Origin of the sequence: Pseudomonas fluorescens (assembly GCF_001902145.1) — a bacterium.
Lineage (GTDB): Bacteria > Pseudomonadota > Gammaproteobacteria > Pseudomonadales > Pseudomonadaceae > Aquipseudomonas > Aquipseudomonas fluorescens_BV.
On sequence record NZ_MRST01000016.1, the window covers coordinates 1 to 57,671 of the forward strand.

Sequence of the window (57,671 nt, forward strand, 5' to 3'; positions counted from 1 at the left end):
GTGAGCTAAACGGGTGCTGGAAAACATGAGTCAAAATCGAGTCTGAAAAATCCGATTATGACTGATGACCGCTAACAGCAAGGGGGAGCAAGCTCCCCCTTTGGTTTTTACCGGACACTAGTGACGCGGAGCGTGGGGACGATCAATCAAACGGTGATGTTGTGCTTGGCCAGGAAGGCGACGAAGGCCTCTTCGTCCAGTACTTTCAGGCCCAGCTCATTGGCCTTGGCCAGTTTCGAACCGGCGCCCGGTCCGGCCACCACGCAGTGGGTTTTCGCCGAAACGGAACCGGCCACCTTGGCACCCAGGCTTTCGAGCTTGTCCTTGGCCACATCGCGACTCATCAGCTCCAGGGAGCCGGTGAGTACCCAGGTGTGCCCGGCTTCGGGCAAGCCTTCAACGACCTTTTTCTCGCTCTGCCAGTGCATGCCGAAGTCCTTGAGCTGTTGCTCAATGGCCAGGGCATGGTTGGTGTTGTCGACGCTGTCGAAAAACTCCCGTACGGCCTTGGCTTGCTTCTCGGGCAGCGCCTGGCGCATATCGAGCCAGTCAGCCTTGATTACGCCTTCCAGCGAACCGAACTTGTCCGCGAGCTTCTGCGCCGCGCCCGGGCCCACAGACGGTACGTGCAGCTTGTCGAGCAAACCGCCCAAGGTGGTGCTGGCGGCGAATTCCGCGCTGAGTTCGCCTTGCTCCTGCAATTGCAGGCCGCACTCGTCCGGCGACAACAGCGCACCAATCACCTGCTGGTTGTGCCCGTCTTCAAAGAAGCTATGGATCTCATGAGCCACTTCCAGCCCTACATCCGGCAAGTACGTCAGCACCTCTGGCAACGCCTTTTGTACACGCTCCAGGGACGCCAGCGAGCGCGCCAGTACCTTGGCCGTCTCCTCGCCCACGTCGGGAATGCCCAAGGCGTAGATAAAGCGTGCGAGGGTCGGGGTCTTGCTGTTTTCGATGGCGCTGATCAGTTTCTTGCTGGAGATATCGGCAAAGCCTTCCAGGTCGATGATCTGTTCGTACTTGAGCTTGTAGAGATCGGCCGGCGAACCGATGAGCTTTTCATCCACCAGTTGCTCGATGGTCTTGTCGCCCAGGCCGTCGATGTCCATGGCCCGGCGCGAGACAAAATGAATGATGGCCTGCTTGAGCTGCGCACCGCAGGCCAGGCGCCCGACGCAACGGTACACCGCGCCTTCGCTGACGGTTTCCTTGCCCTTGCTGCGCTTGACCAGTTGCGTGCGCTCCACATGGGAACCGCACACCGGGCAATTTTGCGGAATCTGCACGGCGCGGGCGTTTTCCGGGCGACGTTCGGTGACCACAGAGACCACCTGCGGAATCACATCACCGGCGCGGCGGATGATCACGGTGTCGCCGATCATCAGCCCCAGGCGCGCCACTTCGTCCATGTTGTGCAGGGTGGCATTGGACACGGTCACGCCGGCCACCTTGACCGGCTTGAGCCGCGCCACCGGCGTGACCGCACCGGTACGACCGACCTGGAACTCCACGTCGAGCAGCTCGGTGAGTTCTTCCATGGCCGGGAATTTGTGCGCGATCGCCCAGCGCGGCTCGCGGGCACGGAAGCCCAGTTCACGCTGGGAGGCAATGCTGTTGACCTTGAACACCACGCCGTCGATTTCATAGCCCAGCGCATTGCGGCGCTCGCCGATGTCGCGGTAGTAGTCCAGGCATTCCTGGATACCCTTGGCCAGCTTCAATTCGTGGCTGATCGGCATTCCCCACTTCTGCAACTGCTTGAGGTTGCCGATATGGGTGTCACTGATATCCGCGGTCACCTGGCCGATGCCATAGCAGCAGAATTCCAGCGGGCGACTGGCGGTGATCTTCGAGTCCAGTTGGCGCAGGCTGCCCGCCGCGGCGTTGCGCGGGTTGGCGAAAGTCTTGCCGCCCACTTCCAATTGCGAGGCGTTCAATCGCTCGAAACCGGCCTTGGACATGAACACTTCACCGCGCACTTCCAGGGTGGCCGGCCAGCCCGTGCCGTGCAGTTTCAGGGGGATATTGCGCACGGTGCGCACGTTGACGCTGATGTCCTCGCCGGTGGTGCCGTCGCCGCGGGTGGCACCGCGCACCAGCTCGCCATCCTGGTACAGCAGGCTGACCGCCAGGCCATCCAGCTTCGGCTCGCAGCTGTATTCCACCGCCGCGCCAGCGCCAAACAGATCGCCCACCGGCAGGTCAAGGCCCTCGGTGACCCGGCGATCAAACTCCAGCATGGTGGTTTCATCAAAGGCGTTGCCCAGGCTGAGCATCGGGATCTCGTGCTTGACCTGGGTGAACGCCGACAACGCCGCACTGCCGACCCGCTGCGTCGGCGAATCACGCGTCACCAGTTCCGGGTGCTCGGCCTCCAGGGCCTTGAGCTCGTGGAACAGGCGGTCGTACTCGGCGTCCGGAATGCTCGGCTCGTCGAGGACGTGGTAGCGGTAGTTGTGCTGATCCAGTTCAGCGCGCAGTTCGAGGATGCGGGTATGGGCGGCGGTCATGGGTGTTCTCTCATAAAGCAAAAGAGCAGCCGAAGCTGCTCAATATGTTAGTGCACGGATTCTACAGACAACGCTTAAGATCGATCCTCAGCGTTTCTGTGTCAGGGCGCGACGCTCGAACTCGACGATGCGCTGACGGTAGTGTTCGATGGTCTGGGCGGTGAGCACGCTGCGCTGGTCGTCCTTGAGCTCGCCGTTGAGTTCCTGGGACAGCTTGCGGGCGGCGGCCACCATCACGTCGAACGCTTGTTTCGGGTGACGCGGGCCAGGCAGGCCAAGGAAGAAACTCACCGCCGGGGTACTGAACAGGTCGATATCGTCCAGATCGAAGGTGCCCGGCTTGACCGCGTTGGCCATGGAGAACAGCACTTCGCCGTTACCGGCCATGCTTTCGTGACGATGGAAGATATCCATCTCGCCAAAACGCAGGCCGCTTTCGAGGATGTTCTGCAAGAGTGCCGGGCCTTTGAAACCGCCGGCGTCGCGGCAGATCACGCTGATGACCAAGACTTCTTCGGCAGCCGGCTGATCGTTCACCGATTGGCGCGCCGCGCTCTTGGCGGACGTCTCGTCCGGGAAATCGTCATCGCGGCTGCTGAAGCTCGGGCCATCATCGACGTCGAGGTTCAGGTCGCCCTGATGCGGTTCGGCGCCAGCCGCGCTGGCGCGCTTGCCACGCTTGGACGACGGCTCGCGGGCTTCACGCAGCGGCGCGCTCATCGACGGCAAGTCATGCTCGTCCAGCTGCGGTTCCTTATGGGTATCCAGCACACGGGGCGGCCCCAACAGCTCGGCGGCGCCGTCGTCGTCCGGCAAGTTGGACAGGTTCCGGTCCAGCCGGAACTTGAGCTTGCCCTTGCCACCGCGCATGCGGCGCCAGCCATCAAAAAGAATACCGGCAATGACAATAATGCCGATGACGATCAGCCACTCGCGCAGACCGATTTCCATGTAATCCCGTGCCTCTAATAAAAAATGCTGAAAAATAAGGGGTTTAGCACCGTGCAAACCGCTTTAAAACGTGGCGCCAACTCTATGTTCTGACTGACGTTTTGCCCACGCACACGAAAAATTGACATTAAACTAGCACGACCAAAGATAACTTTACACCGTCTGTCAAAATGCCTTGAACAAATATGTCCATTTGCCACTTTCCCCAGACCGGTAAATTGCCCTACGCCGTGCTGTAAATCTCTCTCTCGGCGTGGCTCAGGATTCCACCATCGCCATCGCCTCTTCCACATCCACCGCTACCAATCGCGAACATCCGGGCTCGTGCATCGTCACCCCCATCAACTGGTCGGCCATTTCCATGGCGATCTTGTTGTGGGTGATATAGATGAACTGCACCGTCTGGGACATCTCTTTAACCAACCGAGCGTAGCGTCCAACGTTAGCGTCATCCAGCGGCGCGTCAACTTCGTCGAGCATGCAGAACGGCGCCGGGTTCAACTTGAAGATGGCAAATACCAGGGCCAATGCGGTCAGGGCTTTTTCGCCGCCGGACAACAAATGGATGGTGCTGTTCTTCTTGCCCGGAGGCCGCGCCATGATCGTTACCCCTGTATCGAGTAGATCTTCGCCCGTCAGTTCCAAGTAGGCGCTGCCACCACCGAAAACTTTTGGGAATAACGCCTGTAAACCGCCATTAATCTGATCAAAGGTATCTTTGAAGCGGTTGCGGGTTTCCTTGTCGATCTTGCGGATCACGTTTTCCAGGGTGTCCAGGGCTTCAACCAGATCGGCGTCCTGGGCATCCAGATAACGTTTACGCTCGGACTGCTGCTGGTACTCATCGATAGCGGCGAGGTTGATCGCGCCCAGGCGTTGAATACGTGCGGCAATCCGTTCAAGTTCTTCTTCGGCGTCTTTCTCGTTGGCCTGGGCGGTCAGGGTGTTGAGCACGCCGTGCAGGTCATAGCCGTCTTCCAGCAATTGGTCTTGCAAGGTCTTGCGGCGCACGGTGAGGGCTTGCCACTCCATACGCTGTTGTTCGAGCTGGCCGCGGATCAACTGGGATTGCTGCTCGGCCATGGTGCGGCGCTTTTCGGCGTCGCGCAGTTCGCGGTCGGCGTCTTCCAGGGCGATCTGTGCGGTCTTGAGTTCGACGTCGACGGTCATGCGCTTGTCGAGCAATTCCTCAAGCTTGAGGCGCAGCTCTTCCAGCGGCGCCTCGCCCTCCTCCAGGTTGAGGCTCAGTTGCTCGCGCTTTTCGGTCAGGCGTTCGGACTGCATCTCCAGGCGCTCAAGGGCCTGGCGCGTGGAATCATGCTGGGCGCGCAACGAGCCCAGGCGTACGGCCAACTGATGGGCGTGGTCCTTGTGCTGCCGGGCTTCCTGGCGAACGCGGTCAAGGCGCTCGCGCAGGCTGTCGCGCTGGGCCAGCAGCAACTCGCGTTGTTCGGTGTCCAGGGCCATGCTGTCGAGGGCTTCCTGCAAGTGCAGGCGCGCTTCACCAATCTGTTCGTGTTCCAGGGCGCGCTGTTCGCCCATCTCGGCCACTTCTTCGTCAAGACGCGTGCGGCGCAGGGTCAATTGCTCGACCTTGGCCCTGCTCGCAGACAACTGGGCTTTCAACTCGCCTTGCTGGCGCGCTTCGTCCTGCAACAGCCGACGCAGGTGTTCGCGGCCGGTTTCCTGCTGGCGCTGGGTAGCGCGCAGGGTTTGCAGTTCGGTTTCCAGGCTTTCCAGTGTGGCTTCGCGTTCTTCACGCTCGGCGCTCAGGTTGACGATTTCCTGGCCACGGGCCAATACGCCACTTTCCGCCTCACTGGCGCGGCGCACGCGCAGGAAGTGGCGGCCGACCCAATAACCATCGCGGCTGATCAGGCTTTCGCCGGCCGCCAATTGCCCGCGTTGGGCCAGGGCTTGCTCAAGAGACTCCACCGGCCTGACCTGGCCCAACCATGGCGACAGATCCATCGCCGCCTCGACCTTGTCCAGCAAGCTGCCCGGCACCCGTGCACCCTCCGGCGCCGGGCTGAGCAGGCGCAAATCGCCCTGAGCGAAACCGGCCAGGTCGAAGCCGCCGAAATCATCTACCAGCACCGCTTGCAGATCGGCGCCGAGCACGGTTTCCACCGCCAGCTCCCAGCCAGCTTCGACTTTCAAGCCTTCGGCCAGGCGCGGGCGCTCAGCCAAATGTTGGTCGCGCAGCCACTCGGCGGTGCCAGTGCCGGGGTCGAGCGCGGCTTGCTGCAATGCCTCCAGCGAAGCCAACCGACCATTGAGCCGCTGCAAATCGCCTTGGGCCTGCTGCTGCGCCTGGGTCGCGGTGTGCAATTGCTGGCGCAGTTGCTCCAGGCGCTCCACTTGCTGTTCTTCGCTGGCCTCCAGCTCTTCCAGGGTCATTTCGCTTTCGGCCAGTTGTTCGCTCAGCGCCATGATCGCCGCGTCTTCCGGGTCGGCAGCGAGCAGGACGCGCTCTTCCTGCAGACGGCGCTGGCGCTCGGCCAGGCGCTCCATGCTGGTTTCCAACTGCTGGATGCGCGACTGTTGCACCTCCGCCTGGCGGCGTGGCTCGGCGGATCGCAGGTTGAAGGCGTCCCACTGTTCCTGCCAGCCGTGCATGGTGGCTTCGGATTCTTCCAGGGCGGCGGCGGCTTCTTCGGCGGCGGCGCTGGTGATTTCCTGCTCGGGGGTGAGCATGTCCAGCTCTTCGCCCAGGGTCAGTAGCAAGGTACGGTCATGGCCCAGGTGCGATTCGGTTTCCAGGCGTGCGCGTTCGGCTTCCTTCAAGTCATCCTGCAACTGGCGCAAACGCTGCTGGCCGTGCTGGATACTCTGCTCGACCCGGGCAATGTCACCGCCCACCGAATAGAAGCGGCCTTGCACCAGATTGAAGCGCTCGGACAACTCATGGTGGCCGTCACGCAAGCGCTCGATGCTGGCGTCGGCATTGCGCTGCTCGGCCACCAGCGCTTCAAAGCTGACTTCCTGGGTGCCAATAATCGCTTCGCGCTGGCCCACCTGGTCATTCAATGCCTGCCAGCGCAGGGCCGACAGTTGCGCCTTGAGCTGGCGCTCTTCGCCCTTGTATTCCTGATACTTCTCGGCGGCCTGGGCCTGGCGGTGCAGGCGTTCGAGCTGACGCTCCAGCTCTTCGCGCAGATCGGTCAGGCGGGCGAGGTTTTCGTGGGTGCGGCGGATACGGTTTTCAGTCTCGCGGCGGCGCTCCTTGTACTTGGAGATGCCGGCCGCTTCTTCGATAAAGTTACGCAGGTCTTCGGGCTTGGCTTCGATCAGCTTGGAGATCATGCCCTGCTCGATGATCGAGTAGCTACGCGGGCCCAGGCCGGTGCCGAGGAAGATATCGGTGATATCGCGACGGCGACACTTGGTGCCGTTGAGGAAGTAGCTGTTCTGGCTGTCGCGGGTGACTTTACGACGGATGGAAATTTCCGCGTAGGCTGCGTATTCGCCGATCAGGGTGCCATCGGAATTATCGAACACCAGTTCGATACTGGCCTGGCTCACCGGCTTGCGGCTGGTGGAGCCATTGAAGATGACGTCGGTCATCGACTCGCCGCGCAGGTTTTTCGCCGAGCTCTCGCCCATCACCCAGCGCACGGCGTCGATGATGTTCGACTTTCCACAGCCATTGGGCCCCACCACCGCCGCCATGTTGCTGGGGAAGTTGACGGTGGTCGGGTCGACGAAGGACTTGAATCCCGCCAACTTGATGCACTTGAGCCGCACGCTTAGGCGTCCGCCAAGGCTGCGATCACCAGCGAACTGCTGCGCTGGCAATAGGCGGTGAGCACCCCACGAATCTGCGCCAGGTCACGGGCAAGCACCGCGGCGAGCAATTGCTCGAACAACGCCAGGAACTCGCTCATGGACGCCTTGCGCTGATCCAGCGCCAGGTAATAAGCGCGGTTCATCGCCGGCTGCAGGTTTTCGACGGTTTCCTGCAAATACGGGTTGTTGGCGAAGGGGTACGCGGCGCGCATCACATTGAAGCTTTCTTCGACGAAGGCACGGATATCCTCGCGCTCCAGGCTCAGTTGCAGGCGTTGCTGGATCTGCAGGAACGGCGCCATGTCGGCCTGGGTCTGCCAGCCTTCGGCAACCGCATTGCCGAGCAGGATGTACATCTCGCCCATCAACGTACACAGGCTCTGCACCTTGTGCGCGGTGAGCTCGGTGACGTGGGCACCACGACGCGGCAGGATCGCAATCAGATGGCGGCGCTCAAGGATCAGCAAAGCTTCACGCACGGAACCACGGCTGACGTTGAGCGCCAGCGTGACCTTCTGTTCCTGGATCCGCTCCCCAGGCTTGAGATCGCCGCGAATGATACGTTCGGCGAGGTGGTGAGCAATTTGCTCGGCGAGACTGTCCGGCGCCTTGAACGTCATGTTTTCCCTTCAAAATCTGCTATCGGTACAAGCGCGGCAGTGTAGCGCATTGGCCCGCTGATGGCGCTACGCCCACCGTGGCGAATTTGGCACGAAATAAGCAACGTTGAAAGCCTGTAAGCCGCCAAAAACGCCGGTTCCAGAAGACTGGACCATAATTGAAAGTGTTGCGACCGGATTTTCTTGACCCCTAGGTCAGAAAAGCATTGACCGAAAAGTCAGACATGACTAGATTCGGCGCAAAGCGGTTAACAACAATAATGAGTCTGCGAGGCCTTCCGTGATCCAGTTTTTACTTAACCAGGAACTCCGTAGCGAGCACGCCCTGGACCCCAACCTGACCGTGCTCAACTATCTGCGCGAGCATGTGGGCAAATCCGGTACCAAGGAAGGCTGCGCCAGCGGCGACTGTGGCGCATGCACCGTGGTGGTCGGCGAGCTGCACACCGACGAACAAGGCATCGAGCAGATTCGTTATCGCAGCCTCAATTCCTGCCTGACGTTCGTGTCGTCACTGCACGGCAAACAACTGATCAGCGTCGAAGACCTCAAGCACCAGGGCCAACTGCACAGCGTGCAACAGGCCATGGTCGAGTGCCACGGTTCGCAGTGCGGCTTTTGTACCCCGGGTTTCGTGATGTCGCTGTTTGCCCTGCAAAAGAACAGCGATGCCCCCGACAACCAGAAAGCCCATGAAGCGCTGGCCGGCAACCTGTGTCGCTGCACCGGTTATCGCCCCATTCTCGCCGCCGCCGAACAGGCCTGCTGCAACAAGCCCCAGGATCAATTCGACAACCGCCAGGCTGAAACCATCGCCCGTCTCAAGGCCATCGCGCCGACCCAGACCGGTGAGCTCAACAGCGGTGACAAGCGCTGCCTGGTGCCGCTGACCGTCGCCGACCTGGCTGACCTCTATGATGCCTATCCGCAAGCCCGCCTGCTGGCCGGCGGTACCGACCTGGCGCTGGAAGTCACCCAGTTTCACCGCACCCTGCCGGTGATGATCTACGTCGGCAACATTGAAGCCATGAAGCGCATCGAGCAGTTCGACGACCGCCTGGAAATCGGCGCGGCCACCGCCCTCTCCGACTGCTACGCCGCGCTGCACCATGAATATCCGGACTTCGGCGAACTGCTGCACCGCTTCGCCTCCCTGCAAATCCGCAACCAGGGCACCCTGGGCGGCAATATCGGCAACGCTTCGCCCATTGGTGATTCGCCGCCGCTGCTGATTGCCCTGGGCGCCCAGATCGTGCTGTGCAAGGGCAACACCCGCCGCACCCTGGCCCTGGAAGACTACTTCATCGACTACCGCGTCACCGCCCGCCAGGACAGCGAGTTCATCGAGACCATCATCGTGCCCAAGGGCCACGCGCTGTTTAGGGCCTACAAGGTGTCCAAGCGCCTGGACGACGATATTTCCGCCGTGTGCGCAGCGTTCAACCTGAAGATCGACAACGGCGTGGTCAGCGAAGCGCGCGTTGCGTTCGGTGGCATGGCCGCCACGCCAAAACGCGCAACACGCTGCGAAGCTGCGTTGGTAGGTGCCACGTGGAATGCGGCCACGGTGGAAAAGGCCTGCACCGCCCTGGCCGGTGACTTCACCCCACTGTCGGACTTTCGCGCCAGCAAGGAATACCGCCTGCTCAGCGCGCAGAACCTGCTGCGCAAATACTTCATCGAACTGCAAACGCCGCACATCGAGACTCGGGTGACCGCTTATGTCTAACCATCACGCCGTGGTAAAAACCCAGGCCGAACTTGCCGCACTCTTTGCCCAGGACCTCACCACCGGGGTCGGGCGCAGCGTCAAGCATGACAGCGCCGCCAAGCACGTCAGCGGTGAAGCACAGTACATCGATGACCGCCTGGAATTTCCCAACCAGTTGCACCTGTATGCGCGCATGTCCGACCGCGCCCATGCCCGGATCATCAGCATCGACACCGCGCCCTGCTACGCCTTCGACGGCGTGCGCATTGCCATCACCCATGAAGACGTACCGGGCCTGAAAGACATCGGCCCGTTGATGCCCGGCGACCCGCTGCTGGCCATCGACACCGTGCAGTTCGTCGGCCAAGTGGTGCTGGCCGTGGCCGCCCACGACCTGGAGACCGCACGCAAGGCGGCGATGGCGGCGGTGATCGAATATGAAGACCTGGAGCCGGTGCTGGATGTGGTCGAGGCGTTTCGCAACAAGCACTTCGTGCTCGACAGCCACACCCACCAACGTGGCGACTCGGCCACTGCGCTGGCAAGTGCCAAGCACCGCATCCAGGGCACATTGCATATCGGTGGCCAGGAGCACTTTTATCTCGAAACCCAGATCTCCTCGGTGATGCCCACCGAAGACGGCGGCATGATCGTCTACTGCTCCACGCAAAACCCCACCGAAGTGCAGAAGCTGGTGGCCGAAGTGCTGGATGTGTCGATGAACAAGATCGTGGTCGACATGCGCCGCATGGGCGGTGGTTTTGGCGGCAAGGAAACCCAGGCCGCCAGCCCGGCGTGCCTGTGCGCCGTGGTAGCGCGCCTCACCGGCCAGCCGACCAAGATGCGCCTGCCACGGGTCGAAGACATGCTGATGACCGGCAAACGCCACCCCTTCTATATCGAATACGACGTGGGGTTTGACGACAACGGCCGACTGCACGGCATCAACCTGGAGCTGGCGGGTAACTGCGGTTGTTCGCCAGACCTGTCCAACTCGATTGTCGACCGCGCCATGTTCCATGCCGACAACTCGTATTACCTGGGCGACGCCACGGTCAACGGCCATCGCTGCAAGACCAACACCGCCTCCAACACCGCCTATCGCGGCTTCGGTGGCCCGCAGGGCATGGTTGCCATTGAGGAAGTGATGGACGCCATCGCGCGTCATTTAGGCCAAGACCCGCTGGCCGTGCGCAAGGCCAACTACTACGGCAAGACCGAGCGCAACGTCACCCACTACTACCAGACCGTCGAGCACAACATGCTCGAAGAGATGACCGCCGAGCTTGAGGCCAGCAGCCAATACGCAGAGCGCCGCGAAGCGATCCGCCTGTACAACGCCCACAGCCCGATCCTGAAAAAGGGCCTGGCGCTGACCCCGGTGAAATTCGGTATTTCGTTCACCGCCAGCTTCCTCAACCAGGCTGGCGCACTGATCCATATCTACACCGACGGCAGCATCCACCTGAACCACGGCGGCACTGAAATGGGCCAGGGCTTGAATACCAAGGTCGCGCAAGTCGTGGCCGAGGTATTCCAGGTAGAAATCGACCGCGTCCAGATCACCGCCACCAACACCGACAAGGTGCCCAACACCTCGCCCACCGCGGCCTCCAGCGGTGCCGACCTGAACGGCAAGGCCGCGCAGAATGCGGCCGAAACCATCAAACAGCGCCTGGTGGAGTTTGCGGCGCGCAAGTACGACGTGAGCGAGGCGGACGTGGAGTTTCGCAACGGTCATGTGCGCGTACGCGAGCAGATCCTGAGCTTCGAAGCGTTGATCCAGCAGGCGTATTTCGCACAGGTGTCGCTCTCCAGCACAGGCTTCTACAAGACCCCTAAAATCTTCTACGACCGCAGCCAGTCACGCGGGCGGCCGTTCTACTACTACGCGTTCGGGGCGGCTTGCTGCGAAGTGATCGTCGACACCCTGACCGGCGAATACAAAATGCTGCGCACCGACATCCTGCATGACGTCGGCGCCTCGCTGAACCCGGCCATCGACATCGGCCAGGTGGAAGGCGGCTTCATACAGGGCATGGGCTGGCTGACCATGGAAGAGCTGGTGTGGAACAACAAGGGCAAGCTGATGACCAACGGCCCGGCCAGCTACAAGATCCCGGCGGTGGCCGACATGCCGCTGGACCTGCGGGTGAAGCTGGTAGAGAACCGCAAGAACCCGGAAGACACGGTGTTCCATTCCAAGGCCGTGGGCGAGCCGCCGTTCATGCTCGGGATTGCCTCGTGGTGTGCAATCAAGGATGCGGTGGCGAGTTTGGCTGACTATCGCCAGCAGCCCAGGATCGATGCGCCGGCCACACCCGAGCGGGTGTTGTGGGGGTGTGAGCAGATGCGGCAGTTGCAGGCGCTAAAGGCTGTTAAAACTGAAACCGAGATGGCTTCGCTCTAGACCGAGGCGCTGCCTTCGCGAGCAAGCCCGCTCCCACATTTGAAATGCATTCCAATGTGGGAGCGGGCTTGCTCGCGAAGGCGGCCGAACTAACAGCAGAAATGTTGAGGTAGACATGGACAACTGGATCAGCGCCCTAGCCACCCTGCAAAACCAGGGCGAAGCCTGCGTGCTCGTCACCATCATCGAAGAACTCGGCTCCACCCCGCGCAACGCCGGTTCCAAGATGGTCATCAGCGCCGCGCAAACCTTCGACACCATCGGCGGCGGGCACCTGGAATATAAGGCGATGCAGATCGCCCGGGACATGTTGGTGCGCGGCCAGCAGAACACCCATCTGGAGCGCTTCAGCCTCGGCGCAAGCCTGGGCCAATGCTGCGGCGGCATGACCGTGCTGCTGTTCGAACCCATGGGCCAGGTGCAGGCGCACATCGCCGTGTTTGGCGCCGGCCATGTCGGCCGTGCGTTGGTGCCATTGCTGGCAAGCCTGCCCTGCCGGGTGCGCTGGATCGATTCCCGCGAGCAGGAGTTCCCGCAGCACATCCCCGAAGGCGTGCGTAAAATCGTCAGCGAAGAGCCGGTTGACGAAATTGACGACTTGCCCGCAGGCAGTTACTGCATCGTCATGACCCACAACCACGGGCTGGACCTGGAACTGGCCGCCGCCCTGCTCAAGCGCAACGACTTCGCCTACTTCGGCCTGATCGGCTCGAAAACCAAGCGGGTCAAATTCGAACACCGCCTGCGTGATCGCGGCTTTGAGGCCACGCAGTTACAGCGCATGCGCTGCCCCATGGGCCTCCCCGAGGTCAAGGGCAAGCTACCGGTGGAGATCGCCATCTCCATCGCCGGCGAAATCATCGCCACCTATAACGCCAATTTCGGCCAGCACCTTGCCGGCGCCGAACCTATTGCCAAACTGCTGCCGGCTTCGCGCCGCAGCCAAGCTATCTGAATTGAGACGATCATGCCTTTGACTCGCAAAGCCTACCGTGCCGCCATCCTGCACAGCATCGCCGACCCTGCCATCGTGGGGATCGAAGCCTCCTATGAGTATTTCGAGGACGGCTTGCTGGTGATCGACAACGGCCAGATCAGCGCCCTTGGCCACGCCAGCGACCTGCTGCCGAGCCTGCCCGCCGATATCGACATCACCCATTATCAGGACGCACTGATTACCCCCGGCTTGATCGATACCCATATCCACCTGCCGCAGACCGGTATGGTCGGCGCCTATGGCGAACAGTTGCTGGACTGGCTCAACACCTACACCTTCCCCTGTGAAAGCCAGTTTGCCGACAAGGCTCACGCCGAAGAAGTCGCGGATATCTTCATCAAGGAGCTGCTGCGCAACGGCACCACCACAGCGCTGGTGTTCGGCAGCGTGCACCCGCAATCGGTGAATGCATTCTTTGAAGCGGCCGAGAAACTCGACCTGCGCATGATTGCCGGCAAGGTGATGATGGACCGCAACGCACCGGACTACCTGACCGACACCGCCGAATCCGGCTACCAGCAAAGCAAGGCGCTGATCGAACGCTGGCACGGCAGGGGGCGCCTGCATTACGCGGTGACGCCACGCTTCGCCCCTACGAGCACGCCGGAGCAACTGACGCTGGCCGGTCAGTTGCTGGGCGAGTACCCAGACCTGTACATGCAGACCCACATCAGCGAGAACAAGCAGGAAATCGAGTGGGTAAATGAGCTGTTCCCGGAGCGCAACGGCTATCTGGACGTATACGACCACTACAACTTGCTCGGCGAGCGCTCGGTGTTTGCCCACGGCGTACACCTGTGTGACGACGAATGCGCACGGCTGGCAGAGACTGGCTCGGCAGTCGCGTTCTGCCCGACTTCGAACTTATTCCTCGGCAGTGGTTTGTTCAACCTGCCGATGGCCGAGAAACACAACTTGAACGTGGGCCTGGGCACCGACGTGGGCGGCGGTACCAGCTTCTCGCTGCTGCAAACCCTGAACGAAGCCTACAAGGTCATGCAACTGCAAGGTGCGCGGCTGAGCCCGTTCAAGTCGCTGTACCTGGCGACCCTGGGCGGCGCACGGGCGTTGCGTCTGGAAGACAAGATCGGCACCTTGCAGCCGGGCACCGATGCAGACTTTTTGGTGTTGGATTACAACGCTACGCCACTGTTGAGCTATCGCCTGAAACAGGCCAATAACATTGCCGAGACGTTGTTTGTGCTGATGACGCTGGGGGATGATCGGACGGTGTTGCAGACCTATGCAGCCGGCAATCTGGTGCATCAACGCTGATTTCGGGTACACCATCGAACAAATGTGGGAGCGGGCTTGCTCGCGAATACGGAGTGTCAGTCTCTAGGTATATTGACTGATCCACCGCATTCGCGAGCAAGCCCGCTCCCACAATTTTGTCTCCAGTGAGCCCGGGAAACTAGAGCTTTACTGAAGAGCGGCCTGGCTTCTTGGTCTGCAACAAATGCGAAAACACCGCATGCAAATCATCCGACGCACTCTCTTCATCGAGGTTGAGCTTGCTGTCGATGTGATCCATGTGATGCATCATCAAGTTCACCGCCAACGTCGCATCCCGGGCTTCGATCGCGTCGATCAACTGGGTGTGCTCATCGTAGGAACAGTGCGAACGGTTGCCGCTTTCGTACTGGGCGATGATCAATGACGTCTGGGACACCAGGCTGCGCTGGAAGCTGATCAGCGGCGCGTTCTTCGCGGCTTCGGCCAGCTTCAAATGGAATTCGCCGGAGAGACGGATACCGGCGCCACGATCACCGCGCGAGAAGCTGTCGCGCTCGTCGTTGACCATCTGGCGCAACTCGGCCAACTGCTCGGCCGTGGCGTGCTGCACCGCCAACTCCGTGATCGCCCGCTCCACCAGGCGCCGGGCCATGAACACCTGGCGCGCTTCTTCGACGCTTGGGCTGGCAACCACCGCACCGCGATTGGGCCGTAGCAGTACCACGCTTTCATGGGCCAGGCGCGACAGCGCGCGGCGAATGATGGTGCGGCTCACGCCGAAGATCTCGCCCAGTGCCTCTTCACTCAATTTGGTTCCGGGCGCCAGGCGTTGTTCAAGGATCGCCTCGAAGATATGCGCATAGACGATATCGTCCTGGGTTCCGCTGCGACCGGCCTTGCCGGCTCGCGGTTGTTTCTTGAGAGGTTGCAACTGTTCGTTCATGGGCACTCGGGTTTGAGAACGGCGAATTAACGGTAATACGGCAACAGCGTGTCGCTGGCAAGTATCACCTAAAAACAGCGCACATTGTACACAACCCACTGCGCCAACACACTGTACGGCTGTTTGCGGCCTCGGCTGTATTGCAATGACTCGTTACGTTTGAGTTTAGGCTTGATTCCACGATTTCCCACGCCCTCTTTGCAGGAGCGAGCTTGCTCGCGAAAAACCTGAGAGCGCTACGGTTATTCAGGAAGCCCGCGTTATCGTTGACGTTTTTCGCGAGCAAGCTCGCTCCTACAACAAGGATCATCGCTCCATGACCGACGCCACCCAAGCGCCCTTGCGCCCATTGGCCGACACTTCAGCGTCGGCCGTCGTCGCCGGCTTTATCGCCATGATGACCGGCTATACCAGCTCCCTGGTGCTGATGTTCCAGGCCGGCCAGGCCGCCGGCTTGACCACCGCGCAGATTTCTTCGTGGATCTGGGCGATTTCCATCGGCATGGCGGTGTGCAGCATCGGGCTGTCCCTGCGCTATCGCACACCCATCACCATCGCCTGGTCCACCCCTGGCGCGGCGCTGCTGATAACAAGCCTGGGCGGCGTGAGTTATGGCGAGGCCATCGGTGCCTACATCACCTGCGCAGTACTGGTAACGCTCTGCGGGTTGACCGGCAGTTTTGAGAAGCTGGTCAAGCGGATTCCGGCGTCACTGGCGGCGGCGTTGCTGGCAGGGATCCTGTTCAAGATTGGCAGCGAAATCTTCGTCGCCGCCCAGCACCGTACCGGGCTGGTGCTGGGGATGTTCTTCACCTACCTGATCATCAAGCGTGTGTCGCCGCGCTATGCCGTGCTGGCCGCCTTGCTCATCGGCACCGCTTTGTCAGGGCTGATGGGGTTGTTGGATTTCAGCGGCTTTCATCTGGAGGTGGCGACGCCTGTTTGGACGACGCCGCACTTCTCGCTGGCGGCGACCATCAGCATCGGCATCCCACTGTTCGTGGTGGCCATGACCTCGCAGAACATGCCCGGTGTAGCCGTGCTGCGCGCCGACGGCTACACCGTGCCGGCTTCGCCGTTGATCACCACCACCGGCCTGGCGTCGTTGGTGCTGGCACCGTTCGGCTCCCACGGCATCAACCTGGCGGCGATCAGCGCCGCGATCTGCACCGGCCCCCACGCCCATGAAGACCGCAGCAAACGCTACACCGCCGCGGTGTGGTGCGGGGTGTTCTACGGCATTGCCGGGGTGTTCGGCGCCACGCTGGCGGCACTCTTTGCGGCGTTGCCCAAGGAGCTAGTGCTGTCGATTGCGGCGTTGGCGCTGTTTGGCTCGATCATCAATGGCTTGAGCATCGCCATGAATGAGCCGAAGGAACGGGAAGCGGCGCTGATTACCTTTATGGTCACCGCGTCAGGCTTGACGTTGTTTTCCATCGGGTCGGCGTTCTGGGGGATTGTGGCGGGGGTGTTGACGCTGCTGATTCTGAATTGGCGCAAGGCATAAAAAAACGGCGACCCTCAGGTCGCCGTTTTTTTCAGTATCACTTAGCCGCGTTGATCGGCTTTTCCGGATACCACACGTCCAGCAACGGGCTGACTTCAGCCTTGGTCAGCTCGGAACGGGTTTTCAGCCAGGCTTCGACCGCAGCACGCTGCTCTTCGGAGACCGAGCCACGTTTCTGCAGGCAAACCAGACCGTAGTCATCGCCGCCGACATAGCCCAGGCCGTTGGCTTCCATGGCTTCTTTGATGAATGCTTCGAGGAAAGCGTCGATAGCTTCTTCACTCAGGCCTTCGTTGAAGTCCAGGTTCAGTTCGAAACCCAGCTCTTGAAATTCATCAACGCACAGTTTTTTGCGCAGACGCTGGGAACGGTTAGTCGCCATTGGAACAATCCTCATAAGTATTAACGGGCGGCACTTTAGCAGTTTAAGGCGGCAATTGCCCGACTCTCTGGGACCGACGGGCAAATGCGGGCAAAAAAACCGCGATTAGCAGCTATCGTTCAGCTACACGTGGCGCCAGCTTGGGGCATAATGCCTACACTTTCGTGACCAATGAGGGATTTTCTTCCATACCCCTCGCCTTTTTCACCCTCCTCAGCAGTAGGGTTTTATTTCTTATGATCAAATCTTTGCGTTCAGTGTTACTTGCCAGTGTTGTCTTGCCCCTGGCCTTTTCCGTTTCCGCAGCTCCCGTCAATAACACCCTGCCACCCAGCGTTGCGCAGGCCTTGCAGAAGGCCAAGCTGCAAAACACCGCGCTGTCCCTGGTGATGCTGCCCCTGAACGGCCCTGGTACCCCTACGGTTTTCAACGCCGACGTCTCGGTGAACCCGGCTTCCACCATGAAGCTGGTCACCACTTACGCTGCCCTGGAAATGCTCGGCCCCAACCATCAGTGGAAGACCGAGTTCTACACCGATGGCACTCTCAGCGGCGGCGTGTTGCGTGGCAACCTGTACCTCAAGGGCGGCGGCGATCCCAAGCTGAACATGGAAAAGCTCTGGCTGCTGATGCGCGACCTGCGCGCCAATGGCGTGCAGCAAGTCACCGGCGACCTGGTGCTGGACCGCAATTTCTTCAACCAGCCGCAATTGCCCGAGTTCAATGACGACGGCAACGATGAGAACAAGCCGTTCCTGGTCAAGCCCGACGCCTTGCTGGTCAACCTCAAGGCCCTGCGCTTCGTGACCCGCAATGATTCGGGGCGGGTGATCGTGTCGGTCGAGCCGCCGATTGCCAGCATTCGCATCGACAACCAGGTGAAAGTCACCAACGCCAAACAGTGCACCGGTGATGTGCGCTACAGCCCGGTGACCGCCGCCGACGGCAGCGTGACCGTGACCGTCAGCGGCCAATTGGGCGATGGCTGCAGTTCGCAGACCTACCTATCGCTGCTCGACCACGCTACCTACACCGCTGGCGCCGTGCGGGCGATCTGGAAGGAGTTGGGCGGTACCATCCAGGGCCGTGATATCCAGGCCCCGGTGCCCAAGGATGCCAAGGTGCTGGCCCGAGCCTTCTCGCCGGACCTGGCGGAAATCATCCGCGACATCAACAAATACAGTAACAACACCATGGCCCAGCAGTTGTTCCTGAGCCTGGGTGCACAGTTTCGCAACGATGCCGATGGCGACGATGCCAAGGCCGCGCAACGCGTCGTGCGCCAGTGGCTGGCCAAGAAAGGCATCACCGCGCCGCACCTTGTGATGGAAAACGGCTCCGGCCTGTCCCGCGCCGAACGAGTCAGCGCCCGCGAGATGGCGGCCATGCTGCAAGCAGCGTGGAAAAGCCCTTATGCGGCGGAGTACATCAGCTCGATGCCGATCGCCGGCACCGACGGCACCATGCGTAAACGCCTGAAAACCACCGCCCTGCGCGGCGAAGCCCACGTAAAGACCGGCACCTTGAACACCGTACGCGCCATTGCCGGTTACAGCCGCGACAACAATGGCAATACCTGGGCGGTAGTGGCGATTCTCAACGACGCCAAGCCTTGGGGAGCCTCGTCGGTGTTGGACCAGGTGCTGCTGGACCTGTATCGCCAGCCGAAGGCCGTTGCGGCCGCGCCGGTCCTCTAAAGCACCACGTCACCCTGTAGGAGCGAGCTTGCTCGCGAAAAACGTCAACGATAACGCGTGTATCCTGAATAAACGCGGCGTCTATGGTTTTTTCGCGAGCAAGCTCGCTCCTACAGGCATCAGGGCTTCCTCGACCCGATCCCTGCCCGCCTGCTTGGCCACGTACACTGCCGAATCAGCGCGCAGCAGCAACCCATCGATGCCTTCGTCGATCCGCCAACTGGCCACGCCGAAACTGGCGGTAACCACCCCCACCGGTTCCATCGCCGCATCGCGCAACGACTGCCACAACTGTATCGCGAGGCTGTAGGCCTGAGCGCCATCGGTGTTGGGGCACAGCACCACGAACTCTTCCCCACCGATCCGGCAAAACACATCGGTGCGGCGCAAGCGTTGGCCGATACGCTTGCACAACTCCTGCAACACGCCGTCGCCCACGGCATGGCCGTGCTGATCATTGATGCGCTTGAAGTGGTCGATATCGAGCATGATCAACGACAGCGCGCCAGACGTACGATTGAGCCGAAGCATTTCGCTCTTGAGACGATCCTGGAAATAGCGCCGGTTATAGATCCCCGTCAGCGAGTCGGTGATGGACAGCGCGCGCAGTTCTTCCTCGACCCGTTTGAGATCTGAAATATCCGACACATAACCGTGCCAAAGCGTACCGCCTCCCGGCAACTCTTCCGGCGTCGCTTCGCCGCGAATCCAGCGCAGGCCTCGCTGGGGTAATTGCACGCGGTATTCTTCTCGCCAATGGCTCAGTTGCAACGCAGAAAGGCGTATCGACGCACGCACTCGCTCCAGATCCAAAGGGTGAATGCGCTCCAGGACCGTGCTCGCATCCTTCTGCAGCATGCCCAGCTCGATTTCATAGATATCGCGCATGCCTTCGCTGGCATAGATGAAACGCCCGTTGTCCTGGGGCTCCAGGGTGAACTGGAAGATGCCACCAGGCACATGTGCGCTGAGTTTTTTCAACAGGCGGTCGCGGACGGCAAGGGCCTCATAGGCGCGCTTTTGCTCGGTGACATCCAGGTAAATCGCCAAGTGCCCGACCCACAGGCCATGGTCATCCAAGAGCACGGTCGGCAACATGTTGACCGTCAGCTGGCTGCCATCCTTGCGCACCAGCGTCCACTCACGTCCTTCATGTTGACTGTCCGGGCTCTCCACCAGCATCGCCTGGCTCGCTGGAATGCGCTTGCCCAGTGCCCTGCTCAACGGCTCAGCGCGGGCGTCGAGTTCCACGGCCACATGCAGACGGTCCAAGGTCATATGCCCCAGCACCTCCTCGGCCTTGAAGCCCAACATCTGTTCGGCACCGGCATTGAAGGTGTTGATCACACCGCGCAGGTCAGTGGCAATGATCGCCACTTGAGTCGCCGCATTCAACACGCTGCGCAGTTGCCCATGGGCGCCACGCAACTCCTGCTCACGGGCACGCAATTGAACGGTGCGTTGCTCCACCAGTTTCAGTGCGCGCTGGCGCTGGCTGACCAGCATGTAAAGCAGCGCACTGAGCAAGGCGCTGAGCAACACGCCCATCGCCAGAATGGCGTGAATCGAAGAATGGTTGGCCCTGTCGAACACTTCGCTGGCGCTCAGGCTCAGGGCGTAGACATGATCGCCCAGGGTGAGGCGGCGCGCAGCCGTCAAGCCACTGCTGCCCAAGGCGTTACTGGACCCATACAACACCCGTTGCTGGGTGTCGGAGGTGTCTACGATCTGCATCACCAGGTTGTCCCGGTTGGGCCTGGGCAACCCCTCGGCCACCAGCTGGCGCATGCTGATCACCGCCATCACAAAACCATAAGGCTCGGCCCCCGCGACTTTGCTCACGGGCGCCACCAATAACACACCTGCCGCATAAGCGGGCTCCACCCCCACCAATTGCATGGGCTGTGACACCGCCAACTGGCCGCTTTGTTGTGCACGCTCCAGCGCTGAACGGCGCAGAGGCTGAGCCAGCAGATCAAAGCCCAGCGGCGAGCCCAGCAAACTTTGCGTCTGGCTGTACAGCACCGGTACGTATTCATCGCGCTCGGCCGCTGGCGCCAACTCACCGGAGGTATTCAGTTCGCGGATACTGAAGGGGATGCCACGCTGGCGAGAAATGTCCTGTTCAAACAGGCTGCGCTGCGTGCGAAATATCCGTGGTGCCCAGGCGTAAGCACGGGCATGCAACAACAGCGGTTTGGCGAAACCGTCGAACTCGGTGCGGGACACCTCGCCGGAATTGACGAAAAAACGCTGCAGGCTGCCCAGGCGTTGCTCCTGGTCTTCAAAACGTTCCTGGATGCGGCTGTAGCGTTCGTTGACCAGCAACTGGAACCGCTGGCGCACCTGTTGCTGATACAGGTCGGACGCCGCCCATGCGACGACCACCGTCAGCGCGCTACCGACCAATAACACCACCAATGCCACCAGCCAAGCCGATGCCTGCTCACTGATAAAACCAAGGATTTTCGGGCGAACGACTTGCATCGGCATAAGCAACACTCACAGCGCCAGTGTGCGGGGGTGTCACTTTGGCTAGGGCTTAAGTTATAGCCATCGGTCATGGGTTTGACCAGTGCAAAAACAGTAGGAGCGAGCTTGCTCGCGAAGAACCTGAGAGCGCCGCGTTAAACCAGATACGCAGCGCTATCATTGACGATCTTCGCGAGCAAGCTCGCTCCTACAGGGAAAAATCAGCGTGCGGTGATTTTCCAGGCACGGTGGATCTTGGCATTGCGCGCAAAATCCGGGTCGATGGTCTTGTCGCTGATTTCCTCGACCGCATAGCGTTCGCTGAGGTTGTCTTCCAGTTGGAACTTGCGGAAGTTGTTGGAGAAGTACAGCACGCCGCCCGGCGCCAGGCGCGCCATGGCCAGGTCGAGCAACTGCACATGGTCACGCTGCACGTCGAAGATGCCTTCCATGCGCTTGGAGTTTGAGAAGGTCGGCGGGTCGATGAAAATCATGTCGAATTCATCGCGGCTCGCTTCCAGCCACGCCATCACGTCACCCTGTTCCAGGCGGTTCTTGTCGGAGAAGCCGTTGAGGGAGAAATTGCGACGCGCCCAGTCCAGGTAGGTCTTGGACAGGTCGACGCTGGTGGTGCTGCGTGCGCCGCCCTTGGCAGCATGCACACTGGCTGTGGCGGTGTAGCAATACAGATTGAGGAAGCGCTTGCCCGCCGCTTCCTTCTGGATGCGCATGCGCATCGGGCGATGGTCGAGGAACAGGCCGGTGTCCAGGTAATCGGTGAGGTTGACCAGCAACTTGACGCCGCCTTCACTGACCTCGGTGAATTTGCCTTGGGCACTCTGGCGCTCGTATTGCTTGGTGCCGCTCTGACGCTCACGACGCTTGACCACCACACGGCTCTTGTCGACGTTCAGTGCCTGGGGAATTGCCGCCAGGGCATCGAACATGCGGGCCGAGGCTTTTTCCGGGTCGATGGATTTAGGCGCGGCGTATTCCTGTACGTGCACCCAATCGTGGTACAGGTCGATGGCCATGGAGTATTCAGGCATGTCGGCGTCATACACGCGGTAGCAATCCACCCCTTCGCGCTTGGCCCATTTACCCAACAGCTTGAGGTTCTTCTGCAGGCGGTTGGCGAACATCTGCCCGCCTTCGCTCAAGCGCGCCTGTTCCACCACGGCGGCCGGGGCGGGCTTGATCGGGTTGCCGTTCTTGTTGTACTGACGCTCTGCTGGCTCGCTCGGGGCCTGGTCGTAGGCCGCTTGCTCACGTTCGGCCTGACGCTGTTCAGGAGTGCGGCGTTCGCCAGTGACGAACTGATCCGGGTTGACCTTGATCAGCAGCAACTTGCACGGCAATGCGCCGTTCCAGAACGAATACTGTTTGTGGCTACGGATACCCATGCGCTTGCCCAGGTCCGGCGCGCCGGTAAACACCGCCGCTTCCCAGCCCATGCAGGCCTGGCGCAGGCGCTCGCCGAGGTTCTGGTAGAGGTACAACAGGCTGGCTTCATCACCCAGGCGCTCGCCGTAAGGTGGGTTGCAGATGACCAGGCCTTTCTGGTTCTGGTCCGGGCGCGGCTCGAAAGTACCGACTTCGCCCTGGTACACCTTGATCCAATGGCTCAGCCCGGCGCGCTCGATGTTATTGCGCGCAGGCTGGATCAAGCGTGGGTCGGCTTCATAGCCACGCACCCACAACGGCGGCTTGTTCATGCCGATAGCGGCACGTTCAGTGGCTTCTGCGTGCAGTTTTTTCCACAGCGCCGGGACGTGGCCCAGCCAGGTGGTGAACCCCCACAGTTCACGATTGAGGTTGGGGGCCATGTCGGCGGCGATCATCGCGCCCTCGACCAGGAAGGTACCCACACCGCACATCGGGTCTGTCAGCGCGCCGCCTTCAGCGGCAATACGCGGCCAGCCGGCGCGGATCAGGATCGCCGCCGCCAGGTTTTCCTTCAGCGGTGCCGCGCCCTGCTGCAGGCGGTAGCCGCGCTGGTGCAGGCTGTGGCCGGAAAGATCCAGGGACAGGATGGCTTCGCCACGGTCCAGGCGCAGGTGAATGCGCAGGTCAGGGTTGATCTTGTCGATGGACGGACGTTCGCCGGTCGGGGTGCGCAGTTTGTCGACGATCGCATCCTTGACCTTCAGCGCGCCGAAGTGGGTGTTGTCGATGCCCGAGCCGTGCCCGCTGAACTCCACCGCGAGGGTACCGTCGGGGACCATGTGGTCAGCCCATTCGATGTCCAGCACGCCGTGGTAAAGATCCTCGGCGTCCTTCATCGGGAAGCGCTTGAGCACCAGCAACACGCGGTTGGCCAGGCGTGACCAGAGACACAGGCGGTAGGCGGTTTCCATGTCGGCCATGCCGCGCACGGCCGAGGTATGCTCGCGGGCTTCCTCAAGGCCAAGCCCGACGGCTTCCTCGATCAGCAGGCCTTCGAGGCCCTTGGGGCAGGTGAGGAAGAGTTCAAAACGGTCCGACATGGGGCATTCCAGGCTTTTCAGCAATAAGTGAACAGGCGACGCATCACCGGTTCGGTTTTCAATCAAGCACTTTTCTCGAAGAGTGCTCGCGTGGCACGAATGTGCCGTTCCACCCCGTCTGACGGGCCCTTGAGCCTTTATTGGCGAGGCAGAAGAAGAATGTTGAGCAACAGAAAGAAATATTCCGACCCTTCGTCGAATAATAACCGAGTGCAACACGCGGGCATTCTCACCAAGGGATTAAACCTTTCCTCTGTGCAGGGCACATCATAGCTGGCTTTGCCCTATAAAAGGGGCGAATAACCATCCCAGCTTATGGCTATAGCATCGTTATCGTTACGTGCTTATGACAAAACGATCATTGAATACATGTGACCTATTGGTTAGAACTCAACACAGGTTGGCGCCGTTACGGTGCCGACACATTGGCTCGCCACGCCGGCAGCGAGCCCACCAACGGCAGAAAAACTCTGCCCGGCCTTGGACAAGGCCGAAGGACATCTAGACAGTCAACAAGTGAGGGAAACACCCTATGAGAAGACTTAAGCGTGATCCGTTGGAAAGAGCATTTTTACGCGGATATCAATATGGCGTTCATGGAAAATCCCGTGAGCTTTGCCCATTTACTCTACCGTCGGTACGCCAAGCCTGGATCAACGGCTGGCGAGAAGGACGCGGCGACAACTGGGACGGTATGACTGGCACTGCGGGTATCCACAGACTCAACGAACTTCACGCCGTCGGCTAATCAGGGCATTTAATTCCGACACACACCTTTGAATCTGTAACGACTTAACCACGCGCGCCCCATCCGGGCGGCGGGCTTCGGCCCAGGGGCTCCTTTATGGAGCCCTTTTTATTGCCCAGCAGATTGTCAGCGCAAAGCAGCGATGGCGTCCACCGACTGGCGAATCAGCGCCGGCCCTTTATAGATAAAGCCGGAGTACAACTGCACTAGGCTCGCGCCGGCCGCGATCTTCTCAGCTGCATGCTTGCCTTCGGTAATACCGCCCACCGCGATGATCGGCAAACGCCCAGCCAACTCGGCCGCCAGCACCTTGACGATATGGGTGCTCTTGTCACGCACTGGCGCGCCCGACAGGCCGCCCGCCTCGTCACCATGGGCCAGGCCTTCGACGCCCACGCGACTGAGGGTGGTATTGGTCGCAATCACTGCGTCCATCCCTGAGTCCACCAGGGCCTGGGCCACCAGTACGGTTTCTTCATCGCTCATGTCCGGCGCGATCTTGATGGCCAGGGGCACACGCTTGCCGTGACGCACGGCCAGGTCTTCCTGGCGCTGGCGCAAGGCTTCGAGCAGTTGCTTGAGGGAATCGCCAAATTGCAGGCTGCGCAGGCCCGGCGTGTTGGGCGAGCTGACGTTGACGGTGACATAGCTGGCGTGGGCGTAGACCTTGTCCAGGCATATCAGGTAGTCATCCACCGCACGTTCCACAGGGGTGTCAACGTTCTTGCCGATGTTGATACCCAGGATGCCGGTGTATTTCGCCGCCTGAACCCGCGACAGCAGATGGTCGACGCCGAGGTTATTGAAGCCCATGCGATTAATGATCGCCTCCGCTTCCGGCAGGCGGAAAATGCGGGGCTTGGGGTTGCCCGGTTGCGGCCGTGGGGTCACGGTGCCGATTTCGACAAAGCCGAAACCCAACTGCGCAAACCCGTCGATGGCGGCGCCGTTCTTGTCCAGGCCGGCTGCCAGCCCGACCGGGTTGGGGAAGTCGAGCCCCATCACCGACACCGGCATTTTCGCCGGTGCCTTGCATACCAGGCCATTGAGCCCCAGGCGGCCACCAGCACCGATCAGGTCCAGGGACAGATCGTGGGAGGTTTCCGGGGAAAGTTTGAACAACAGCTGGCGGGCCAGGTTATACATGGGCGGGCTAGACTCGGATGGCGGTAAAAGGTGGCGGTGATTATAGCCGCGGCGGTGGGTTGCATGCGAGGCATGACACTCGATCTCATTGACGCTGCGCCATCAAGGCCTCATAGCGCACCCAGATCCTCTCGGCGTAGCGCAGGCGTAATGCCTCACGCTGAGGGCCGGGGCCGGGCCCAACGTTGTAAGCGCCCACTGCCGTCCAGTTGTAGCCAAAACGCTGTATAAAATCGGCAAGAATCGAGGCGCCTACTTCCACCGACAGGCAAGGTTCGTTCAACAACCGCTCTTCGGTAATACCCTGCTTGAGCAAACGAGGCAGGTGAATGCTGTTTATCTGCATCAAGCCAATATCCCGTGTGCCGTTTCGGTTGCTGTAGTTCATCGCTTGCGCACGGTAACCCGACTCGACTGAGGCGATAGCCTGCAGCAACTCCGGCTCGAGATCGTAGCGGCTGGCCGCCTCTTCCCAGCAATAGGCCCATGCCGGGTTACAGCCCATCAGCACACTGAGCAACAGGCCTTTGCCCCCGGCCCTAACCTTGAACATTACTGGCCTGACCACAGACGGCGCACAGGTGCAGGACAGCCCTCGGTTGATCACCCGCGCGTACCGGGCATGTAAAGCGATAGCCCTTGCCATAAATAGTCTTGATAAAGCCTTTGTCGGCCTTCAAGTGCTTGCGCAGAGAATAAATACAACGCGTAAGTGACTCATCGGCCACCTCGCCCCGGGGCCAGGCCAGCTCCAGCAAACGGTCCTTGGTCATCAGTGCGCCACCGGAGGCCAGCAGCAACCGCAGCACATGCCCCTCCTTGGGTGGCAGTTGTATTTCCGAGTCCGCGCCTATCAACCGACCATCGCCGTGCAAGGTCCAGCGAGCGAAGACCAGGGATGCCGCCGTTTCTTGCGTCACGACGGCCATACGCACCTCTGTATCGACTACTGACATTCAAATCCTTACTGTATGAACCGGCTCACCTGCCATTGGCACGACTATAAAAACCGCCCCGCAGACTCGCGTTAGGAAAAAACCCATTCAATGGCTTTTTTTTGGCCGCTGCCGGTCAGACAATTCGCTTGCCCCCCTTATCGCGATAGCCATTCCTGAAAGGTCTCCTGCAACTCAACCCCTAGCCGGTCCTCCAGCTGCACCAACTCACCTAACGCCATCAATTGTCCATTGACCCGCACCTCCACACATCGTGTGACGCCTGGGTCCAAGGGCAGCACTTTTCCCGGCGCGAACGCGGCCAAACGCTTGCGGCTGATCAATTGCTCCTGCAGCAGTATTTCCAGGTGCATGGACAAATGCCTTTTCAAGGGGAAAACTCGCGTTCCGTCCGTAGGAACGCACGTTGCACACGCTCATATTGCGCGGCAGTCAACTGAGGTGGCCCGGCCTGCGGGTCGCCACCACCGGTATGCGCCTGCCCTGGCAAGGTTTCATTCAGCACCTGGGCCACATCCAGCTCGGCCAGTAGCGTCTCGATCGCTTTCACCTGGGCAGGCGAGCCCTTGATCAGCACACTGTTGATATCCGGATAGGCCAGCAACGCAAGGCGGCCGTCGGCCAACTGATCCCTCTGCGCCCGGGATAGCCGGGCCTGGATCATTGAGAGCATGCCTGGTACCCGGCCCCTGTTGGTACCCACGCCGTGCGGGTGATCCTCCACCGGGAAATTGATCACTTGCACCACGCCAAATGCAGGCGGGCGCTCTGGCACCTTGCGAGGGGATCGATCCATCAGTTGCGTCAGCCGCAATATATGATCGACATAGCTGGGAGGCCCGGATACGTAGAACATGCGCGCCCCGTTTGCGCGCAGCGGATAACGTGACTCATCCAGCCCTGCACGCCGCATGATGCCACGCAGCCTGTCGACACTGATATGTTGCAGCGCCACCGCCGAGCTTCTCGCTTCGTCGGCAGCGTAGACGTGCAACACTTGGCCATCGCTGTGCCAGATCAAGCCTTCGCGCGCGGCGAGCGTTTCAAGGACCTGTTGCGGCGCCGCAAAATCGAACGCTCCGCTCACCTGCCTATTAGCCACGGTACGGCTGGTCACCACGGGCAGGCCCAATGACACAGACAGCGCAGCAAAGAAAGCCGGCAGCCCCTCATCCTGTGCCTGGTACACCTCGCCACAGGCCGTGCGACTGCCCAGCAACAGCGCGGCGCACAGCAGCACGCTGTACAGCCAGCGACAATTGAGGGTTGCGAGGAAATCAGCGTGCACCGTGGGAATGCCTGACGGTCTGGCCTGAGGAAGCGGCCATACTGCGAGGCGCACGAGGTTCAATCATGATGGAAAGTTGACGGCCAGTTGCACCGGCCCACCCATGGCATGTGCCTTGCTACGCACTCTGTATCAGGCTCGCACCAACGGCGGCACGGGCCTACGGACAAAGGCGTCGTTCCCCTGCAATGGCCTGTAGCGCCAGCCTGGGAAACGGCGTTTTTTTTTCAGAAAAGGCAGGTATTGATGAACGATCCGCTGGCTTGGGTAAATGGCAGCGATGCCCCGGAAAAGAGCAGCCTGGACCTTGGGTTCATGGCCCTGACCGATTGCGCCTCGTTGGTGGTCGCCGCCACCCAGGGCTTCGCCCAACCCTACGGCCTGACACTCAACCTCAAACGCCAGGCATCCTGGGCCAACCTGCGCGACAAGCTGGTCAGCGGTGAACTGGACGCCGCCCACAGTCTCTACGGGCTGATCTATGCCGTACATCTGGGCATCGGCGGCGTCGCCGCCAGCCCCATGGCAGTGCTGATGGGGCTGAACCAGAATGGCCAGGGCATCAACCTGTCCCACGGCCTGCAACAGCAAGGGGTGATCACTCCTGAGGCGTTGAAGTGCCATGCGCACCAAAGTCGGACAAAACTGACCTTCGCTCAGACGTTTCCCACCGGCACCCACGCCATGTGGTTGTATTACTGGCTGGCGAGCCAAGGCATTCATCCATTGCAGGATGTGAACAGTGTGGTGGTGCCGCCGCCGCAAATGGTTGCGCACCTGCAAGCCGGACGCATCGACGGACTTTGCGTGGGTGAACCCTGGTGCGCCAGCGCAGTGCAACAGAACCAGGGCTTTACCCTGGCGACCAGCCAGGCAATCTGGCCGAATCATCCGGAAAAAGTCCTGGGCTGCACCCAAGCCTTCGTTGACGCGTACCCCAATACCGCACGCGTACTGGTCATGGCGATCCTCGAGGCCAGCCGGTTTATCGAGCAGAACCGTGAAAACCGCCGCTCTACCGCCCAGTTGCTCAGTGCCCGTGAATACCTCGACGCACCTGTGGGCTGCATCGAACCGCGCCTGCTGGGGCACTATGACGATGGCCTGGGCAACCACTGGCAGGATCCCCATGCGCTGCGCTTTTTCGCCGACGGCGAGGTGAACCTGCCTTACCTCAGCGATGGCATGTGGTTCATGACCCAGTTCCGGCGCTGGGGCTTGCTGCGGGAAGACCCTGACTACCTGGGCGTTGCCCGGCAAGTTCAGCAATTGGCACTGTATCGCCAGGCTGCCGAGGCGCTGGGCATTACCGCAGGCGACTCGGACATGCGTCACAGCCAGTTGCTCGACGGCAAGACCTGGGACGGCAGCGACCCCGCTGGCTACGCCCGCAGCTTCCACCTGCATGCCCTGGCCGATGACGCCAATCGCCAAGCGCTGCGCTGACAGGAGCCCGACGATGCTGCGAATCCTGTTGATCAACGACACCCCGCGCAAGGTCGGGCGCCTCAAGGCCGCATTGACCGAGGCCGGCTTCGAGGTGATCGATGAGTCCGGCTTGACCATCGACCTGCCCGCACGCGTCGAAACAGTGCGCCCTGATGTGATCCTGATCGATACCGAGTCACCCGGGCGCGATGTGATGGAGCAAGTGGTGTTGGTCAGCCGCGATCAGCCACGGCCCATCGTGATGTTTACCGACGAGCACGACCCGAATGTGATGCGCCAGGCCATCAAGTCCGGCGTCAGTGCCTATATCGTCGAAGGCATCCAGGCCCAGCGCCTGCAACCGATCCTTGATGTGGCCATGGCGCGCTTCGAGAGTGACCAGGCCCTGCGCGCCCAGCTTCATGCCCGCGACCAGCAACTGGCCGAACGCAAGCGCATCGAGTTGGCCAAGGGCCTGCTGATGAAAATGAAGAACTGTAATGAAGAAGAGGCCTATACCCTGATGCGCCGCCAGGCCATGAGCCGTCAACAGAAACTGATCCAGGTGGCGGAGCAGATTATTGCCATGAGCGAGTTGCTCGGCTGATCTGGCTCAGCTCTTGCTAAAGAATTCTCACAGGTAGCCAACGGCGGTTGCCCCTTCACGACAAAGACGTCGCCCACCCGGTTTGCCCTCGCGAACCCGGTGGCGGCGTTTTTTCGTTTCTAGACCCCCAACCGTTGAGGTGCGTGATGAAATCAAGCTTCTGGAAATCCGGGCACACCCCGACCCTGTTTGCCGCGTTCCTGTATTTCGACCTGAGCTTCATGGTCTGGTACCTGCTGGGCCCCCTGGCGGTGCAGATTGCCGCTGACTTGCACCTGACTACCCAACAGCGCGGCCTGGTGGTGGCCACCCCGATCCTGGCGGGCGCGGTGCTGCGCTTTTTAATGGGGATGCTGGCCGACAAGCTGTCGCCCAAGACGGCCGGGCTGATTGGCCAGGTTATTGTGATCGTGGCGCTGTTCTGCGCCTGGAAACTGGGGATCCACAGCTACGAACAAGCGCTGCTGCTGGGCATGTTCCTGGGCATGGCCGGCGCGTCCTTCGCGGTCGCCCTGCCCTTGGCGTCACAGTGGTACCCGGCGGAGCATCAGGGCAAGGCCATGGGCATCGCCGGCGCCGGTAACTCCGGCACCGTGTTTGCGGCGTTGCTGGCGCCCGTGCTGGCGGCCGCCTTTGGTTGGAGCAATGTGTTCGGCTTTGCGCTGATCCCACTGGTGCTGACCCTGATCGTATTCGCCTGGCTTGCGCGCAATGCGCCTGAACGGCCGAAAGCCAAATCCATGGCCGACTACTTCAAGGCCCTGGGCGACCGCGACAGCTGGTGGTTCATGTTCTTCTACAGCGTGACCTTCGGCGGGTTTATCGGCCTGGCCAGCGCCCTGCCCGGCTACTTCAACGACCAGTACGGCCTGAGCCCGGTAACCGCTGGCTACTACACCGCCGCCTGTGTGTTCGGCGGCAGCCTGATGCGCCCATTGGGTGGCGCCCTGGCAGACCGGTTCGGCGGAATCAAAACCTTGCTCGGCATGTACAGCGTGGCGGTGATCTGCATTGCGGCAGTGGGGTTCAACCTGCCCAGTTCCTACGCGGCGCTGGCGCTTTTCGTCTGCACCATGCTCGGCCTGGGCGCCGGCAATGGCGCGGTATTCCAACTGGTGCCGCAGCGTTTTCGCAGTGAGATCGGCGTCATGACCGGCCTGATCGGCATGGCCGGTGGCATCGGTGGCTTCGCCCTTGCGGCGGGCATGGGCGCCATCAAGCAGAGTACTGGCAGCTATCAACTGGCCCTGTGGTTGTTCGCCAGCCTCGGTGTGCTGGCCTGGTTCGGCCTGCATGGGGTGAAACGGCGCTGGAGAACCACCTGGGGTTCGGCCGCCGTGACCGCCGCACGCGTCTGATGAGCTTGCAACTGAGCGTCGCCCAGGCCAGTGCCATCGGCCCGCGCAGCGAGAACCAGGACGCGCTGCGGGTGGTCACGCCCATGGCAGAACTGGCCGCGAGCAAAGGCTACCTGTGTGCACTGGCCGACGGCGTCAGCCAGTGCGCCGACGGTGGCCTGGCCGCACGCTCGACCGTGCAGGCCCTGGCCCTGGACTACTACGCCACGCCACAGACCTGGGGTGTGGCCCAGGCGCTGGAGCGCTTGTTACTGGCGCAGAATCGCTGGTTGCAAGCCAACGGCGGCGGCCAACCGTTGCTCACCACCCTAAGCGCCCTGGTGTTTCGCGGCCAGCGTTTCACCCTGGCCCATGTCGGTGATTGCCGGGCGTATCGTTGGCTTGACGGCGAGTTGCAACGCATCAGCGAAGACCATGTGTGGGAACAGCCGGGCATGCAACATGTGCTCAAGCGCGCCCTCGGCCTGGATCAGCATCTGGTGCTGGACTTCCTCGATGGCCCATTGCGCGAGGGCGAGTGTTTCCTGCTGCTCAGCGATGGGGTGTGGGCCACGCTGGGCGATCACAGCATCGGCGCGATTCTACGCGAACAAAGCGACCTCGAGCTGGCGGTCAACACCCTGGTCAACGCCGCCCATCTGGCGGGTAGCCAAGACAACGCCAGCGCCTTGCTGGTGCGTATCGATCAACTCGGCGCGGCCACCCTCGGCGACGCCCTGGTGCAATTGCAGCAATGGCCACTGCCGCCACCGCTGAAAGTAGGGCAAACCTTTGAAGGCTGGGAGGTGCAAAGCGTGCTGGCGCAGAGTCGCCAGTCGTTGCTGTACCGCGTGCACGACGCCCAGGGGCAACCCTGGCTGCTCAAGACCTTGCCGCTGCGTTGCGACGATACCGACGCCGCCCAGGCCTTGTTATCGGAGGAATGGTTTCTGCGCCGGGTCGCCGGTCGTGCCTTTCCCGAAGTGCATGCCGCCAGTGGTCGTCAGCACTTGTACTACGTGATGCGCGAATACGCCGGACAAACCCTGGCCCAACTGTTCCAACAACAGGGCCCGCTGCCGCTGGCGCAATGGCAGTCGATTGCCGAACGCTTGCTGCGTGCCGTGGGCCTGCTGCATCGCCGGCAGATTCTGCACCGCGACATCAAGCCGGAAAACCTGCTGCTGGGAGAAGATGGCGAACTGCGGGTGCTGGACTTCGGCCTGGCCTATTGCCCCGGGCTCTCCGAGGACCGTGCCCACCTGCTGCCCGGCACCCCAAGCTTCATCGCGCCCGAGGCGTTCGCTGGCGAGCGGCCTACGGCGCAGCAGGATTTATATAGCGTCGGCGTGACCTTGTATTACCTGCTGACCGGGCATTACCCCTACGGTGAAATCGAGGCTTTCCAACGGCCCAGGTTTTCCCAGCCCGTCAGCGCCAGCCGTTATCGCCCCGATTTGCCGGAGTGGTTGCCACACAGCCTGGAACGGGCGGTTACCGCTCTCCCGGGCCAACGCTATGAAACCGCCGAGGAATGGTTGTTGATCTTGGAGCAGGCCGACCGCCGCGAATTGAGCCTACGCCCACGGCCTTTGCTCGAACGCGAACCGTTGAAGGTCTGGCAAACCCTGGCAGCGGCTTCGCTGCTGCTCAATCTGGTGCTGCTGTACTGGCTCCTGCACCACTAACGGGCAGAGTTCGCAGGTTCTTTGTGTAATCGCCCAGTAAAACTGGGGCTATAGGCACTTGGCACAGCTGCTGCATTAGCTTTCTCAACACCTCACATATAGCCGCTCCTTCAACGACGAAGGGCCGAGCTTCCCGAGAGAACGGGACCAGGACAAAGGCGTCCTCGCTAGCTGACTAGCGGGGACGCCTTTTTTGTTTGCGCACGATTTGTCGAGCCATTGCGGAGAACGACATGAAAAAACTCAAACTGGTGATGATCGGCAACGGCATGGCCGGGGTTCGCACCCTTGAAGAACTGCTCAAGCTGAGCGATGAGCTGTACGACATCACCGTGTTCGGCGCCGAGCCTCACACCAACTACAACCGCATCCTGCTGTCGCCGGTACTGGCCGGTGAGCAAACCTTCGAAGAGATCGTGCTCAACGACCTGGATTGGTACCTGGATAACAACGTCAAGTTGCTGCTCAACCGCAAGGTGGTGCAGATCGACCGGGTCAAGCGCAAAGTCGTCGCCGAAGACGGCACCGAGGCCGAATATGACCGCCTGCTGATCGCCACCGGGTCCACACCATTTATCCTGCCAATTCCCGGCAACACGTTGCAGGGCGTGATTGGTTACCGCGACATTGCCGACACCCAGGCGATGATCGACACCGCCAAGACCCACAAGCATGCGGTGGTGATCGGCGGCGGCCTGCTCGGCCTGGAAGCGGCCAACGGCCTGATGCTGCGCGGCATGCACGTGACGGTAGTGCATATCGGCGAATGGCTGCTGGAACGGCAACTGGACAAGACCAGCGGCCAATTGCTGCAAACGGAACTGGAAAGCCGCGGCCTGGTGTTCCGCCTGTGCGAGCAGACCCAGGCACTGCACGATGCCGGCAATGGCCGCGTCGGCTCGGTGCAGTTCAAGAACGGCGACATCATCCCCGCCGACCTGGTGGTGATGGCTGCCGGCATCCGCCCCAACACCGAACTCGCGGAAAAGTCCGGCATCCCCTGCAACCGTGGGATCCTGGTCAACGACACGATGCAAACCTACGACCCGCGCATCTACGCGATCGGTGAATGCGCCAGCCATCGCGGCATCGCCTATGGCCTGGTGGCGCCCTTGTTCGAACAGGCCAAGGTCTGCGCCAACCACCTGGCCCAATTGGGTTTTGCCACTTACAAGGGCTCGGTGACCTCGACCAAGCTGAAAGTCACCGGCATCGACCTGTTCTCCGCCGGCGACTTCATGGGTGGCGAAGGCACCGAGACCATCACCCTCTCCGACCCGATTGGTGGCGTGTACAAGAAGCTGGTGATCAAGGACGACATCCTGGTCGGCGCCTGTCTGTACGGCGATACCGCCGATGGCGGCTGGTATTTCCGCCAGATCCGTGAGAACCACGCCATCGGTGAAATCCGCGATCATCTGATGTTCGGTGAAAATGCACTCGGCGATGTCGGCCACCAAGGCCAGGACAAAGCCATGAGCATGGCCGATAACGCCGAAGTCTGCGGCTGCAATGGCGTGTGCAAGGGCACCATCGTCAAGGCGATCCAGGAACAAGGGTTGTTCAGTGTCGATGAGGTGAAAAAACACACCAAGGCCGCCAGTTCCTGCGGCTCCTGTGCCGGGCTGGTCGAGCAGATCCTGATCAACACCGTGGGCGGCGCTGCCGACGTCAAACCTAAAAGCGAAAAAGCCATCTGCGGCTGCAGCGACCTTAACCACGGGCAAATCCGCCAGGCCATCCGCGAGCAGCACCTGCTGACCATCGACAGCACCCTGCGTTACCTGAACTGGCGCACCCCCAATGGCTGCGCCACCTGCCGCCCGGCCCTCAACTATTACCTGATCTCCACCTGGCCCGGCGAAGCCAAGGACGACCCGCAATCGCGGCTGATCAACGAACGGGCCCACGCCAATATTCAAAAAGATGGCACCTACTCTGTGGTCCCACGGATGTGGGGCGGCGTGACCAATCCTTCGGAGCTGCGCCGCATCGCCGATGTGGCCGACAAGTACAACGTGCCGATGGTCAAGGTCACCGGCGGCCAGCGCATTGACTTGCTCGGTATCAAGAAGCAGGACTTGCCAGGGGTATGGAAGGACCTGGATATGCCGTCCGGGCATGCCTACGGCAAGTCAATCCGCACCGTGAAAACCTGCGTGGGCAGCGAGTTCTGCCGGTTCGGCACGCAGAACTCCACGCAACTGGGCATCGAGCTGGAGCATGACCTGTTCAACATGTGGTCACCCCACAAGGTCAAGTTGGCGGTCTCCGGTTGTCCACGCAACTGCTCGGAAGCGGGCATCAAGGATGTGGGCATTATCGGTGTCGACTCGGGCTGGGAGATGTACATCGGTGGCAACGGCGGGATCAAGACTGAAGTCGCGGAGTTCTTCGTCAAGTTGAAAACCGCTGAAGAAGTGCGTGAGTACAACGGCGCGTTCCTGCAGCTGTACCGCGAAGAAGCCTTCTACCTGGAGCGCACCGTGCACTACCTGCAGCGGGTGGGCATGGAACATATCAAGAAGGCCGTGCTGGAAGACCCGGCCCGCCGCCAGGCTCTCAACGAGCGTTTGCAGTTCTCGCTGTCATTCGAGCAGGACCCGTGGAAGGAGCGCCTGGAACAGCCGCTGCTGAAAAAGGAATTCGACGTGATCCCCGTCAAACAACTGGAGGTCTCGCTATGAACTGGCTGGATATCTGCGCCCTCGATGAAATCAACGCCCTGGGCTCGCGCATCATCAGCGGGCCCAAAGGTGACATCGCGATTTTTCGCACCAGTGACGATGAAGTCTTTGCCCTCGACGATCGCTGCCCGCACAAGGGCGGGCCATTGTCCCAAGGCTTGATCTACGGCAAGCGCGTGGCCTGCCCATTGCACAATTGGCAGATCGACCTTGAGTCCGGCCAAGCCCAGGCCCCGGATATCGGCTGTGCCCACCATCACCAGGCCCGGGTCGAAAACGGCCGGGTGATGCTGGCCCTGCGGGACGCGGGTTGATGAACCGCCAGACCACCGCGTCCACCTGCTGTTATTGCGGGGTGGGCTGCGGCGTGCTGATCGAGCATGACGGCGAACAGATCCTGGGAGTGCAAGGCGACCCCAGCCATCCGGCCAACTTCGGCAAGTTGTGCAGCAAAGGCGCGAGCCTGCACCTGACTGGCGATTTGAGCGCCCGTGCTCTTTACCCGCAATTGCGCTTGGGCAAAGAACTGGCGCGCACCCGCACTGACTGGGACACCGCCCTGGACCACGCGGCCAACGTGTTCGCCGATACCATTGCCGAACACGGGCCCGACAGTGTGGCGTTCTATATCTCCGGGCAACTGCTGACCGAGGATTACTACAGCTTCAACAAGTTGGCCCGGGCGCTGGTGGGCACCAACAATATCGACAGCAACTCTAGGCTGTGCATGTCATCGGCGGTGGTCGGCTACAAGCGCAGCCTGGGCGCCGATGCGCCGCCGTGCAGCTATGAAGACCTGGAAAACAGCGACTGCGTGATGATCGTCGGCAGCAACATGGCCTACGCCCACCCGGTATTGTTCCGACGCCTGGAGCAAGCCAAGGCGCAACGCCCGCAGATGAAAGTGCTGGTGATTGACCCTCGGCGTACTGACACCTGCGACTTGGCCGACCTGCACTTGGCCATCTTGCCGGGAACGGATGTGGCGTTGTTCCACGGGATTTTGCATTTGCTGCTGTGGGAGGACTGGATCGACCGCGCGTTTATCCAGGCCCACACCGACGGCTTGGCCGAACTCAAGCGCCTGGTGCATGACTACACGCCGCAGATGGTCACGCAGCTGTGCGGCATCAGCGTCGAACAGTTGCGCCTGTGCGCGCAGTGGGTCGGCACCTCCAGCAGCTTTTTGTCGCTGTGGTGCATGGGGCTTAACCAATCCACCGCCGGCAGCGCCAAAAACAGCGCGTTGATCAACCTGCATTTAGCCACGGGGACCATTGGCCGGCCGGGCTGCGGGCCGTTTTCCCTGACCGGCCAACCGAACGCCATGGGTGGGCGCGAAACCGGCAGCCTGTCCAACTTGCTGCCAGGCCACCGAGAAGCGGCCAACCCTGAACACCGCGCTGAAGTGGCGGCCTATTGGGGCGTGAAGCAACTGCCGGCGACCACCGGCCTTACCGCCATCGAACTGTTTGAACAGGTGCAGGCTGGCAAGATCAAGGCGTTGTGGATCGCCTGTACCAACCCTGCCCAATCGCTGCCCGACCAGAACGCGGTGCGCGCCGCTTTGGCAGCGTGCCCGTTCGTGGTGTTGCAGGAAGCGTTTCGTACCACCGAAACTGCCGCCTATGCCGACCTGCTACTGCCCGCCGCCAGTTGGGGTGAAAAAGACGGTACGGTGACCAACTCCGAGCGGCGTATTTCCCACGTGCGCCGCGCCATCAACCCACCGGGTGAAGCACGCGCGGATTGGGCGATCACGGTGGATTTCGCACAGCGCCTGGAGCGTCGTCTGCGTCCGGGGTTGCCTAGCCTGTTCGCCTTTGAGCAAGCGGCGCAGCTGTTTGATGAATTCAAACCTCTGACCCAAGGCCGTGACCTGGACATGTCCGGCATCAGCCACGCCCTGCTCGACCAACTCGGCCCGCAACAGTGGCCGTTTCCCGAGGGTGCGCAAGCGGGTACGTCGCGCTTGTACACCGACGGCATTTTCCCTACTGACACGGGCCGGGCGCAGTTTGTCGCCGAGCCTTATCGCGCCGCCAAGGAACAGCGCGATGCGCGATTCCCGTTGACCCTGATCACCGGTCGCCTGCGTGATCAATGGCACGGCATGAGCCGCACTGGCACCGCCGCGCAGTTGTTCGGGCACGTCAGTGAGGCGCTGTTGAGCCTGCATCCGGATGAGCTACGCCGCCACCGCTTCAAAGAGGGTGACTTGGTCAGCCTGAAAAGCCGTCGCGGCAGCGTGATCGTCGCCGTGGGCAGCGATGACAGTGTGCGCCCCGGCCAAGCGTTTCTGCCCATGCACTGGGGCGACCGCTTTCTCAAGGGCGGCGTTAATACTCTCACTCAACCTGCGTTCGACCCTTTGTCCAAGCAGCCGGAGCTCAAGCACAGCGGCGTGCGTCTGGAAGCAGTGCAACTGCCATGGCAGCTGTTTGCGCTGATCGAAGGCGATGTGCAGCAGCACTTCGAAGCCCTGCGCCCATTGTGTGAAACCTTTGCCTACGTCAGCCTGAGCCTGGCTGGCCGTGAACGCCCCGCGCTGCTGGTGCGCGCCGCGCATACCGAGGCGCCCGACCTGCAACTGTTGACCCGTATCGACCAACTGCTGGGCCTCAACGACGGCCCGGTAATGGCCTATGACGACCCGCGCCGCTCAATCGGCAAGCGCGTAAAAATCGAGAAAGGTCGCATCACCGCCCTGCGCCTGGCCGGCGAAACCCTGGCCCGTCACTGGCTGCAAAGCCTCTGGCTGGAAGGCCGGGCCGACGAGCAACTGCGGCGCTGGTTACTGGCGCCATTGAGCGCGCCGCCGGGCGGTACAACGGCCAGCAACAAGATTGTGTGCAACTGCAAGAACGTCAGCGAAAACGCCGTGTGTGCCGGTATCGGCAGCGGCCTGGACCTGGATGGCCTCAAACAGGCCCTGGGCTGCGGCACCCAATGCGGCTCCTGCGTGCCGGAAATCAAACGTCTTTTGGCCAGCAACCCGCAGCCAATCGCCATCAGTGTGTAAGGGGAACAACATGAGCGCAAAAGTGTGGCTGGTAGGCGCAGGACCGGGAGACCCGGAGTTGCTGACCCTGAAAGCGGTCCGGGCTCTGCAGGCAGCGGACGTCGTGCTGATTGATGATCTGGTCAACCCGACAGTACTGGAACACTGCACCAGCGCTCGGGTAATTACCGTCGGCAAGCGCGGAGGATGTCGCTCTACCCCGCAGGATTTTATTCACCGCCTGATGTTGCGTTATGCACGCCAGGGCAAGTGCGTAGTACGCCTTAAAGGCGGTGACCCGTGTATTTTTGGCCGCGGTGGCGAGGAGGCAACCTGGCTGCGCGAGCGTGGAGTCGAGGTGGAATTGGTCAATGGCATCACCTCAGGGCTGGCCGGGGCGACCCAGTGTGACATCCCTTTGACCTTGCGCGGGGTAAGCCGTGGAGTGACCTTGGTCACGGCGCATACCCAGGATGACAGTAGCTTGAACTGGCGTGCGCTGGCGGAGGGTGGAACCACGCTGGTGGTGTATATGGGCGTGGCCAAGCTGGATGAAATCCGCGAACAGCTGCTCAACGGCGGCATGGCTGCGGATATGCCGGTGGCAATGATCGAAAACGCTTCATTGCCCCAGCAACGGGAATGCCGCAGCTCCCTGGCAGCCATGCATGAAGCTGCAAAAGCCTTTGCGCTGAAGAGCCCGGCCATCCTGGTGATTGGCCAGGTTGCCGGCGCCGCACAGATGGCTAGCATAGCTGCCGCGGCAAGCGCCTGAGGCAAATCGCAGGCGAAAAAAAGCCCGGCCTGAGCCGGGCTTTTCTTTACTCAGTAATTACTGAGCTTGAGCTTCAACCGACGCTTCTACGCGACGGTTAACAGCGCGACCAGCTTCAGTTGCGTTGTCAGCAACTGGGCGGGATTCGCCGTAACCTACAGCAGTTACACGGCTAGGAGCAACGCCGTCTTTAACCAGGACTTGCTTGACAGCGTCAGCACGACGCTGGGACAGCTTCTGGTTGTAAGCGTCTGGACCTACGGAGTCAGTGTGACCAGCAACTTCTACGTTGGTAGCTGGGTACTGAGCCATGAAGTCGGCCAGGTTTTTAACGTCGCCGTAGCTGTTAGGCTTAACAACGGCCTTGTCGAAGTCGAACTTAACGTCCAGCTCAACACGAACAACCTGAGCAACCGGAGCTTCTGGCTCTGGAACTGGCTCTGGAGCTGGTGCTGGGGTAGGAGCTGGAGCAGCTGCGCCAGCGTTACCGCCGAAGTTCACGCCCAGGCCAACCAGTGCGGAGTAGTCCCACTTGCCGTTGTCCAGACCGTAGTCAGCTTCAACACCAGCACGAGCGTACAGGTTGTTGGTGAAGTAGTACTTCACGCCGGTACCGATGGTAGCGAAAGTGGTCTGGTCGCGACCGCTGTGGCCGTCAGCCTGAACGTTGGTACGGCTCTGGTGGCCGAAACCGCCTTCAACGTATGGACGCAGGCTATCAACGCCAGCCTGACCGAAGTGGTACTGAGCAACGAGGCTGCCAGTGTCACCTTTGATCTTCTGGTTGCCAGTGCCGTCGTTCGAACGGGTGTGGTTGGTCTTGTCGTACGACAGATTCAACGACAGATCGTCGGTCAGGAAGTAACCAATGCGAGCGCCTGGGTTGAAGCCGTCTTCGATGTGCTTGACGCTATCGTTGTACTGCTTCTTGTAGAACAGCTCGCCTTCAACTGCGCCTTGGCCTTGTGCCAGAACGCCGAAAGAAGTAGCGGCAATAAGAGAACCAATGGCCAAGCCCAAGGTGTTTTTCAGTTTCATCCGTTAAATCCCCATCTGGTGATTGTAAAGCAGTCCCACAAACCGGGGGACAACTCGGCGACAAGTCTAACAGAACTTGCCTACACGTAAGAGATATTTGCTACGCACTAAGTTTCAGTCTCGCCCGCAAATTTCTCACGTAATTTATCAAGAGCACGTTTGTACCGCATCTTTGTAGCACTCAAACCCATATGCATGATGTCAGCGATTTCTTGAAATTCCAGCTCTGCGACGAATCGAAGCACCAAAATTTCACGGTCAATCGGGTTCACATGCACCAACCAGCGATCAAGTCCGCCCTTCTCCTCGGGTGCCGGCGCCTTCTCTTCAGACGCCTCCTCAAGGGGGTCCAGACTCAAAGCGTCCATCAAGCGACGCTTTCGCCGTTCCTTCCGATACTGCGTGATGCACTCGTTGTACGTGATGCTGTACAGCCAGGTCTTGAACTTCGATTTGCCCTCGAAGTTCTTCAGGCCGTATAGCACCTTGAGCATCACTTCCTGACAGACATCATCCGCATCTCTATCGTTCCCTAAATACCTTGAACAAACGTTGAACAGAGTGCGTTGATACCTGCGCATCAATTCTTCGTACGCGCGTGTTACGTGAAACAGCTCCGTGTGCGCGCGCGCGACCAACTCCTCATCAGAGAGCTCACGGGGGTCATAGCGCGTGGACAGCGTTTGGGCTTTATTCAAAACAAGTCGTGCCGACAGTCAGGTCAATGTCCGCTGCAACCCGGTCACCCGGGTTTGCGGCGGCGTACATTAGCAGGATTTGCCGGATTAGCGGCTACTGACCTGCTGCTCCAGGAGAATCCGGTTGGACAGCGACACCAGTTCCCCGTCATCGGTCAGCACGGTCGTCTTGACTGTGCCGATCTCCTCGATTTGCCCTTCGACCTCGCCCACACGCACCTGTTGCCCAACTTGATACAGCTCACGCACATAGATTCCCGCAAGAATCTGACCGGCAATTTCCCGGCTTCCCAACCCCATCGCCAGCGCAACTGCCAGACCAACGGTAATCAAAACAATCACAATCACGTGGTTGAGCAGGTCAGTCTTGACCTCCAACTGGCTGATCGCGACAGAAATACTGATGATGATCACCAGTCCCTGGGCGATTCGCCCCAGGCCTGCCGCGTAGTCCAACCCCACGCCTTCGGCGGCCCCGCGCACCAGCCCGTTGGCCAGTTGCGCGAGTAAAACCCCCACCAGCAGCACCAGCGCACCGCCGAAAACTTTCGGCAAATACAGTGCCAGCATGTCGAGCGTAGCTGAAACTCGCTCAAGTCCAAGGGACTGCGCTGCAGAAACCAGAAAAATAAGTAGAACGAACCAATAGACGATCTTGCCGATCAGGGTCGAAATCGGTACTTGCAACCCCGCACGGCCGAGCAACTTGGTCAGGCCAGTGCCGGCCATCAGGCGATCGAGCCCCAGTTTGGCGAGCAATTTGGACAGCAGGGTATCGAGCAGCTTGGCCACGACAAAACCCAGCAATACCAGGACCAGGGCACCAAACAGGTTGGGAATGAAATTCGCCACCTTGGTCCACAATGCGGTCATCGCGGTGACCAGGCTCTGGGTCCAGAGATCAAGTTCCATATTCAATCAGCCTTATCAGCAGTGCTAGCAAGAGGTTTACGACGGGAAACCGGTGTCACATGGGCCGAACCATTGTTCAGGGCCATCATCAACGCCGGCAACCAACGCCCGAGCAGACCGAACAGGTCACCCGCCCCTACCTGACGGTTGGCGGTTTTCAGTACGCGGCCCAGGCAGGCATCGTCATCACGGTTGGATGGCGAAGCATTGAGCATGTCACGCAAAGACTGTTCGAACGGATCGTGCATAGAGACCTCTCGCAAGTGATTTAAAAGACGAGGGTAAAATTCATCGGGTCACATCGGCCCTTTCTTACGTTCAGGTCATATTCAGCTCAAACCCAGCGCAATCGTCGAAATAGCCACCATTGGCCCAGTGCCACAGACACCATCAACAGGCACGCAACCATAAATCCGTAGGGGCTGTCGGAGAACGGGATGCCGCCCACATTTATACCGAGCAAGCCGGTGAGAAAACTCATCGGCAAGAAGATCCCGGTGATGATCCCGAAGCGGTACATAGTGCGGCTCATGCGCAGGCTCAGGCGTCGGTCTTCGGCCTCAAGCACAAGCCCCACGCGCTCTCTAGCCAATTCAAGCTCTTCCAGGTAACGGGTCAGGCTGTTGTGCAACTCATTCCAATAGTCGGCATCGTCGTCGCAGAACCACGCCAATTTAATGCGCGTCAGTTGGGCAAAAATATCCCGTTGGGGTGCCAGGAAACGCTTGAGCCCGGCCGCCCTTCGACGGATCTGCAGAACGCTGCCGTGCTCCGGAGTATACCGTTCGTCGGCATCGAGTTTTTCTTCCTCGGAATCGACGATTTCCGATAAGCCGGCGACCAGATCCTGCACTCTATTGGTCAGGTACTGGGCCATATAAAGGATGAGTTCAGACGCAGTCCTGGGGCCTTTGCCGTCTGCCAGTTGCACCAGCAACTCATCGGTGGCGCGCAATGGGCGCAAACGCAGGGAGATCACACGGTTGGCGGCGGCGAAGATGCGCACCGACACCATGTCTTCCGGCTCCGCGCCGGGGTTGAGGTTGATCCCGCGCAGAAACAACAGCAATTCGGCATCCGGCAACGGCAACAACCGTGGACGGGTGTTTTCCTCCAGCAGCAGGTCACAGGCAAACTCGCTCAGGCCACTGGCTTTGCGCAGCCAGGTCTGGGTTTGAGGATGGCTGCGATCCCAGTGCAGCCACAGGCTTTCCTGGGGCTGCAACTGCAAATCGTCGAGCTCAGTCCGGGCAATCGAACGCGCACCGCCTTTACCGTCCAGCACCAGGGCATGCACCAGCCCCCATTGCGCGTTTTCTTCTTCGAACATCCTCACCCCGATCGGTTGCGGCAGTTTATTCAGGCATTTTCAGCGGGCTGGGTGACACGATCACCCCGTTGTTATCGGCATAAATGTACTCACCGGGGCGGAACGTCACGCCTGCGAATGTCACAGGGACGTTCAGGTCGCCAAGGCCGCGCTTGTCGGTTTTTTTCGGGTGAGAAGCCAGGGCCTGCACGCCCAGGTCGGTCTGGGCGATGACGTCGACATCACGGATGCACCCGTAGATCACCAGCCCTTCCCAGCCATTTTTCGCGGCTTTCTCGGCAATCATGTCACCCAGCAACGCGCAGCGCAGGGAACCACCACCGTCGACCACCAGCACTTTGCCAGCACCCGGCAGGTCAGCCTGCGCCTTGACCAGGGAGTTATCCTCGAAGCACTTGAGGGTGACAATCTCGCCGCCAAAGGAGTCTCGGCCACCGAAGTTGCTGAACATCGGCTCCACTACCTGCACCAGCTCCGGGTAGGCGTCACACAGGTCGGGGGTCACGTAATGGTTCATCGAGAAACTCCTGTCATCAAAGAAGAGGTCGAACATCCACGGTGTACATCAAGAAAACGCCCCGCGACAGGCATTCTTTAAGCGCCTGCGGGTGGGCCGCGGCCATGATCAAACCACGATCAGCGCAACGCAATACACGTTGAGCGACTGAATATGACCAGAACCGCGTGGCGCGTCATATCTTAGCCGCAACCATTCAAGAGTGAAACGCCCTTGGTAGCGCGTTTCGTCAAACCGCTGCGGACACCTCGGGCTGCGTACCGAATAAGGGTGTCAGCGGGTCGTTCAACCAACGCTCGACCAAAGGCCACACTTCGGCCTGGGCGGCTTTGCTGACCAGCATCTGCACATGGCCGAAATCCTCGCTGAAACCTTGCTGACGTCCCAGGCACAGGTATTGGCGATGCTCGCTGCCCACTTGCTCGAAGAGCTTGTGGCAGGCCCAGTCCGGGTCTTGCCGGTCGCCCGCTGCGCTCACCGCCAACAGCGGCACATCGACCTGCGCCAAGCCTTTCCACCAGTCATGCTCGGCATCGCCAAACCGGCCGAACAGGCCGTTCCAACGCATCGCTTCGATCATCACGCCGGCCGGTTCGTCCTCGGGCCCACGCTTGAAGCGCGGGCCCGACAGATGGGCAAGGCGCTTGAGGATAAAGCGACCGCCCCACTCCACCGGCGGTATTTTCAACGGCCAGTGGGTACGACTGACCTGGCAGCCGAACAACGCCACCGACGCCACCGCAGATGCATCCAAGTGCTGCCCACCCAAGGCCGCAGCCATGGTGGTGGCACCGAGGGAATGCCCGATCCAGTGCGGAATCTGCCCGCTTTGCTCACACACAAACGCCCCCACGGCCGGCAAATCGTAGCGCGCGTAATCGGCGACACGGTTTCTGGCGTAGTCGTGATTGCGCTTGGACAAACCATGGCCGCGCATTTCCGGGATCCACACATCAAATCCGCGACGCGCCAGGTAAGCCCCCAGGCCGATACCTTTTGGCGAATACCAGAAACGCCGATTGGAAAAACTGCCATGCAACAAAATAATCGGCGTGCCCCGGTTTTCCGGGACATCGGCCAGGCCCAAACGGGTAACCGCCAGCTCGACGGTGCCGTCTGGACTGTTACCGGGTTTGAGCCGGTAGACGTCTTCACTCAGGTCGCCGCGACGTTCAGCGCTGATCAGGGCGACAGGAAACAGATGGCTGCTGCTTTGCATAATGCTCTTGCACAAAAAAGGGCGGCGTCCGCAAGGATTCCCGCCCTGTACAGATAAGAATGCCGGTCACCCGCAACGAGTGACCGGCACTTTTGACCACGCGATCTTAGGCGGACGCTTGGCCTTCAGCCAGGAAGAACCAGGTTTCCAGCACGGAGTCGGGGTTCAACGAAACGCTCTCGATCCCCTGTTCCATCAGCCATTTGGCCAGGTCAGGGTGGTCCGAAGGGCCTTGGCCGCAGATACCGATGTACTTGCCAGCCTTGTTACAGGCCTGGATGGCGTTGGCCAACAGCTTCTTGACCGCAGGATTACGCTCGTCGAACAGGTGGGCGATGATCCCCGAATCGCGGTCCAGGCCCAGGGTCAACTGGGTCAGGTCGTTGGAGCCGATGGAGAAACCGTCGAAGAACTCCAGGAACTCTTCGGCCAGAATGGCGTTGGACGGCAATTCGCACATCATGATCACGCGCAGGCCGTTCTCGCCGCGGGTCAGGCCGTTTTCGGCCAACAGGTCCACCACCTGGCTCGCTTCGCCCAGGGTGCGCACGAACGGCACCATGATCTCGACGTTGGTCAGGCCCATCTCGTTGCGCACGCGCTTGAGCGCACGGCATTCGAGCTCGAAGCAGTCACGGAAGGCTTCGCTTATGTAACGCGAGGCGCCGCGGAAACCCAGCATCGGGTTTTCTTCTTCCGGCTCGTAGAGCTTGCCGCCGATCAGGTTCGCGTATTCATTGGACTTGAAGTCCGACAGGCGCACGATGACCTTTTTCGGGTAGAACGCCGCAGCCAGGGTGCTGATGCCTTCGACCAGTTTCTCGACGTAGAAACCGACCGGGTCGTTGTAGCCGGCGATGCGCTTGTCGACGCTTTCCTTGATGTCCAGCGGCAGGCCGTCATAGTTCAGCAGTGCCTTGGGGTGCACACCGATCATGCGGTTGATGATGAATTCCAGGCGGGCCAGGCCCACACCGGCATTCGGCAACTGCGCGAAATCAAAGGCGCGGTCCGGGTTGCCGACGTTCATCATGATCTTGAACGGCAGGTCGGGCATGGCGTCGATGGAGTTTTGCTTGATATCGAAGCCCAGCTCACCTTCGAAGATAAAGCCGGTATCGCCTTCGGCGCAGGAAACGGTCACGCCCTGGCCATCCTTGAGCAGTTGGGTGGCGTTGCCGCAACCCACGACTGCCGGAATCCCCAGTTCTCGGGCAATGATTGCCGCGTGGCAGGTACGCCCGCCACGGTTGGTGACAATGGCACTGGCGCGCTTCATCACCGGTTCCCAGTCCGGGTCGGTCATGTCGGAAACCAGTACGTCACCCGGCTGGACCTTGTCCATCTCGGACACGTCCTTGATGATCCGCACCTTGCCTGCGCCAATGCGCTGGCCAATGGCACGGCCTTCCACCAGCACGGTGCCGGTTTCCTTGAGCAGGTAGCGCTCCATGACGTTGGCCGAAGTGCGGCTTTTCACGGTTTCGGGGCGCGCCTGCACGATGTACAGCTTGCCGTCGTCACCGTCCTTGGCCCACTCGATGTCCATCGGGCACTTGTAGTGCTTTTCGATGATCATCGCTTGTTTGGCCAACTCGCTGACTTCCGCGTCGGTGAGGCAGAAACGCGCACGCTCGGCCTTGTCGACTTCAACGGTTTTCACCGAGCGACCGGCCTTGGCCTCGTCGCCGTAGATCATCTTGATAGCCTTGCTGCCCAGGTTACGGCGCAGGATGGCCGGGCGACCCGCTTCGAGGGTGCCTTTGTGTACGTAGAATTCGTCCGGGTTGACCGCGCCTTGTACGACGGTTTCGCCCAGGCCGTAGGCGCCGGTGATAAACACCACGTCACGGAAACCGGATTCGGTATCCAGGGTGAACATCACGCCGGCAGTGCCGGTTTCCGAACGCACCATGCGCTGCACGCCGGCAGACAGGGCCACCAGCTTGTGGTCGAAACCCTGGTGCACGCGGTATGAAATCGCACGGTCGTTAAAGAGCGAGGCAAACACTTCCTTGGCTGCGCGGATCACGTTTTCGACGCCGCGAATGTTGAGGAAGGTTTCCTGCTGGCCGGCAAAGGAGGCGTCCGGCAGGTCTTCGGCGGTGGCCGAGGAACGCACGGCAACAGCCATGTCCGGGTTACCGGCCGACAGGGTGGCGAAGGCGGTGCGAATTTCTTCGTTGAGCTTCTCGGGGAACTCGGCTTCCATGATCCACTGGCGGATCTGGGCGCCGGTCTTGGCCAGGGCGTTGACGTCATCGACGTCCAGGGCGTCCAGCGCGGCGTGGATCTGGGCGTTGAGGCCGCTCAGCTCGAGGAAGTCGCGGTAAGCCTGGGCCGTGGTGGCGAAACCACCGGGCACCGAGACACCAGCGCCTGCAAGATTACTGATCATCTCGCCGAGGGATGCGTTCTTGCCCCCCACATGCTCTACATCATGGACGCCGAGCTTATCGAGGGAAACTACGTACTCTACCAAGGTGATCTCTCCACTTTCTGTGTTGGAAAAGCTCAGGACGCGGGTTGCTCAGTAGGAGCTAACGCCAGCGCTTGTGGCCTGGACCTGGAAAATAAGTGAGAATGCGGCCCACTGCGGGACGGCAAAATCGCGCCTATCATATCCAAGATTCGCCATCAGCTTAAGGCCCAGGGCTCAAATGAAACGATCTGCTTTCTTTATTTCCGACGGCACCGGCATCACAGCCGAAACATTGGGCCAGAGCCTGCTCGCGCAGTTCGAAAACATTACCTTCGCCAAATTCACCCGGCCTTATATAGACAGCGTGGATAAAGCGCGGGCCATGGTACAACAAATCAATCTGGCGGCTGAAAAAGACGGTTTTCGCCCGATCATTTTCGACACCATCGTCAATCAAGACATTCGTGAGATTCTCGCAACGTCGAATGGTTTCATGATCGACATTTTCTCGACCTTCCTGGCGCCGCTGGAACAGGAGTTGAGTGAACACTCCTCCTATTCCGTCGGAAAGTCCCATTCCATCGGGCATAACTCCAACTATATGGAGCGTATCGAGGCGGTGAACTTCGCCCTCGATAACGACGACGGCGCCCGCACCCACTACTACGACAAGGCCGACCTGATCCTGGTGGGCGTATCGCGTTGCGGCAAGACCCCGACCTGCCTGTACATGGCGATGCAATTCGGTATTCGTGCGGCCAACTACCCGCTGACCGAAGACGACATGGAACACCTGACCCTGCCCGCCGCTTTGCGCGCGCATTCACACAAGCTGTTCGGCCTGACCATCGACCCGGACCGGCTGACCGCCATCCGCAACGAACGCAAGCCCAACAGCCGCTATTCGAGCTATGCCCAGTGCGAATTCGAAGTGCGTGAAGTAGAAAATCTGTTCCGCCGGGAGAATATTGCGCACATCAATTCCACGCATTTTTCGGTGGAAGAGATTTCGGCGAAGATTCTGGTGGAGAAGGGTGTGGAGCGCAGATTCAAATAGTTGTATTGCCTGAACTGGCGCTTTCGCGAGCAAGCCCGCTCCCACAGTTTGACCCTGTTCCAAAGAGGGAACTCGGTCCAATGTGGGAGCGGGCTTGCTCGCGAAGAACGATGACGCGGTCTCACAGATGAAACCGCCCGCCCCCCTGCCCCAACGCCGTCGCCAGCGCATCAAACCCCTCGCGCAGTAACTGATCATCGCCCGACGTGTTGCAGATACTCGCCCGAATAAACTGCGGCACCGCCGTCTGCCCCACGGCAAATGCTTCAGCGGTGGCGATCAGGTAATTGTTCTGCTTGAGCTCCGCCTCGATTTCCGAGGCACGCCAGGGTTCCGGCACCTCGATCCAGAAGTGCGGGCTATTGAGGTGGGTGCGGTAGGCCAGGCCGTTCAATAAATCTTCGACCAGCGTCTTGCGACGGCTGATCTCGTTGATCTGCTGACGCAACAAATATTCCGCCGTGCCGTTTTCAATCCACTGGGTCGCCAGTTCCAGGGTCACAGGTGTGGCCATCCAGCAGGTCGAACGTAGCGCCGCCGAGATACGGCTGACCAGCGCCGGCGGCGCATGCACGTAGCCCACCCGCAAACCTGCCGACACCGCTTTGCTCAGGCTGCTGATCAAGATCGTACGCTCGGGCGCGAAATAGCTGAGGGGCGGCGGACGGTCCTCCACCAGCACGCCGTGGGCTTCGTCCTCCAGAATCAGCAGGTTATGTTCGCGACACACCCTTGCCAAGGCTTCGCGGCGCGCAACCGACAACACTGCGGTCGTCGGATTCTGGATAGTCGGCGTGCAATACAACGCCGAAATCCGGTGATTGCGACAGACCTCATCCAGCGCCGTGGGCAGCACACCTTCCTCGTCCATCTCCAGGCCGATCAGCCGCACCCCCAGCATGCGCGCAGCAGTAATCAGCCCGGGGTAAGTCAACTGCTCGGTGACCACCGTATCGCCAGCGCGCAGCAACGCCATCATCGCGCACAGCAAGCCGTGCTGGCCGCCGTTGACGCAGATGACCTGCTCGGGGATCGGATGAAACTCGCGCTGCACCAGCCATTGCGCGCCTGCTTCCCGGTAGCGCGGCAGGCCAGCGTCCGGGGTGTAGGCGCTGATGTCCTGGAGGAACTTGGCGTTGGTCGACAGGGTTTGGAAGCTCTGGGCGAGAAACACCGTCTCTTGCCCGGGAATGTGCATGTTGCGGCTCATGTCGAAATACTGGCGCGGCTCCTCGCTGAAATTACGGAAACCTTCATCACGCTGGCGCTCCATCCCACGCTTGCGCACGAAGGTGCCGTCACCTACCCGCGCAACCACCAGGCCCAGGCGTTCCAGCTCACCGTAAGCCCGGCTGATGGTGCCGATGGTCACGCCTAAATTGTCGGAAAGCACCCGATGGGGCGGCAGTTTTCGTCCCGGTTCAATCAAGCCTTCGAGGATGCCCCGTTCCATCACATCGGACAGGCGCTTGTACTTCACGCCCTGCCCGTTGGACAAGCCCTCACGCATAATTGACACCATGTCAATATTTGTTTTGACAGCCATCTTTCGCCCTAATAGTGTGCTTTTACGGGTTCAATCGCCGATAAACATAACTCATTACAAGTTCAATATAGAGTTCAATTCCGGCTCAGGGAAGCAATAAACGATGCCAATGTCCGCCGTTATCGAAAACACTGCAAAAACAAAAACGCAAAAACAGTGGCTCGCCGGGCTGGTGACCAGCGTGATGTTCCTTATCGTGTGCCTGAGTTGGGGCACTACCTGGCTGGGCATCAAGATCGCCGTCGAGAGCGTGCCGCCGCTGACATCCGCCGGCCTGCGCTTTCTGATCGCGTTTCCGCTGTTCCTGTGTTTTGCCATGGTGCGCCGTGAGCCGATCCTGTTTCCCCGGGAAAGCCGCTGGTTCTTCGTATTCGTGACCCTGTCCTACTTCAGCGTTCCCTACTATTTGCTCAACTACGGCGAAATGCATGTGTCGTCGGGCCTCACCGCCCTGCTGTTCAGCTGCATGCCGGTGTTCATCCTGATCTTCTCCGCGCTGTTCCTGCGCGAGCGCATCTATTTTTCCCAGGTGGTCGGCATCGGCATCGGTTTCGGCAGCCTCTACATGATCATCAGGAGCCAGGGCCTGCACCTGGACCACGCCGAGTTCTTCGGGGTACTGGCCATTCTCAGCGCCGCGATCATGCATGCCTTGTGCTATGTGATCACCAAGCAAAAAGGCAGCGCCATCAGCGTCATTACCTACAACACCCTGCCCATCGGCATTGCCGGATTGATGCTGTTCCTGGCCGGCCTGTGGTTTGAAACACCGACGTTCGACGACATCACCCTGCGCTCCTGGAGCGCGCTGTTCTACCTGGGGCTGGTGGCCTCGGTGGGCGGGTTCATTGTGTATTTCATGCTGCTCAAGCGCCTGAGCCCGATCATCCTGTCGTTCGTCTTCATCATCTTCCCGGTGTTCGCAGTCATCATCGGTGCCTGGTACGAAGGCGTGGAAATTTCCCGCGACCTGATGCTGTACTCGGCGATCCTGCTGGCCGGCTTTGCGATCACCAAATTGCCGATCGAAAAACTCATGGCCAAGAAAAAGTGACCCTCAACCAACGCGAGAGAAACATGGACGTCCTCCGCCCCACCGCCCTGGAACAGATCTACGCCCACGCTAGCCGCAGCTACCCCGAGGAGTGCTGTGGTTTCGTCTTCGCCGACGGCAGCGTGTACCTGGGCCGCAATATCCAGAATGAGCTGCACCGCAAGAACCCCGAGATGTACCCACGCAGCGCGGCCAATGGCTACACCTTTTCGGTGGCCGACACCCTGCTGATGAACAAGGCGTTTCGCAGTGACAACCCGGTGGTGGTGATCTACCACTCACACCCGGATGTCGGCGCCTATTTCAGTGACGAAGACCAGGACAAGGCACTGTTCCTGGGCGAGCCGATCTTCCCCGTCAGCTACCTGGTGGTGGATGTCCGCCAGGGCCAGGCCCTGGGCTCCAAGCTGTTTGCCTGGGATGGCAAGCATTTCTCCCCTCAACCTTTCAACGACCTGCACACGGAGTTGACCATGAACGCTGTCTCTTTCCCCGACATTCTGGTTCGCGTGGCCAAGCTGCCGGGATCGACCCTCGAGGGCGCCGGATCGACATTGCGCGAAGTCATTGAAAACCTCTGCACCAATCACCCCCAATTGCGTCAGCACCTGTTCCATGAAAAGAACAACCAGCTCAAGGAACACTTCCTGTTTACCGCCGAGGAGGCGCTGATCGAAGCCGATGAAGCCCTGCCGCCGAAATCCCGGATCGAAGTGTTGCTCGCCACCTCAGGCGGCATGGACATCAACACCCTGAGCAACGAAGAAGTGCAGCGCTACGTGCGCCACATCACCCTGCCGGGCGTCGGCCGCGAAGGCCAATTGAACCTGAAGAAAGCCAAGGTGCTGGTCATCGGTACCGGCGGGCTGGGCTCGCCCATCAGCCTGTACCTCGCCGCGGCCGGCATCGGCACCCTGGGGCTGGTGGACTTTGATGTGGTGGAAAGCAGCAACCTGCAACGCCAGATTGTGCATGGCAACAGCACCCTGGGCATGCCCAAGGTCGAGTCCGCCAAGCAGCGTCTGCTGGACCTCAATCCGCATATCCAGATCAACGCGTACAACACCGCGCTCAACAGCGACAACGCCTTGGCACTGGTGGGCGCCTATGACCTGGTGATAGACGGCACCGACAATTTCGACACCCGCTACCTGGTCAACGACGCCTGTGTGCAGTTGGGCAAACCTTTGGTGTACGGCGCTATCTACCGTTTCGACGGGCAGATCAGCGTGCTCAACCATAAAGGTGGGCCGTGCTATCGCTGCCTGTTCCCCAAGGCCCCGCCCGCTGAGCTGGCGCCCAATTGCAGCGCGGGCGGTGTGATCGGCGTGTTGCCGGGCGTGGTCGGTATGATCCAGGCCACCGAGGCGATCAAATTGCTGATCGGCATTGGCGAACCCCTGTCCGGCCGCTTGATGCGCTTCGACGCGCTGGCGATGAAGTTCAGCGAGATCCGCTTCAAGCGCCGCGCCGACTGCCCCTGCTGCTCGGACCTGCGCCATAGCGAAACCGTCGCGTCGGCCACCTGCGCCGATGCCGTACCGAGCCAGCCCTCCCTGGCCGCGGAACGCTACATCAAGCCCCAGGTGCTCAAGCAAGTGCTCGAACACCCCAGCAGCGCCGATGTCTTGCTGGACGTGCGTGACGCCAGCGAACTGGAGGTATGCAAATTACCGGGCGTGGTGCATATCCCGCTGGCGGAACTGGATGGGCAGCTCGCCAGCCTGAGCCGCGACAACACCCACTACCTGATCTGCTACGCAGGCACCCGCGCCGAGCAAGCCGCCAGCACGCTATTGGCAGCCGGCTTTGCCAACACCAAGGTCCTGCAGGGCGGCATGAAACATTGGGTTCGCGACGTCGAACCTGACATGCCGTTGTACTGAGAGTGGGGGCCTGCTGATGCTGCATAACTCCATTCTCGATGTCATCGGCCAAACGCCGATCGTGCGTCTGGCCCAGTTTTCCGAAGACCTCGGCATCGAGGTCTACGCCAAGCTGGAGTCTCTCAACCCCGGCGGCAGCCACAAGGCGCGCATTGCCCTGGGCATGATCCTGGATGCCGAGCGCCGCGGCGTGCTGATCCGTGATTCCGGGCAGACCATCATCGAACCCAGTGGCGGCAACACCGGCATTGGCCTGGTGATGGCCGGCAATGTGCTGGGCTACAAAGTGGTACTGGTGATCCCTGACAACTACAGCCCGGAAAAACAGAAGCTGCTGCGCCTGTACGGCGCCAGGGTAGTGCTGTCCGACAGCCGCCTGGGCAATAACTCCCACGGCGAGAAGTGCATGGAGCTGCAGTTGGAGAACCCCAACTACGTGATGCTCAACCAGCAACGCAATGGCGCCAACCCCCAAACCCACCGCGACACCACCGCCCCGGAAATCCTTCGCGCCTTCGGTGAACAGCGCGTGGACTACTTCGTCAGCGGCATTGGCACCGGGGGACACATCACCGGTATCGGCGAAACCCTCAAGGCCGCCTGGCCCGCGCTGCGAGTGATGGGCGTAGAACCGGAAGAATGCGACCTGCTCAAAGACCGACACGCGGCGCACGGGATCCAGGGCCTGTCGATCGGGCTGATCCCCAGCATCCTGAACCTGGACGTGATCGACGGCATGCTCAAGGTGTCGCACGCCGATTGCCTGGACATGATCAAGCGCATCATGCGCACCGATGCCATCAGCCTGGGGCTGTCTTCGGCCGCCAACATGGTTGCCATCGCCCAACTCGCCCCCGAACTGCCGCCTGAAACGGTGGTGCTGACCATGGTCTACGACAATGCCGACAGCTACCTGCCCAGTTTCGAATAACGGGGCTTCCAACCATTCAACATACGGGGGTGTCTCCATGGGGGGCTTTATCGACATGCAACAGCTGCACGATGAGTTGCTCACCCACCTCATCACCACCCTGACGCCCAGACAGATGAAGCAGCTAGAGCCGCACCTGGCGCCGTTGATCCAGAACGCCGCCCAGGCGGTGGCCGAGGACCTGATTGCCTATGCCTATCGCGACCCCGCGTCCCGTGGGCGCGGTGAGTTGATCCTGGAATCCTACGCCTCGTTCAAGGCCGTGCTGTTCTACCGCCTTGCGCATCTGGTGTGGCATTTCCAGTCCGCTGACCACGGCGAGTTTTCGCGCATGGCCCTCAAGCTGAGTAACCAGGGCAAGATCCTCTCCGGCGCCGAGATTCACCCGGCAGCTCGCATCGGCCGGCGCTTTGTGCTGGACCATGGCTACGGCACGGTCATCGGCGAGACCTGCGTGATCGGCAACGACTGCTACATCCTCTGCGGCGTGACCCTGGGTGCGCGCGGTATTGCCAACAACCCGGACGGCAAACGCCACCCGTGCCTGGGCAACAACGTCGAAGTCGGCGCCGGCGCCCGGGTGCTTGGCTACGTGTCGATCGGCGATAACGTATTTATCAGCCCCTCCTGTGTGATTACCCAGGACGTGCCGGCAGGTACCAAGGTCAAGGTGGTCAACCAGATCCAACTGCAGAAAAACGATGAATCGGACCACACCAACTACCTCGGCGCCTTTGCCCTGGATGAGCGCTTGCACGTGGTGGGCGAAGTGAGTGCCGGCCATAAGGTCACCGTGCTGGACGCCGACTTTCATCCGCTGCAAGGGTTGATGCTTGAACCCACGGTGAAAGAGCGGCACCACTTGCAGTTTCGCCTGCGTCGCCTCGACAACGGCGAACAACTGCCACGCCTGCCGCTGAACCTGAAGGTGTGCGGGCCGGAATTTGAAATCACCCTGCTCTCCCCCCCTGGCTTGAGCGCGCTGGTGCGCCACCTCTTGCAGGCCAGCCCATTGATCGTCGGAGGTTGAACATGTCCGTGCATACCATGGAAACCCTGGCGCTGTTCGACAGCGCGCCCTACCAGAACGCATTCAGCGCCCGAGTGATTGCCGTCAGCGAACAGGGTATCGCCCTGGAGCACACCCTGTTCTACCCCACCGGCGGCGGGCAACCGGGCGATACCGGTCACCTCACTTTGGCCGATGGCACACGGGTGCAAGTGACCGGCACCGTGCGCGACCCAGTGTTGCGCTCGATCATCTGGCACCAGGTGGACCACTGCCCCGAACAGTTGGCCGCTGGCGTTCAGGTCGACGCCGGGCTGGATTGGGAGCGGCGCTACCAGCACATGAAGATGCACACTTGCCTGCACTTGCTGTGCTCCCTCATCGACGCGCCCGTGACCGGTTGCAGCATCAGCGCGGATAAAGGCCGCCTGGATTTCGACCTGCCGGAAATGACACTGGACAAAGACCGCCTCACCCAAGACCTCAACGCCCTTATCGAACAAGCCCACGCGGTCAAAACTCTGTCGATGCCGGCCACCGAGTACGCGACCCTGCTGCAGATCACCCGCACCCAGGCGGTTGCGCCGCCGGTGGTCTCGGGTTCGGTACGGGTGATTGAAATCCCCGGCATCGATATCCAGCCCTGCGGCGGTACCCATGTGCTCAATACCGAGGAAATCGGCCGGGTGTTCTGCGAGAAGATCGAGAAAAAAAGCAAGCACAACCGCCGGGTGATACTGCGGTTTGAACACGCTTGAGCCTGCGTCATTGCCTCTGTGTAGGAGCGAGCTTGCTCGCGAAAAACGTCAACGATAACGCGTGTTTCCTGAATAAGCGCGGCGCCTATGGGTTTTTCGCGAGCAAGCTCGCTCCTACAGTGACCGTGTAGTTTTTCAGATCGTGAACAGGTCCATGAAACGGTTCACAGGTGTCGCCTCAAGCCGCGCCTGGTCCTTGCACAGGGCAAAAATCTCAGCGCTGCGCTGCGCTGTGAACCGCGTGGCCAGGTTGGCCTTGAACTTGTCTTCCAGCAGTGGAATGCCGTCCACCCGACGACGACGATGGCCAATCGGGTACTCCACCACCACCTGCTCGGTGCAGGTGCCATCCGTGAAAAACACCTGCACCGCGTTGGCAATGGAGCGTTTGTCGGCCTCCAGGTATTCGCGGCTATAGCGCGGGTCTTCGACGATGACCATCTTGTTGCGCAGCTCATCGATGATCGAGTGGGCCGCGTGGAAATCATCTTCATACTGCTCGGCCACCAGGGTGCCGAACGCCAAGGGCACGGCGGTCATGTATTGCAGGCAGTGGTCGCGATCGGCGGCGTTGGCCAATGGGCCGACCTTGGAAATAATGCGAATCGCCGACTCGTGGGTAGTGATCACGATACGGTCGATTTCATGCAAACGATGCTTGACCTGCGGATGCAGGGCGACTGCCGCTTCACAGGCGGTTTGCGCGTGAAACTCGGCCGGGAAGCTGATCTTGAACAGCACGTTTTCCATCACATAGGTGCCGTAGGCTTGGGGCAGGCTGAAGGCTCGCTTGTCCTGGGGCTTGAGCGCCAGGTCCTTGTTGGTGTGGCTGAACAGCACGTCGTAGAAGCCCCATTGCGGCGCACTCAACACGCCGGGAATGCCCATTTCGCCACGCAGGGCGATGTCAGCCAGGCGCACGCCGCGGCTCGATGCATCGCCCGCCGCCCAGGATTTGCGCGAGCCGGCATTCGGTGCATGGCGATAGGTGCGCAGCGCCTGGCCATCGACAAAGGCGTGGGACAACGCCGATAGCAGCTGCTCGCGGCTGGCACCCATCAGCTTGGCGGTGACCGCCGTGGTAGCGACTTTCACCAGCAATACATGGTCGAGGCCTACACGGTTGAAAGAGTTTTCCAGGGCAATCACACCCTGGATCTCGTGGGCCATGATCATCGCCTCCAGCACCGCTCGCACGGTCAGCGGCGCATCGCCGTTGGCCAGGCGTTTTTGCGACAGGTGATCGGCCACGGCGAGGATGCCGCCAAGGTTGTCCGAAGGGTGGCCCCATTCGGCGGCGAGCCAGGTGTCGTTGTAGTCGAGCCAGCGCACGATGCAACCGATGTCCCAGGCGGCCTTGACCGGGTCCAGGCGAAACGAAGTGCCCGGCACCCGTGCGCCGAACGGCACCACAGTGCCCTCCACGATCGGCCCCAGGTGCTTGGTGCACTCGGGGAAGCGCAGGGCCAGCAGGCCACAGCCGAGGGTGTCCATCAGGCAGTTGCGGGCGGTATCCAGGGCATCCTGGGAGTCGATGCGGTAGTTGAGGACGTAGTCTGCGATGTCCTGCAAAACCTGGTCGTAGTCGGGACGGTTGTTCTGGTCGACGTTGGCGCTCATGGCAGTTCTCCAAAATAGGTTAGTGATAATCCTCGGGCTTACGATTAATGGTGTGATGGCCGGTCTGATTGCCAGCCTTGAAATAGCGCCCCCTGTGGGAGCGGGCTTGCTCGCGAATGCGGTGGTTCAGTAGCATTTCGGTGCCTGACACACCGCATTCGCGGGCAAGCCCGCTCCCACAGGGGTTCTGTGTAGACCTTTAGAAGGCGTCGCCTGGAATGCGCACGTAGCCTTCCATCAGCACACGCGCACTGCGGCTCATGATGGCTTTTTTCACCACCCATTCACCGTTCACCTGG

At 60.7% G+C, this 57,671-nt stretch carries 45 protein-coding genes (1 of these 45 running past the window's edge); 21 read left to right on the plus strand and 24 right to left on the minus strand.

Features of this window, described 5'->3' with window-relative positions; translation table 11 throughout:
• Positions 1-146 precede the first annotated feature (146 nt).
• The 4 genes from ligA to BUE92_RS03375 form a co-directional block, all read right to left on the minus strand.
• Positions 147-2,513 (minus strand): NAD-dependent DNA ligase LigA, encoded by a 2,367-nt coding sequence (ligA, locus tag BUE92_RS03360; protein ID WP_073521924.1) that lies wholly within the window; start codon positions 2,511-2,513, stop codon positions 147-149.
• A gap of 87 nt (positions 2,514-2,600) precedes the next feature.
• A complete protein-coding gene (zipA, locus tag BUE92_RS03365) occupies positions 2,601-3,464 on the minus strand; it encodes a cell division protein ZipA (RefSeq protein WP_073521925.1) in 864 nt (287 codons plus the stop codon).
• Between the two features lie 258 nt (positions 3,465-3,722).
• Complete coding sequence (smc, locus tag BUE92_RS03370) at positions 3,723-7,211, minus strand: chromosome segregation protein SMC (RefSeq protein WP_032903102.1); 3,489 nt, start codon at positions 7,209-7,211, stop codon at positions 3,723-3,725.
• Between the two features lie 2 nt (positions 7,212-7,213).
• Entirely contained in the window at positions 7,214-7,873 is a 660-nt protein-coding gene (locus BUE92_RS03375) for a GntR family transcriptional regulator (protein WP_073521926.1), read from the minus strand.
• A 280-nt stretch (positions 7,874-8,153) separates the two neighbouring features.
• On the opposite strand from BUE92_RS03375, the gene xdhA reads away from it, so the two are divergent.
• From xdhA to guaD, 4 genes are all read left to right on the plus strand, one after another.
• A complete protein-coding gene (xdhA, locus tag BUE92_RS03380; RefSeq protein ID WP_073521927.1) occupies positions 8,154-9,602 on the plus strand; it encodes a xanthine dehydrogenase small subunit in 1,449 nt (482 codons plus the stop codon).
• Positions 9,595-11,994, plus strand: a complete 2,400-nt coding sequence (xdhB, locus tag BUE92_RS03385; protein WP_073521928.1) for a xanthine dehydrogenase molybdopterin binding subunit — start codon at positions 9,595-9,597, stop codon at positions 11,992-11,994. The genes xdhA and xdhB overlap by 8 nt, the downstream gene beginning before the upstream one ends.
• Positions 11,995-12,109: 115 nt before the next feature.
• Positions 12,110-12,949, plus strand: coding sequence for a xanthine dehydrogenase accessory protein XdhC (xdhC, locus tag BUE92_RS03390; protein ID WP_073521929.1), 840 nt, complete (start codon positions 12,110-12,112; stop codon positions 12,947-12,949).
• A gap of 12 nt (positions 12,950-12,961) precedes the next feature.
• Complete coding sequence (gene guaD, locus BUE92_RS03395; RefSeq protein WP_073521930.1) at positions 12,962-14,266, plus strand: guanine deaminase; 1,305 nt, start codon at positions 12,962-12,964, stop codon at positions 14,264-14,266.
• Between the two features lie 139 nt (positions 14,267-14,405).
• Here the strand turns inward: guaD and BUE92_RS03400 are convergent, their stop codons facing one another.
• Positions 14,406-15,170 (minus strand): GntR family transcriptional regulator, encoded by a 765-nt coding sequence (locus tag BUE92_RS03400; RefSeq protein ID WP_014719469.1) that lies wholly within the window; start codon positions 15,168-15,170, stop codon positions 14,406-14,408.
• Between the two features lie 316 nt (positions 15,171-15,486).
• Between BUE92_RS03400 and BUE92_RS03410 the strand changes: the two genes are divergently transcribed.
• Complete coding sequence (locus tag BUE92_RS03410) at positions 15,487-16,677, plus strand: benzoate/H(+) symporter BenE family transporter (RefSeq protein ID WP_073521932.1); 1,191 nt, start codon at positions 15,487-15,489, stop codon at positions 16,675-16,677.
• 37 nt (positions 16,678-16,714) lie between these two features.
• On the opposite strand, the gene BUE92_RS03415 is transcribed toward BUE92_RS03410, so the two are convergent.
• Positions 16,715-17,059: a YggL family protein gene (locus BUE92_RS03415; protein WP_003193255.1), complete on the minus strand. Its 345-nt coding sequence runs from the start codon at positions 17,057-17,059 to the stop codon at positions 16,715-16,717.
• 236 nt (positions 17,060-17,295) lie between these two features.
• Between BUE92_RS03415 and dacB the strand changes: the two genes are divergently transcribed.
• Positions 17,296-18,756, plus strand: coding sequence for a D-alanyl-D-alanine carboxypeptidase/D-alanyl-D-alanine endopeptidase (dacB, locus tag BUE92_RS03420; RefSeq protein WP_073521933.1), 1,461 nt, complete (start codon positions 17,296-17,298; stop codon positions 18,754-18,756).
• A gap of 81 nt (positions 18,757-18,837) precedes the next feature.
• Here dacB and BUE92_RS03425 read toward each other — a convergent pair whose 3' ends face one another.
• Together BUE92_RS03425 and rlmKL are read right to left on the minus strand one after the other, a co-directional pair.
• Positions 18,838-21,249 (minus strand): sensor domain-containing diguanylate cyclase, encoded by a 2,412-nt coding sequence (locus tag BUE92_RS03425; protein ID WP_073521934.1) that lies wholly within the window; start codon positions 21,247-21,249, stop codon positions 18,838-18,840.
• A gap of 200 nt (positions 21,250-21,449) precedes the next feature.
• Positions 21,450-23,714, minus strand: a complete 2,265-nt coding sequence (gene rlmKL, locus BUE92_RS03430; protein ID WP_073521935.1) for a bifunctional 23S rRNA (guanine(2069)-N(7))-methyltransferase RlmK/23S rRNA (guanine(2445)-N(2))-methyltransferase RlmL — start codon at positions 23,712-23,714, stop codon at positions 21,450-21,452.
• A 532-nt stretch (positions 23,715-24,246) separates the two neighbouring features.
• On the opposite strand from rlmKL, the gene rmf reads away from it, so the two are divergent.
• A complete protein-coding gene (gene rmf, locus BUE92_RS03435; RefSeq protein WP_002553055.1) occupies positions 24,247-24,462 on the plus strand; it encodes a ribosome modulation factor in 216 nt (71 codons plus the stop codon).
• Between the two features lie 126 nt (positions 24,463-24,588).
• On the opposite strand, the gene BUE92_RS03440 is transcribed toward rmf, so the two are convergent.
• The 5 genes from BUE92_RS03440 to BUE92_RS27385 form a co-directional block, all read right to left on the minus strand.
• Positions 24,589-25,608 (minus strand): quinone-dependent dihydroorotate dehydrogenase, encoded by a 1,020-nt coding sequence (locus tag BUE92_RS03440; protein WP_073521936.1) that lies wholly within the window; start codon positions 25,606-25,608, stop codon positions 24,589-24,591.
• An 85-nt stretch (positions 25,609-25,693) separates the two neighbouring features.
• Positions 25,694-26,161, minus strand: a complete 468-nt coding sequence (locus BUE92_RS03445; protein WP_073521937.1) for a transglycosylase SLT domain-containing protein — start codon at positions 26,159-26,161, stop codon at positions 25,694-25,696.
• Complete coding sequence (locus BUE92_RS03450; RefSeq protein ID WP_073521938.1) at positions 26,148-26,537, minus strand: winged helix-turn-helix domain-containing protein; 390 nt, start codon at positions 26,535-26,537, stop codon at positions 26,148-26,150. The genes BUE92_RS03445 and BUE92_RS03450 overlap by 14 nt, the downstream gene beginning before the upstream one ends.
• Before the next feature lie 164 nt (positions 26,538-26,701).
• A complete protein-coding gene (locus tag BUE92_RS03455) occupies positions 26,702-26,917 on the minus strand; it encodes a FliM/FliN family flagellar motor switch protein (protein ID WP_034128368.1) in 216 nt (71 codons plus the stop codon).
• Positions 26,918-26,931: 14 nt separating this feature from the next.
• On the minus strand, positions 26,932-27,852 hold the full coding sequence (locus BUE92_RS27385) for a secretin N-terminal domain-containing protein (protein ID WP_073521939.1): 921 nt from the start codon (positions 27,850-27,852) through the stop codon (positions 26,932-26,934).
• A gap of 246 nt (positions 27,853-28,098) precedes the next feature.
• Here BUE92_RS27385 and BUE92_RS03465 point away from each other — a divergent pair, with 246 nt between their 5' ends.
• From BUE92_RS03465 to cobA, 8 genes are all read left to right on the plus strand, one after another.
• Positions 28,099-29,298: a CmpA/NrtA family ABC transporter substrate-binding protein gene (locus tag BUE92_RS03465; protein WP_073521940.1), complete on the plus strand. Its 1,200-nt coding sequence runs from the start codon at positions 28,099-28,101 to the stop codon at positions 29,296-29,298.
• A gap of 13 nt (positions 29,299-29,311) precedes the next feature.
• Positions 29,312-29,887, plus strand: a complete 576-nt coding sequence (locus tag BUE92_RS03470; protein ID WP_073521941.1) for an ANTAR domain-containing response regulator — start codon at positions 29,312-29,314, stop codon at positions 29,885-29,887.
• Positions 29,888-30,033: 146 nt separating this feature from the next.
• Complete coding sequence (locus BUE92_RS03475; protein WP_032903097.1) at positions 30,034-31,245, plus strand: nitrate/nitrite transporter; 1,212 nt, start codon at positions 30,034-30,036, stop codon at positions 31,243-31,245.
• The gene (locus tag BUE92_RS03480; RefSeq protein ID WP_073521942.1) at positions 31,245-32,912 is read left to right on the plus strand and encodes a bifunctional protein-serine/threonine kinase/phosphatase; all 1,668 of its coding nucleotides are present in this window, start codon (positions 31,245-31,247) and stop codon (positions 32,910-32,912) included. Before BUE92_RS03475 ends, BUE92_RS03480 begins: the two co-directional genes overlap by 1 nt.
• Positions 32,913-33,145: 233 nt before the next feature.
• On the plus strand, positions 33,146-35,599 hold the full coding sequence (nirB, locus tag BUE92_RS03485) for a nitrite reductase large subunit NirB (RefSeq protein WP_073521943.1): 2,454 nt from the start codon (positions 33,146-33,148) through the stop codon (positions 35,597-35,599).
• Complete coding sequence (nirD, locus tag BUE92_RS03490) at positions 35,596-35,913, plus strand: nitrite reductase small subunit NirD (protein WP_003193279.1); 318 nt, start codon at positions 35,596-35,598, stop codon at positions 35,911-35,913. The genes nirB and nirD overlap by 4 nt, the downstream gene beginning before the upstream one ends.
• Positions 35,913-38,621, plus strand: coding sequence for a nitrate reductase (locus tag BUE92_RS03495; protein WP_073521944.1), 2,709 nt, complete (start codon positions 35,913-35,915; stop codon positions 38,619-38,621). Before nirD ends, BUE92_RS03495 begins: the two co-directional genes overlap by 1 nt.
• Positions 38,622-38,631: 10 nt before the next feature.
• Positions 38,632-39,375, plus strand: coding sequence for a uroporphyrinogen-III C-methyltransferase (gene cobA / locus BUE92_RS03500; RefSeq protein ID WP_073521945.1), 744 nt, complete (start codon positions 38,632-38,634; stop codon positions 39,373-39,375).
• Between the two features lie 57 nt (positions 39,376-39,432).
• Here cobA and BUE92_RS03505 read toward each other — a convergent pair whose 3' ends face one another.
• The 8 genes from BUE92_RS03505 to ppsA form a co-directional block, all read right to left on the minus strand.
• Positions 39,433-40,413 (minus strand): OmpA family protein, encoded by a 981-nt coding sequence (locus BUE92_RS03505; RefSeq protein ID WP_034128361.1) that lies wholly within the window; start codon positions 40,411-40,413, stop codon positions 39,433-39,435.
• 107 nt (positions 40,414-40,520) lie between these two features.
• Positions 40,521-41,111 (minus strand): RNA polymerase sigma factor SigX, encoded by a 591-nt coding sequence (gene sigX / locus BUE92_RS03510; protein WP_034120675.1) that lies wholly within the window; start codon positions 41,109-41,111, stop codon positions 40,521-40,523.
• A gap of 87 nt (positions 41,112-41,198) precedes the next feature.
• Positions 41,199-42,023: a mechanosensitive ion channel family protein gene (locus BUE92_RS03515; RefSeq protein ID WP_003193288.1), complete on the minus strand. Its 825-nt coding sequence runs from the start codon at positions 42,021-42,023 to the stop codon at positions 41,199-41,201.
• Positions 42,024-42,025: 2 nt separating this feature from the next.
• Positions 42,026-42,271 (minus strand): CrfX protein, encoded by a 246-nt coding sequence (locus tag BUE92_RS03520; protein ID WP_073521946.1) that lies wholly within the window; start codon positions 42,269-42,271, stop codon positions 42,026-42,028.
• An 86-nt stretch (positions 42,272-42,357) separates the two neighbouring features.
• On the minus strand, positions 42,358-43,353 hold the full coding sequence (locus BUE92_RS03525) for a zinc transporter ZntB (protein ID WP_073521947.1): 996 nt from the start codon (positions 43,351-43,353) through the stop codon (positions 42,358-42,360).
• A gap of 25 nt (positions 43,354-43,378) precedes the next feature.
• Positions 43,379-43,870: a ribonuclease E activity regulator RraA gene (rraA, locus tag BUE92_RS03530; RefSeq protein WP_014719488.1), complete on the minus strand. Its 492-nt coding sequence runs from the start codon at positions 43,868-43,870 to the stop codon at positions 43,379-43,381.
• Positions 43,871-44,099: 229 nt separating this feature from the next.
• The gene (locus tag BUE92_RS03535) at positions 44,100-45,089 is read right to left on the minus strand and encodes an alpha/beta fold hydrolase (protein WP_073521948.1); all 990 of its coding nucleotides are present in this window, start codon (positions 45,087-45,089) and stop codon (positions 44,100-44,102) included.
• A gap of 106 nt (positions 45,090-45,195) precedes the next feature.
• Positions 45,196-47,571, minus strand: coding sequence for a phosphoenolpyruvate synthase (gene ppsA / locus BUE92_RS03540; RefSeq protein ID WP_003193296.1), 2,376 nt, complete (start codon positions 47,569-47,571; stop codon positions 45,196-45,198).
• Between the two features lie 178 nt (positions 47,572-47,749).
• On the opposite strand from ppsA, the gene ppsR reads away from it, so the two are divergent.
• Positions 47,750-48,568: a posphoenolpyruvate synthetase regulatory kinase/phosphorylase PpsR gene (gene ppsR / locus BUE92_RS03545; RefSeq protein ID WP_003193298.1), complete on the plus strand. Its 819-nt coding sequence runs from the start codon at positions 47,750-47,752 to the stop codon at positions 48,566-48,568.
• Positions 48,569-48,689: 121 nt separating this feature from the next.
• Here ppsR and BUE92_RS03550 read toward each other — a convergent pair whose 3' ends face one another.
• Positions 48,690-50,114: an aminotransferase-like domain-containing protein gene (locus tag BUE92_RS03550; RefSeq protein WP_073521949.1), complete on the minus strand. Its 1,425-nt coding sequence runs from the start codon at positions 50,112-50,114 to the stop codon at positions 48,690-48,692.
• A gap of 109 nt (positions 50,115-50,223) precedes the next feature.
• On the opposite strand from BUE92_RS03550, the gene BUE92_RS03555 reads away from it, so the two are divergent.
• Genes BUE92_RS03555 through BUE92_RS03575 form a run of 5 tightly spaced genes read left to right on the plus strand, consistent with a single transcriptional unit; the run spans position 50,224 to position 55,752 of the window.
• Positions 50,224-51,168, plus strand: coding sequence for a DMT family transporter (locus BUE92_RS03555; protein WP_073521950.1), 945 nt, complete (start codon positions 50,224-50,226; stop codon positions 51,166-51,168).
• Between the two features lie 23 nt (positions 51,169-51,191).
• The gene (gene moeB / locus BUE92_RS03560; protein WP_073521951.1) at positions 51,192-53,054 is read left to right on the plus strand and encodes a molybdopterin-synthase adenylyltransferase MoeB; all 1,863 of its coding nucleotides are present in this window, start codon (positions 51,192-51,194) and stop codon (positions 53,052-53,054) included.
• A 16-nt stretch (positions 53,055-53,070) separates the two neighbouring features.
• The gene (locus BUE92_RS03565; protein WP_003193306.1) at positions 53,071-53,985 is read left to right on the plus strand and encodes a PLP-dependent cysteine synthase family protein; all 915 of its coding nucleotides are present in this window, start codon (positions 53,071-53,073) and stop codon (positions 53,983-53,985) included.
• 37 nt (positions 53,986-54,022) lie between these two features.
• Positions 54,023-55,015 carry a serine O-acetyltransferase gene (locus tag BUE92_RS03570; RefSeq protein ID WP_073521952.1) on the plus strand — a complete coding sequence of 331 codons (993 nt, stop codon included), beginning with the start codon at positions 54,023-54,025 and terminating at the stop codon, positions 55,013-55,015.
• A gap of 2 nt (positions 55,016-55,017) precedes the next feature.
• Positions 55,018-55,752, plus strand: coding sequence for an alanyl-tRNA editing protein (locus BUE92_RS03575; RefSeq protein ID WP_073521953.1), 735 nt, complete (start codon positions 55,018-55,020; stop codon positions 55,750-55,752).
• Between the two features lie 135 nt (positions 55,753-55,887).
• Here the strand turns inward: BUE92_RS03575 and prpD are convergent, their stop codons facing one another.
• Positions 55,888-57,372 carry a 2-methylcitrate dehydratase gene (gene prpD / locus BUE92_RS03580; protein ID WP_073521954.1) on the minus strand — a complete coding sequence of 495 codons (1,485 nt, stop codon included), beginning with the start codon at positions 57,370-57,372 and terminating at the stop codon, positions 55,888-55,890.
• 199 nt (positions 57,373-57,571) lie between these two features.
• Positions 57,572-57,671, minus strand: partial view of a 2-methylaconitate cis-trans isomerase PrpF gene (prpF, locus tag BUE92_RS03585; RefSeq protein ID WP_073521955.1) — the 3' portion only. 1,091 nt of this gene lie beyond the right edge of the window; the window shows 100 of its 1,191 coding nt (coding positions 1,092-1,191); its start codon lies beyond the right edge, outside the window; the stop codon is at positions 57,572-57,574.

Coding starts and splice junctions, on each gene's coding strand:
- nirD (WP_003193279.1), top strand. CDS start 35,596: ATGAACTGGCTGGATATCTGCGCCCTCGATGAAATCAACGCCCTGGGC.
- BUE92_RS03505 (WP_034128361.1), bottom strand. CDS start 40,413: ATGAAACTGAAAAACACCTTGGGCTTGGCCATTGGTTCTCTTATTGCC.
- BUE92_RS03570 (WP_073521952.1), top strand. CDS start 54,023: ATGGGGGGCTTTATCGACATGCAACAGCTGCACGATGAGTTGCTCACC.
- BUE92_RS03575 (WP_073521953.1), top strand. CDS start 55,018: ATGTCCGTGCATACCATGGAAACCCTGGCGCTGTTCGACAGCGCGCCC.
- BUE92_RS03465 (WP_073521940.1), top strand. CDS start 28,099: ATGAACGATCCGCTGGCTTGGGTAAATGGCAGCGATGCCCCGGAAAAG.
- BUE92_RS03445 (WP_073521937.1), bottom strand. CDS start 26,161: ATGTTCAAGGTTAGGGCCGGGGGCAAAGGCCTGTTGCTCAGTGTGCTG.
- ppsR (WP_003193298.1), top strand. CDS start 47,750: ATGAAACGATCTGCTTTCTTTATTTCCGACGGCACCGGCATCACAGCC.
- prpD (WP_073521954.1), bottom strand. CDS start 57,372: ATGAGCGCCAACGTCGACCAGAACAACCGTCCCGACTACGACCAGGTT.
- BUE92_RS03565 (WP_003193306.1), top strand. CDS start 53,071: ATGCTGCATAACTCCATTCTCGATGTCATCGGCCAAACGCCGATCGTG.
- BUE92_RS03525 (WP_073521947.1), bottom strand. CDS start 43,353: ATGTTCGAAGAAGAAAACGCGCAATGGGGGCTGGTGCATGCCCTGGTG.
- BUE92_RS03515 (WP_003193288.1), bottom strand. CDS start 42,023: ATGGAACTTGATCTCTGGACCCAGAGCCTGGTCACCGCGATGACCGCA.
- BUE92_RS03410 (WP_073521932.1), top strand. CDS start 15,487: ATGACCGACGCCACCCAAGCGCCCTTGCGCCCATTGGCCGACACTTCA.
- BUE92_RS03425 (WP_073521934.1), bottom strand. CDS start 21,249: ATGCCGATGCAAGTCGTTCGCCCGAAAATCCTTGGTTTTATCAGTGAG.
- cobA (WP_073521945.1), top strand. CDS start 38,632: ATGAGCGCAAAAGTGTGGCTGGTAGGCGCAGGACCGGGAGACCCGGAG.
- BUE92_RS03555 (WP_073521950.1), top strand. CDS start 50,224: ATGTCCGCCGTTATCGAAAACACTGCAAAAACAAAAACGCAAAAACAG.
- BUE92_RS03440 (WP_073521936.1), bottom strand. CDS start 25,608: ATGTATAACCTGGCCCGCCAGCTGTTGTTCAAACTTTCCCCGGAAACC.
- BUE92_RS03400 (WP_014719469.1), bottom strand. CDS start 15,170: ATGAACGAACAGTTGCAACCTCTCAAGAAACAACCGCGAGCCGGCAAG.
- BUE92_RS03470 (WP_073521941.1), top strand. CDS start 29,312: ATGCTGCGAATCCTGTTGATCAACGACACCCCGCGCAAGGTCGGGCGC.
- guaD (WP_073521930.1), top strand. CDS start 12,962: ATGCCTTTGACTCGCAAAGCCTACCGTGCCGCCATCCTGCACAGCATC.
- BUE92_RS03375 (WP_073521926.1), bottom strand. CDS start 7,873: ATGACGTTCAAGGCGCCGGACAGTCTCGCCGAGCAAATTGCTCACCAC.
- dacB (WP_073521933.1), top strand. CDS start 17,296: ATGATCAAATCTTTGCGTTCAGTGTTACTTGCCAGTGTTGTCTTGCCC.
- BUE92_RS03450 (WP_073521938.1), bottom strand. CDS start 26,537: ATGGCCGTCGTGACGCAAGAAACGGCGGCATCCCTGGTCTTCGCTCGC.
- BUE92_RS03550 (WP_073521949.1), bottom strand. CDS start 50,114: ATGGCTGTCAAAACAAATATTGACATGGTGTCAATTATGCGTGAGGGC.
- BUE92_RS03415 (WP_003193255.1), bottom strand. CDS start 17,059: ATGGCGACTAACCGTTCCCAGCGTCTGCGCAAAAAACTGTGCGTTGAT.
- BUE92_RS03520 (WP_073521946.1), bottom strand. CDS start 42,271: ATGCACGATCCGTTCGAACAGTCTTTGCGTGACATGCTCAATGCTTCG.
- BUE92_RS03480 (WP_073521942.1), top strand. CDS start 31,245: ATGAGCTTGCAACTGAGCGTCGCCCAGGCCAGTGCCATCGGCCCGCGC.
- xdhB (WP_073521928.1), top strand. CDS start 9,595: ATGTCTAACCATCACGCCGTGGTAAAAACCCAGGCCGAACTTGCCGCA.
- ligA (WP_073521924.1), bottom strand. CDS start 2,513: ATGACCGCCGCCCATACCCGCATCCTCGAACTGCGCGCTGAACTGGAT.
- BUE92_RS03475 (WP_032903097.1), top strand. CDS start 30,034: ATGAAATCAAGCTTCTGGAAATCCGGGCACACCCCGACCCTGTTTGCC.
- rraA (WP_014719488.1), bottom strand. CDS start 43,870: ATGAACCATTACGTGACCCCCGACCTGTGTGACGCCTACCCGGAGCTG.
- zipA (WP_073521925.1), bottom strand. CDS start 3,464: ATGGAAATCGGTCTGCGCGAGTGGCTGATCGTCATCGGCATTATTGTC.
- rlmKL (WP_073521935.1), bottom strand. CDS start 23,714: ATGTCGGACCGTTTTGAACTCTTCCTCACCTGCCCCAAGGGCCTCGAA.
- BUE92_RS03495 (WP_073521944.1), top strand. CDS start 35,913: ATGAACCGCCAGACCACCGCGTCCACCTGCTGTTATTGCGGGGTGGGC.
- moeB (WP_073521951.1), top strand. CDS start 51,192: ATGGACGTCCTCCGCCCCACCGCCCTGGAACAGATCTACGCCCACGCT.
- BUE92_RS03455 (WP_034128368.1), bottom strand. CDS start 26,917: ATGCACCTGGAAATACTGCTGCAGGAGCAATTGATCAGCCGCAAGCGT.
- nirB (WP_073521943.1), top strand. CDS start 33,146: ATGAAAAAACTCAAACTGGTGATGATCGGCAACGGCATGGCCGGGGTT.
- xdhC (WP_073521929.1), top strand. CDS start 12,110: ATGGACAACTGGATCAGCGCCCTAGCCACCCTGCAAAACCAGGGCGAA.
- BUE92_RS03535 (WP_073521948.1), bottom strand. CDS start 45,089: ATGCAAAGCAGCAGCCATCTGTTTCCTGTCGCCCTGATCAGCGCTGAA.
- rmf (WP_002553055.1), top strand. CDS start 24,247: ATGAGAAGACTTAAGCGTGATCCGTTGGAAAGAGCATTTTTACGCGGA.